43 protein-coding genes, 2 tRNA genes and 1 rRNA gene are annotated in these 45,016 nt (G+C 66.5%); 25 read left to right on the plus strand and 21 right to left on the minus strand.

All coding sequences use genetic code 11. The features are described from left to right. Positions 1 to 91: 91 nt before the first annotated feature. Positions 92 to 661, minus strand: a complete 570-nt coding sequence (locus ABID41_RS18145) for an OmpA family protein (RefSeq protein ID WP_331932402.1) — start codon at positions 659 to 661, stop codon at positions 92 to 94. A 267-nt stretch (positions 662 to 928) separates the two neighbouring features. Here ABID41_RS18145 and ABID41_RS18150 point away from each other — a divergent pair, with 267 nt between their 5' ends. From ABID41_RS18150 to ABID41_RS18200, 11 genes are all read left to right on the plus strand, one after another. After that, complete coding sequence (locus ABID41_RS18150) at positions 929 to 1,561, plus strand: TetR/AcrR family transcriptional regulator (protein ID WP_331932401.1); 633 nt, start codon at positions 929 to 931, stop codon at positions 1,559 to 1,561. Beyond that, positions 1,561 to 2,535, plus strand: a complete 975-nt coding sequence (locus tag ABID41_RS18155; RefSeq protein WP_354298374.1) for an HlyD family secretion protein — start codon at positions 1,561 to 1,563, stop codon at positions 2,533 to 2,535. The genes ABID41_RS18150 and ABID41_RS18155 overlap by 1 nt, the downstream gene beginning before the upstream one ends. Further along, positions 2,532 to 3,449 carry an ABC transporter ATP-binding protein gene (locus tag ABID41_RS18160; RefSeq protein ID WP_354298375.1) on the plus strand — a complete coding sequence of 306 codons (918 nt, stop codon included), beginning with the start codon at positions 2,532 to 2,534 and terminating at the stop codon, positions 3,447 to 3,449. Before ABID41_RS18155 ends, ABID41_RS18160 begins: the two co-directional genes overlap by 4 nt. Positions 3,450 to 3,531: 82 nt before the next feature. Next, positions 3,532 to 4,659: an ABC transporter permease gene (locus ABID41_RS18165; RefSeq protein ID WP_354298376.1), complete on the plus strand. Its 1,128-nt coding sequence runs from the start codon at positions 3,532 to 3,534 to the stop codon at positions 4,657 to 4,659. Between the two features lie 85 nt (positions 4,660 to 4,744). After that, positions 4,745 to 6,568, plus strand: coding sequence for a DUF885 domain-containing protein (locus ABID41_RS18170; RefSeq protein WP_354298377.1), 1,824 nt, complete (start codon positions 4,745 to 4,747; stop codon positions 6,566 to 6,568). Positions 6,569 to 6,766: 198 nt separating this feature from the next. Continuing rightward, positions 6,767 to 9,298, plus strand: coding sequence for a helicase-related protein (locus ABID41_RS18175; RefSeq protein WP_435530037.1), 2,532 nt, complete (start codon positions 6,767 to 6,769; stop codon positions 9,296 to 9,298). After that, positions 9,295 to 9,576: an RNA-binding S4 domain-containing protein gene (locus ABID41_RS18180; protein ID WP_331931049.1), complete on the plus strand. Its 282-nt coding sequence runs from the start codon at positions 9,295 to 9,297 to the stop codon at positions 9,574 to 9,576. The genes ABID41_RS18175 and ABID41_RS18180 overlap by 4 nt, the downstream gene beginning before the upstream one ends. A 41-nt stretch (positions 9,577 to 9,617) precedes the next feature. Continuing rightward, entirely contained in the window at positions 9,618 to 10,388 is a 771-nt protein-coding gene (locus ABID41_RS18185) for a pseudouridine synthase (protein WP_331931047.1), read from the plus strand. A 167-nt stretch (positions 10,389 to 10,555) separates the two neighbouring features. Next, positions 10,556 to 10,897 carry a ferredoxin FdxA gene (gene fdxA / locus ABID41_RS18190; protein WP_331931045.1) on the plus strand — a complete coding sequence of 114 codons (342 nt, stop codon included), beginning with the start codon at positions 10,556 to 10,558 and terminating at the stop codon, positions 10,895 to 10,897. 274 nt (positions 10,898 to 11,171) lie between these two features. Further along, on the plus strand, positions 11,172 to 11,681 hold the full coding sequence (locus tag ABID41_RS18195) for a CarD family transcriptional regulator (RefSeq protein WP_331931043.1): 510 nt from the start codon (positions 11,172 to 11,174) through the stop codon (positions 11,679 to 11,681). A 73-nt stretch (positions 11,682 to 11,754) separates the two neighbouring features. Beyond that, entirely contained in the window at positions 11,755 to 12,591 is an 837-nt protein-coding gene (locus tag ABID41_RS18200) for an alpha/beta hydrolase family protein (protein WP_354298379.1), read from the plus strand. Here ABID41_RS18200 and ABID41_RS18205 read toward each other — a convergent pair. The 4 genes from ABID41_RS18205 to dctA all read right to left on the minus strand — a co-directional run bounded on the left by ABID41_RS18205 (position 12,588) and on the right by dctA (position 16,329). Continuing rightward, positions 12,588 to 13,391: a CAP domain-containing protein gene (locus ABID41_RS18205; protein WP_354298380.1), complete on the minus strand. Its 804-nt coding sequence runs from the start codon at positions 13,389 to 13,391 to the stop codon at positions 12,588 to 12,590. The two genes, ABID41_RS18200 and ABID41_RS18205, sit on opposite strands and share 4 nt — an antisense overlap. A 29-nt stretch (positions 13,392 to 13,420) precedes the next feature. Beyond that, entirely contained in the window at positions 13,421 to 13,777 is a 357-nt protein-coding gene (locus tag ABID41_RS18210) for a response regulator (RefSeq protein ID WP_331929311.1), read from the minus strand. Next, positions 13,777 to 14,922, minus strand: a complete 1,146-nt coding sequence (locus ABID41_RS18215) for an HWE histidine kinase domain-containing protein (RefSeq protein ID WP_354298381.1) — start codon at positions 14,920 to 14,922, stop codon at positions 13,777 to 13,779. Before ABID41_RS18215 ends, ABID41_RS18210 begins: the two co-directional genes overlap by 1 nt. Positions 14,923 to 14,988: 66 nt before the next feature. Then, the gene (gene dctA, locus ABID41_RS18220) at positions 14,989 to 16,329 is read right to left on the minus strand and encodes a C4-dicarboxylate transporter DctA (RefSeq protein ID WP_331929307.1); all 1,341 of its coding nucleotides are present in this window, start codon (positions 16,327 to 16,329) and stop codon (positions 14,989 to 14,991) included. Positions 16,330 to 16,392: 63 nt separating this feature from the next. On the opposite strand from dctA, the gene ABID41_RS18225 reads away from it, so the two are divergent. Beyond that, positions 16,393 to 16,469 (plus strand) — tRNA-Arg (locus tag ABID41_RS18225). A 357-nt stretch (positions 16,470 to 16,826) separates the two neighbouring features. Here ABID41_RS18225 and ABID41_RS18230 read toward each other — a convergent pair. From ABID41_RS18230 to ABID41_RS18240, 3 genes are all read right to left on the minus strand, one after another. Further along, positions 16,827 to 17,750 (minus strand): ParB N-terminal domain-containing protein, encoded by a 924-nt coding sequence (locus ABID41_RS18230; protein ID WP_354298382.1) that lies wholly within the window; start codon positions 17,748 to 17,750, stop codon positions 16,827 to 16,829. A 422-nt stretch (positions 17,751 to 18,172) separates the two neighbouring features. Beyond that, entirely contained in the window at positions 18,173 to 19,090 is a 918-nt protein-coding gene (locus tag ABID41_RS18235) for an SDR family NAD(P)-dependent oxidoreductase (protein ID WP_354298383.1), read from the minus strand. Positions 19,091 to 19,308: 218 nt separating this feature from the next. Continuing rightward, entirely contained in the window at positions 19,309 to 19,611 is a 303-nt protein-coding gene (locus tag ABID41_RS18240) for a DsrE family protein (RefSeq protein WP_354298384.1), read from the minus strand. Positions 19,612 to 20,153: 542 nt separating this feature from the next. Between ABID41_RS18240 and ABID41_RS18245 the strand changes: the two genes are divergently transcribed. Further along, positions 20,154 to 21,125: an alpha/beta fold hydrolase gene (locus ABID41_RS18245; RefSeq protein ID WP_354298385.1), complete on the plus strand. Its 972-nt coding sequence runs from the start codon at positions 20,154 to 20,156 to the stop codon at positions 21,123 to 21,125. A gap of 71 nt (positions 21,126 to 21,196) precedes the next feature. Here ABID41_RS18245 and ABID41_RS18250 read toward each other — a convergent pair whose 3' ends face one another. Beyond that, positions 21,197 to 22,051 (minus strand): sensor histidine kinase, encoded by an 855-nt coding sequence (locus ABID41_RS18250; protein WP_354298386.1) that lies wholly within the window; start codon positions 22,049 to 22,051, stop codon positions 21,197 to 21,199. A gap of 209 nt (positions 22,052 to 22,260) precedes the next feature. Between ABID41_RS18250 and ABID41_RS18255 the strand changes: the two genes are divergently transcribed. The 4 genes from ABID41_RS18255 to ABID41_RS18270 all read left to right on the plus strand — a co-directional run bounded on the left by ABID41_RS18255 (position 22,261) and on the right by ABID41_RS18270 (position 26,080). Next, positions 22,261 to 23,196 carry an MBL fold metallo-hydrolase gene (locus ABID41_RS18255; RefSeq protein ID WP_354298387.1) on the plus strand — a complete coding sequence of 312 codons (936 nt, stop codon included), beginning with the start codon at positions 22,261 to 22,263 and terminating at the stop codon, positions 23,194 to 23,196. A 131-nt stretch (positions 23,197 to 23,327) separates the two neighbouring features. Beyond that, positions 23,328 to 24,428, plus strand: coding sequence for a Gfo/Idh/MocA family protein (locus ABID41_RS18260; RefSeq protein ID WP_354298388.1), 1,101 nt, complete (start codon positions 23,328 to 23,330; stop codon positions 24,426 to 24,428). Beyond that, a complete protein-coding gene (locus ABID41_RS18265) occupies positions 24,428 to 25,438 on the plus strand; it encodes a zinc-dependent alcohol dehydrogenase family protein (protein ID WP_354298389.1) in 1,011 nt (336 codons plus the stop codon). Before ABID41_RS18260 ends, ABID41_RS18265 begins: the two co-directional genes overlap by 1 nt. 321 nt (positions 25,439 to 25,759) lie before the next feature. Next, positions 25,760 to 26,080 (plus strand): helix-turn-helix transcriptional regulator, encoded by a 321-nt coding sequence (locus tag ABID41_RS18270; protein WP_354298390.1) that lies wholly within the window; start codon positions 25,760 to 25,762, stop codon positions 26,078 to 26,080. Between the two features lie 169 nt (positions 26,081 to 26,249). On the opposite strand, the gene ABID41_RS18275 is transcribed toward ABID41_RS18270, so the two are convergent. From ABID41_RS18275 to ABID41_RS18305, 7 genes are all read right to left on the minus strand, one after another. After that, positions 26,250 to 26,744, minus strand: a complete 495-nt coding sequence (locus ABID41_RS18275) for a nuclear transport factor 2 family protein (protein ID WP_354298391.1) — start codon at positions 26,742 to 26,744, stop codon at positions 26,250 to 26,252. Further along, entirely contained in the window at positions 26,741 to 27,349 is a 609-nt protein-coding gene (locus ABID41_RS18280) for an FMN-dependent NADH-azoreductase (protein WP_354298392.1), read from the minus strand. The genes ABID41_RS18275 and ABID41_RS18280 overlap by 4 nt, the downstream gene beginning before the upstream one ends. Before the next feature lie 67 nt (positions 27,350 to 27,416). After that, positions 27,417 to 27,719 carry a tautomerase family protein gene (locus ABID41_RS18285; RefSeq protein WP_354298393.1) on the minus strand — a complete coding sequence of 101 codons (303 nt, stop codon included), beginning with the start codon at positions 27,717 to 27,719 and terminating at the stop codon, positions 27,417 to 27,419. After that, a complete protein-coding gene (locus ABID41_RS18290; protein WP_354298394.1) occupies positions 27,716 to 28,756 on the minus strand; it encodes a zinc-dependent alcohol dehydrogenase family protein in 1,041 nt (346 codons plus the stop codon). The genes ABID41_RS18285 and ABID41_RS18290 overlap by 4 nt, the downstream gene beginning before the upstream one ends. Beyond that, a complete protein-coding gene (locus ABID41_RS18295) occupies positions 28,753 to 29,262 on the minus strand; it encodes a winged helix-turn-helix domain-containing protein (RefSeq protein ID WP_354298395.1) in 510 nt (169 codons plus the stop codon). Before ABID41_RS18295 ends, ABID41_RS18290 begins: the two co-directional genes overlap by 4 nt. A 266-nt stretch (positions 29,263 to 29,528) precedes the next feature. Next, positions 29,529 to 30,554 carry a FecR family protein gene (locus tag ABID41_RS18300; RefSeq protein WP_354298396.1) on the minus strand — a complete coding sequence of 342 codons (1,026 nt, stop codon included), beginning with the start codon at positions 30,552 to 30,554 and terminating at the stop codon, positions 29,529 to 29,531. Continuing rightward, a complete protein-coding gene (locus ABID41_RS18305; RefSeq protein WP_354298397.1) occupies positions 30,554 to 31,057 on the minus strand; it encodes an RNA polymerase sigma factor in 504 nt (167 codons plus the stop codon). The genes ABID41_RS18300 and ABID41_RS18305 overlap by 1 nt, the downstream gene beginning before the upstream one ends. A gap of 420 nt (positions 31,058 to 31,477) precedes the next feature. Here ABID41_RS18305 and ABID41_RS18310 point away from each other — a divergent pair, with 420 nt between their 5' ends. Further along, positions 31,478 to 33,691 carry a TonB-dependent receptor gene (locus tag ABID41_RS18310; RefSeq protein ID WP_354298398.1) on the plus strand — a complete coding sequence of 738 codons (2,214 nt, stop codon included), beginning with the start codon at positions 31,478 to 31,480 and terminating at the stop codon, positions 33,689 to 33,691. Beyond that, on the plus strand, positions 33,688 to 34,527 hold the full coding sequence (locus ABID41_RS18315; protein WP_354298399.1) for a porin family protein: 840 nt from the start codon (positions 33,688 to 33,690) through the stop codon (positions 34,525 to 34,527). The genes ABID41_RS18310 and ABID41_RS18315 overlap by 4 nt, the downstream gene beginning before the upstream one ends. Positions 34,528 to 34,980: 453 nt before the next feature. On the opposite strand, the gene ABID41_RS18320 is transcribed toward ABID41_RS18315, so the two are convergent. Then, positions 34,981 to 35,844 carry a LysR family transcriptional regulator gene (locus ABID41_RS18320; RefSeq protein ID WP_354298400.1) on the minus strand — a complete coding sequence of 288 codons (864 nt, stop codon included), beginning with the start codon at positions 35,842 to 35,844 and terminating at the stop codon, positions 34,981 to 34,983. 192 nt (positions 35,845 to 36,036) lie between these two features. Here ABID41_RS18320 and ABID41_RS18325 point away from each other — a divergent pair, with 192 nt between their 5' ends. Further along, positions 36,037 to 36,441 carry a hypothetical protein gene (locus tag ABID41_RS18325; protein ID WP_354298401.1) on the plus strand — a complete coding sequence of 135 codons (405 nt, stop codon included), beginning with the start codon at positions 36,037 to 36,039 and terminating at the stop codon, positions 36,439 to 36,441. A 123-nt stretch (positions 36,442 to 36,564) separates the two neighbouring features. On the opposite strand, the gene ABID41_RS18330 is transcribed toward ABID41_RS18325, so the two are convergent. Both ABID41_RS18330 and ABID41_RS18335 read right to left on the minus strand, forming a co-directional pair. Further along, entirely contained in the window at positions 36,565 to 37,428 is an 864-nt protein-coding gene (locus ABID41_RS18330; protein WP_354298402.1) for an SDR family oxidoreductase, read from the minus strand. 808 nt (positions 37,429 to 38,236) lie between these two features. Continuing rightward, positions 38,237 to 38,890 carry a dienelactone hydrolase family protein gene (locus ABID41_RS18335; protein ID WP_354298403.1) on the minus strand — a complete coding sequence of 218 codons (654 nt, stop codon included), beginning with the start codon at positions 38,888 to 38,890 and terminating at the stop codon, positions 38,237 to 38,239. 226 nt (positions 38,891 to 39,116) lie between these two features. On the opposite strand from ABID41_RS18335, the gene ABID41_RS18340 reads away from it, so the two are divergent. Genes ABID41_RS18340 through ABID41_RS18360 form a run of 5 tightly spaced genes read left to right on the plus strand, consistent with a single transcriptional unit; the run spans position 39,117 to position 44,705 of the window. Continuing rightward, on the plus strand, positions 39,117 to 39,836 hold the full coding sequence (locus tag ABID41_RS18340) for an IclR family transcriptional regulator (protein ID WP_354298404.1): 720 nt from the start codon (positions 39,117 to 39,119) through the stop codon (positions 39,834 to 39,836). Beyond that, complete coding sequence (locus tag ABID41_RS18345; RefSeq protein ID WP_354298405.1) at positions 39,833 to 41,215, plus strand: MmgE/PrpD family protein; 1,383 nt, start codon at positions 39,833 to 39,835, stop codon at positions 41,213 to 41,215. Before ABID41_RS18340 ends, ABID41_RS18345 begins: the two co-directional genes overlap by 4 nt. 14 nt (positions 41,216 to 41,229) lie before the next feature. Continuing rightward, complete coding sequence (locus ABID41_RS18350; protein WP_354298406.1) at positions 41,230 to 42,762, plus strand: carboxylesterase/lipase family protein; 1,533 nt, start codon at positions 41,230 to 41,232, stop codon at positions 42,760 to 42,762. A gap of 15 nt (positions 42,763 to 42,777) precedes the next feature. Continuing rightward, positions 42,778 to 44,337 (plus strand): carboxylesterase/lipase family protein, encoded by a 1,560-nt coding sequence (locus ABID41_RS18355; protein WP_354298407.1) that lies wholly within the window; start codon positions 42,778 to 42,780, stop codon positions 44,335 to 44,337. Further along, positions 44,334 to 44,705 (plus strand): hypothetical protein, encoded by a 372-nt coding sequence (locus tag ABID41_RS18360; RefSeq protein ID WP_354298408.1) that lies wholly within the window; start codon positions 44,334 to 44,336, stop codon positions 44,703 to 44,705. Before ABID41_RS18355 ends, ABID41_RS18360 begins: the two co-directional genes overlap by 4 nt. A gap of 106 nt (positions 44,706 to 44,811) precedes the next feature. Here ABID41_RS18360 and ABID41_RS18365 read toward each other — a convergent pair. Then, a tRNA-Met gene (locus tag ABID41_RS18365) sits at positions 44,812 to 44,888 on the minus strand. Positions 44,889 to 44,938: 50 nt separating this feature from the next. Continuing rightward, positions 44,939 to 45,016: ribosomal RNA gene (gene rrf / locus ABID41_RS19370) — 5S ribosomal RNA — on the minus strand; the annotation flags it as partial.

Consider the following 45,016-nt stretch of genomic DNA (forward strand, 5'->3'; position numbering starts at 1 on the left):
GGAAGCCCCTCTCGGAGCTTCCCGCGCCAAGCCCTTAGAGCGCGTTAGGCGAAAGTGTAGCGGTTTCGCCGCTCGAACGCGCTCCAACACCCTAGGACAGGACCACCAGCACGACGCGGCGGTTGGCCGTACGGCCTTCGCGCGTGTCGTTCGGAGCCACCGGCTCGTCTTCACCGTACGAGATGGTCGCCATGCGGTTCAGCGCGACGCCATGCTTGTTGAGGTAACGGCGGACGGCTTCGGCCCGCTCGGCGCCCAGGCGCATGTTGCCTTCCGGCGTGCCCGTGGCGTCGGTGTGGCCTTGCACCTCGACGTAGACGTTCTTGTTCTCGCCCTTGAGCTGTTCGGCGAAGGCGTTCAGGCGCTCTTCGGCCTCCGGCGAAAGGGTCGCCTTGTTCAGCGGGAACTTCAGCGCGTCGTCCGACATCACCACCGAGTAGAGGAACTTGCCCTCGGCCAGCTTGCCGGCGGCGGTGGCGCGCTCGAGCGCTTCGCGCGACGTGGTGTCCAGTTCGCCCAGGCGGGTCTCATGGTTCGCGACCTTGCTGTCGACGATGCCGACCTGCTCGTTCACGTACTTCTTGGTGGCGCAGCCCCCGAGGCCCAGAGCCCCCAAAGCCAGAGCGCTCAGCACCACCCCGCGAGTCTTCGTACCGATCATCTTCTTACGACCTCTCCCGTCGCCTCAATGTTGAAACCTGGACATTTCAAAACCCTGGGTTTCCAAGGGGTTTTCCCACGTGAAGCGGGCAGGCAACCGCTCCAACGAGGAGCTAAGGCGATGGTTGCGGCGGCTATGCGTCGCATCGGTGACGCTAAACGGCGCCGCAAAATTTCCTCAATTTTGAAGCTCGGCCGCAAAGCCCCGCTTGCAGAACATCGATATGCCTATTAATAACTGTCCAGTCAGTTATTTTCGAGGCTCGCCATGCCCTCCGCAGGCGCTCCGAAGTTCCGCCGTCGCAAGGCCGATCGGCCAGACGAGATCATCGCCGCCGCCCTCGAAGTCTTTGTCGAAAAAGGCTTCTCCGCCGCGCGGCTGGAGGACATCGCCGCCCGCGCCGGGGTCTCCAAGGGCGCGGTCTATCTCTACTTCGCGACCAAGGAGGAGATCTTCCGCGCCGTGGTCGAGCAGGGGTTCGCGCCCAACCTGCAAACCATCCGGAATCTCGCCGAAGGAGTCCCCCTGCCCCCGCTGTTGCGCGACCTGACTGTGACAATTTCGCAACCCCTGGCGACGACAAAAATCGGCGGGATCATCAAGGTGGTCATCGGGGAGTCGCGGAACTTCCCGGAACTGGCTCGCGCCTGGCACGACACGCTGGTCGCGCCAGCCCTCGCGGCCATGACCTCGGCCATCGCCGCCGCCCAGGCGAGGGGTGAAATCCGGCCCGGCGATCCCCGCCAATTCGCCATCTCGTTGATCTCGCCGTTGCTGGTCGGGGTCCTCTGGAAGGAGACCTTCGTCCCGGTCGGCGCCGCCGCCCTCGACATCCGCGCCCTCGCCAAACAGCACGTCGAGCTCTGGCTCGCCGGGGTCGCCCAGCCGGAGACCGCCTAGTGAAGCCTCAGCGCCTGCTGGTCGCCGGCCTGTTGCTGGCCGCGCTCGTCCTGGCCGCCGTGCTCTGGCTCGCCCCCAGGCTCGGCCGCTCGCCGGCGCTGTCGGGTTATGTTGAGGGCGAGCCGCTCTACCTTGCCTCGCCCGTCGCCGGCCGGGTGGACGAGGTGCTGGTCCAGCGCGGCGACCGGGTGACCGCCGGCCAGAGGTTGTTCGTCGTCGATCCCGCCCAGCTCCGCGGCCAGCGCGACCAGGCTCAAGCCGAAGTCGCCGCCGCCCAGGCCCAGGCCGCCGACGCCCGCAAGGGGCAAAGGCCGGTGGAACTGGCGGTCTTCGACGCCAATGTCGCCGCCGCCGAGGCCGCGGTGCGCGACGCCGCCGCCATCCTGCGGCGGGTGCGGCCGCTGGTTCAGCAGGGCTACTACGCCAAGGCCCGGCTGGACGACGCCCAGGCCAGCTATGACGGCGCCGTCGCCCAACTGGCCGCGGCCCGGAAGCAGCGGCAGGCCGCCGCCCTCGGCGCGCGCGAGGACCAGATCCGCGCCGCCGACAGCCGGGTCAGCCAGGCCGGCGCCGCCCTCGGCGCGGCCCAGGCGCGGCTGTCGGATATCGCGCCCCTGGCCCCCGGTGCGGCGCTGGTGGAGGACGTCTTCTTCCAGCAGGGGGAATGGGCCGGCGCCAACCAGCCGATCCTCGCCCTGCTGCCGGACGACCGGGTCCGCCTTCGCTTCTTCGTGCCCGAGACCGCGCTGGCGGCCTACAAGGTCGGCGATCAGGTGAAGTTCTCCTGCACCGGCTGCGCCGCTGGCCTGACCGCCAGGATCAACTTCATCAGCCCCCGGCCCGAATTCACCCCGCCGGTCATCTACAGCCGCGAGACCCGCGACCGACTGGTGTTCATGGTCGAGGCCATGCCCTCGGCCCGGCTCAATCCCGGCCAGCCCGTCGACGTCGAGCCACTGGAGCCGCGCAGATGAGCCTGGCCATCGACGTGCGCGGGCTGAACAAGAGCTTCGGCGACAAGCGCGTCGTGCAGGACGTCTCGCTGCAGGTCGAGGAAGGCAAGATCTGTGGCTTCCTCGGCCCCAACGGGTCGGGCAAGACCACGACCCTGCGCCTGCTCTGCGGCCTGCTGACCCCCGACAGCGGCGAGGGTACGGCGCTTGGCCTCGACATCATCACCCAGGCCAGCCAGATCAAGCGCCGGGCCGGCTACATGACCCAGAAGTTCTCGCTCTACGAGGACCTGACCATCGAGGAGAACTTGCAGTTCTCGGCCCGCGTCCACGGCCTCGACCGCCGCAAGCAGCGGGTGGACCAGGCGCTGGAGCGGCTGGGCCTGGCCCAGCGCCGCCGCCAGCTCGCCGGCGCGCTTTCCGGGGGCTGGAAGCAGCGCCTGGCGCTCGCCACCGCCACGCTGCACGAGCCGCGCCTGCTGCTGCTGGACGAGCCGACCGCCGGGGTCGACCCCAAGGCCCGCCGCACCTTCTGGGATGAGATCCACGCCCTCTCCGCCGAAGGCCTGACCGTGCTGGTCTCCACCCACTATATGGACGAGGCCGAGCGCTGCCATGAGATCGCCTATATCAGCTATGGCCGGCTGATCGCCCGCGGCACGGCCGAGGAGGTGATCGCCAGGACCCAGCTCATCACTTTCAACGGCGAAGGCCCGGGCCTTGACCGCCTGGCCGGCGAGATCGGCGCCCTGCCCGGCGTGCTGACGGCTGCGCCCTTCGGCCAGGCCCTGCACGTCTCGGGAACCGATCGAGCGGCCCTGGAGGCCGCCCTCGCCCCCTATCGCCGCGCGCCCTACCGCTGGGCCGAGGTCGCCCCCAGCCTCGAGGACGTCTTCATCCGCCTGATGGAGACCTCGGAGGACAATTACCGATGATCCTCGTTCGCTCCTGGCCCAGCTTCGGAGGACAAGCCCTCTCCGCGCCCGTCCTGCGGCGCCCCGCCGGGAGCAAGGCGCGATGAGCGGCGCGGCGACCCGGATCCTTGCGGTGATGCTCAAGGAGTTCAAGCAGCTCACCCGCGACCGCCTGACCTACGCGATGATGCTGGCCATCCCGGTCGTGCAACTGCTGCTCTTCGGCTACGCGATCAATTCCGAGCCGCGCCACCTGCCGACGGCGATCCTGGCCCAGGAGAACAGCGTCTTCGCGCGCTCGGTCACGGCGGCCCTGGCCAACAGCGCCTATTTCGACCTCGTGGCCCAGGCGCGCACCCCGGCCGAGCTGGACGACCTGGTCCGCCGCGGCGAGGTGCAGTTCGCCGTCACCATCCCGGGCGACTTCACCCGCCGGGTGGCGCGTGGCGACAATGCCCAAATGCTGGTCGAGGTGGACGCCGCCGACCCATCGGCCACCGGTCCGGCGGTCGCCGCCCTGGCCGCCCTGCCGACCCAGGCCCTGGCCGACGACCTGAAGGGCGCGCTCGCCACCCTGAGCCCCGCCCAGCCTTTCGAGGTGATCGTTCACCGCCGCTACAACCCCGAAGCTGTCACCGCCTACAACATCGTCCCGGGGCTGCTGGGCATCATATTGTCGATGACCCTGGTGATGATGACCGCGCTCTCGGTGACCCGCGAGGCCGAACGCGGCACCATGGAGAGCCTGCTGGCGACGCCGGTCGAGCCGATCGAGGTCATGGTCGGCAAACTCGCACCCTATGTGGCGGTGGGGCTCGTCCAGACGGTGATCATCCTGGTCATCGCCCGCCTCTTGTTCGACGTCCCGATGCTGGGCGGCTGGCTGGGGCTCTCGATCGGTGTGGCGCTGTTCATCGTCGGCTCGCTGGCCCTGGGCTTCCTGATGTCGACCGTGGCGCGGACGCAGCTCCAGGCCATGCAGATGAGCGTCTTCTACATCCTGCCCTCGATCCTCCTGTCGGGCTTCATGTTCCCGTTCAGGGGCATGCCCGCCTGGGCCCAGGCCATCGGAGAGGTGGTGCCGGTGACCCACTTCCTGCGCGTGGTCCGCGGCGCCCTGCTCAAGGGCCAGGACCTGGAGGACATGTGGCGCGAACTCGTCGCGCTGGCGGTCTTCGTCTGCGTGGTCACCGCCCTGGCCATGGCGCGCTACCGTCGCACCCTGGATTAGCGCGAATTAACGAGCGCTCCGTGTCAGCTTGGGTGTAACACCTGCCCCGTTGTTACGACCGTAAGAATGGGGGGAGCTCAGTCCTATGCAGAACCGCCGACAACTTCTGACCACCGCCGCCGCCTTCGCCGCGGCCGCCGCCGCGCCCAGGCTGGCCGGCGCCGCCACCCCGACCGGCGAGGCGGCGAAGATGTACGCTTTCTTCGACAAGTCCATCGCCCAGACCTTCCGGCGCACGCCGGAACTGCCCTCGTCCCTTGGCCTGGACAAGGGCGACCTCGCCTGGACGAAGTCGGAGCTGTCGGATTTCTCCCTCACCGCCCTGGCTGAAAACAAAGCCAACACCAGCCGCGACCTGGCCGAACTGCGCGCCATCGACCGCAAGCAGCTCAAGGGCATGGACGCGGTGAATTACGACACCGTCGACTTCGTGCTGTCGGTGCAGGACGAGGCCAACCGCAAGTTTCAGTACGGCGGCCAAGGGGCGAACTCGCCCTATGTGCTCTCGCAGCTCACCGGCGCCTATCAGCAGATGCCGGACTTCCTGGACACCCAGCACAGCATCGAGACCAAGGACGACGCCGACGCCTATCTCTCCCGCGTCGAGGCCTTCGGCCGGCTGATGGACCAGGAGGTCGAGGTCGCCCGCCACGACGTGGCCCTGGGCGTCGTCCCGCCCGACTTCGTGATCGACAAGGCCCTCACCCAGATGAAGGCCTTCATGGCCTACGAGCCGGCCAAGGCGCCAGTGGTGGCCAGCCTGGTGCGCCGCACCGCCGAGAAGAAGATCGCCGGCGACTGGGCCGGCCAGGCCGAGGGGCTCTATGCCGACAAGGTCCGCCCGGCGCTCGCCCGCCAGGTCGCGCTGCTGGAGAGCCTGCGCCCCAAGGCCGTGCATGACGCCGGCTGCTGGCGCCTGCCTGACGGCGAGGAATATTACCGCCTGGGCCTGCGCAACTACACGACCTCGAACATCACGCCCGAGGAGGTCCACAAGACCGGCCTCGACCTGGTCCGCAGCCTGGGCGCCGAGGCCGACGTGCTGATGAAGAAGGCCGGCTACACCAAGGGCACGGTGGGCCAGCGCTACCGCGCCATGGCCACCGATCCGAAGCAGGTCTATCCCAACACCGACAAGGGCAAGGAAGAGCTGCTGGCCCACCTGAACGAGCAGGTGAAGGTGGTCACCGCCAAGCTGCCCCAGTGGTTCGGCCAGCTTCCCAAGGCGCCGCTGGAGATCCGCCGCGTGCCCCCGGCCATCGAGGCCGGCGCGCCGGGCGGCTACTACTTCTCGCCCAGCCTGGACGGCTCGCGCCCCGGCATCTACTGGATCAACCTGCGCGACACCGCCGAGGTCCCCGCCTGGACCCTGCCGACCCTCACCTATCACGAGGGGATTCCGGGCCACCACCTGCAGCTCGCCCTCAACAACGAGGCCGGCGACCTGCCCCTGATCCGCAAGGTGATCGGCTTCTCCGGCTACAGCGAGGGCTGGGCGCTCTACGCCGAGCAGCTCGCCGTCGAGATGGGCATGTACGACAACGACCTGCTCGGCCACATCGGCATGCTGCACGACGCCATGTTCCGGGCCGTCCGCCTGGTGGTCGACTCCGGCATGCACGCCAAGCGCTGGAGCCGTGAGGACGCGGTGAAGTACTACGTCGACAACATCGGCGACGCCGAGACCGTGGCCATCACCGAGGTCGAGCGCTACTGCGTCTGGCCGGGCCAGGCCTGCAGCTACATGGTCGGCAAGATCACCTGGCTGGAGGGCCGCGAGCGCGCGAAGAAAGCGCTGGGCCGCAAGTTCGACATCCGCAAGTTCCACGACGCCGGCCTGCTGTCCGGCGGCACGCCGCTGACGGTGCTGGACGCGGTTGTCGACAACTACATCGCCTCGGCGAGGTAGCGCCCTTTCCTCTCCCTGGCGGGGACGCCCAAGATCGCCAAGAAGCGCTCACGCATATGAATCCCCGGCACGCTCACGCGGCCGGGGATGACGATCCAAGCAAGAGCGAAGGCCTATGCGACACCGCTGCGCCGCAGGGAGCATCTTGCCGCGGTCGCCGCGCTTGCCGCCGCGTGATTCCCGCCCCACCTTGAAGACATGAGCGCGCGCATGTCGGACGCTGGGCCACCACGTTTGGTGGCGGTGCTGGGGCCGACCAATACAGGCAAGACCCACCTGGCCGTCGAGCGGATGCTGGGCCACGCCAGCGGCATGATCGGCCTGCCGCTGCGCCTGCTCGCGCGCGAGATCTACGACCGGATCGTCAAGCTGCGCGGCGCCTCCTGCGTCGCCCTGATCACCGGCGAGGAGAAGATCGTCCCGGCGCGGGCTCAGTATTTCGTCTGCACGGTCGAGGCCATGCCCCTATCGCGCCAGGTCGAGTTCCTGGCCGTCGACGAAATCCAGCTCTGCGCCGACCCCGAGCGCGGCCACGTCTTCACCCACCGGCTGCTGCACGCCCGCGGCCGGTTCGAGACCATGTTCATGGGCGCCGGGACCATGGCGCCGCTGGTGCGCCGCCTCCTGCCCGACGCCGAGATCGTCACCCGCGAACGGTTCTCGCGCCTCACCTATTCCGGGCCCAAGAAGCTCACCCGCCTGCCGCGGCGTTCGGCCGTGGTCGCGTTCTCGGCCGATCAGGTCTACGCCATCGCCGAGCTGATCCGCCGCCAGCGCGGCGGGGCGGCCGTGGTGATGGGCTCGCTCAGCCCACGCACCCGCAACGCCCAGGTGGCGCTCTACCAGTCGGGCGAGGTCGACTTCCTGGTGGCCACCGACGCCATCGGCATGGGCCTCAACATGGACGTCGACCACGTGGCCTTCGCGGGCCTGCGCAAGTTCGACGGCAAGCGCACCCGCTTCCTCCACCCGGCCGAGGTGGGCCAGATCGCCGGACGCGCCGGACGCTTCACCCGCGACGGGACCTTCGGGGTCACCGGCGAGTGCGAGGACATGGACGCCGACCTGATCGAGGCTGTCGAGGAGCACCACTTCGAGCCCATCGCCGCGGCCGAGTGGCGCAACGCGGCCCTCGACTTCGGCTCGCTGGCCGCCCTGCAGCGCTCCCTGGCCGCGCCGCCCGCCCAGCCTGGGCTGAAGCTTTCAGCCGAGGCCCTGGACGAGAAGACCCTGCGCGCGGTGGCCGACGAGCCCGAGGTGATCGATCGCTGCGCCCGCGACCGCGCCGCCCTGACGCGGCTGTGGGACGTCTGCCAGACGCCGGACTTCCGCAAGACCTCCGGCGAGGAGCACATCCGGCTGATCCGCGAGTTCTTCGGCTGGCTGACCAGCCGCGACCGCAAGGTGCCCGAGGACTGGATCGCCGGTCAGTACCGCCACCTGGACCGTACGGACGGCGAGATCGACACCCTGGCCGCGCGCCTCGCCAGCGTGCGGACCCTGGCCTATGTCGCCAACCGGCCCGACTGGCTGGCCGATCCCGGCGGCTGGCAGGGCAAGACCCGACTGCTGGAGGACCGGCTCTCCGACACCCTTCACGAGAAGCTGATGGCCCGCTTCGTGGACCGCCGGACCAGCGTGCTGATGCGCGCGCTGCACATCCGCGCCGACATGCTGGCCGGCGTCGCCGCCGATGGCGCGGTGACCGTTGAGGGGCAGTATGTCGGCAAGCTGCAGGGCGTCGCGTTCCAGCCGGCGCAAGGGGCCAGCGTGCTGGAGGAAAAGGCCCTGCGCGCCGCCGCGGTCACCGCCGTCGGCCCCGAGATCACCAAGCGACTGGGCCAACTCGCCGCCGAGCCGGACGAGGCCTTCGCCTTCACCCCCGATGGGGTGGTGCTGTGGCGGGGAGAGGCCGCGGGCGCCGTCGCCGGCGGGACGCCCTTCGCTCCGCGGGTGCGGCTCTATGGGGAGCTTGGCCCAGGCGCGGCCCGCGAACGCGCCGCCCGGCGGCTGGAGGCCTTCCTGGCTTCGGAGGCCGCGCGCCGGCTCGCCCCCTTGCGCAAGCTCGAGAGCGCCATCTCGTCGGGCAGGATCAAGGGCCTGGCCCGCGGCATCGCCTATCGCCTGCTGGAGGCCGGCGGCGTCCTCGACCGCGGCCTCGTCCGCGCCGAGGCCAAGGCCCTGAGCCAGGTCGAGCGGCGGACCCTGAAATCGCTGGGGGTGCGCCTGGGCGCCTTCAGCCTCTACATGCCGGGCCTCCTGAAGCCCGCCTCGCTCGCGTTCGCCCAGGGCTTCGCCCCTGGCCAGGGACGCCCGAGCGCCGGCCGCCTGGCCGAACCGCCGCCGCCGCCGACGACGCTCGCCGCCTTCGGCCTGCGCGCGGTCGGCCGCCACGCCATTCCGGTTGAGACGCTCGAACGCCTGGACGCCCTGCTCCGCGCCGCGGCCAAGCCGGGCCTGCTGTCGGACCAGGCCCGCGAGGAGCTGGGCTGGAGCGAAGCCGAGGCCAGGGACATCATGCGCGCCCTGGGCTTCGCCCCCATCAGCAAGGCGGGGCCCGGCGAGCCGGTGGTCTGGCGCCGCCGCGGCGAAAAGCCCAAGGCTCAGCCCGCGGCCAGGCCTTCGCCGCACTCGCCGTTCGCAGCCCTCGCGACGCTGAAGGAAGCGCCGCCTCCGCAGCGCCGGCCGCGGCGTAAGCGCAAGCCCGTCCGCGCCAAGGCCCAGCCATGAGCGAGGACGCCTGCAGGGCCGACGTCTGGCTGTGGCGCGCCAGGTTCTTCAAGACCCGCTCCATGGCGGCGAAGTTCCTCGACGAGGGCAAGGTGCGCCTGACCCGTGGCGGCGCCGAGACCCGGATCGACAAGTGCGCCCGGCCGGTGAAGGTCGGCGACAGGCTGGTCTTCGCAGTCGGCGGCAAGCTGATCGCGGTGGCGGTGGAGTCGCTTGGCGAGCGGCGCGGGCCGGCGACCGAGGCGCGACTGCTCTACACCCCGCTGGACGCCGCCTGACGCAGCTTGGCCCAGCGGCCGCTCCGGCCTAGTAGAGGCGCATGGCCTGGACCCGCCGCTACGACGATCCCGAACCCCAGCGCGTCAACAAGTGGCTCGCCCAGAGCGGCGTCTGCTCGCGGCGCGAGGCCGAGGCCCTGATCGCCAAGGGCCTGGTGTTCATCGACGGCCAGCGGGTCGACGACGCCGGCCGCAAGATCGAGCCGGGCCAGACCCTGGTGCTCAACGACAGCGCCCAGACCCTGCTGGAGACCAGCCTCAGCGTGGTGATCCACAAGCCGGTAGGCGTGGTTTCGGGCCAGCCGGAGCCCAAGCAGGTCCCGGCGGTGCGGCTGCTGACCAAGGACGCGCTCTGGGGCGAGAGCCCCGCCATTCCCGGGTTCGAGAACAAGCTGGCGCCAGTGGGGCGGCTGGACATGGATTCCCGCGGGCTGTTGATCCTCTCGGAGGACGGCGTGCTGGCCAAGGCGATCATCGGGCCGGAATCCGAGCTCGACAAGGAGTACCTCGTCAAAGTCACCGGCAAGATCACGGACGCCAAGCTCGGCATGCTGCGCCATGGCATCAGCCTGGACGGCCGGAAGCTGAGGCCCGCTAAGGTGACCCTGGTCGGCGACCAGCAGCTCCGTTTCGTCTTGAAGGAAGGCCGCAACCGCCAGATTCGCCGGATGGCCGAGGCGGTCGGCCTGCACGTGGTCGACCTCTACCGCGTCCGCATCGGACCGCTGCAGCTCGGCGAACTGCCCGAAGGCCGCTGGCGCCCGCTGACGCCCGAGGAGCGCGAGTCGCTGATCAAGGCTTCCCGCCCCTAGACGCCGGCCGATCCCCTTCTCCCACCAGCGTGGAAGGGATTTTGGGGGGAGGCGGATGCGTACTATCGACGCTTCCAGATAACTTGTGCGGCCCAGGCATTGACTTTGGAGGTCCAGGGCCGGAAAAACCGCCGCCCGATCAGTGTGCCCGGAGCTTGCAAGTCGCGATGACCTACATCGTCATGGATCCATGCATCAAATGTAAGTTCATGGACTGCGTGGAGGTGTGTCCCGTCGACTGCTTCTACGAGGGCGAGAACACCCTGGTCATCAATCCGGACGAATGCATCGACTGCGGCGTCTGCGAGCCGGAATGCCCGGTCGACGCCATCAAGCCGGACACCGAGGACGAGGCCGATTCCAAGTGGCTGCGGATCAATACCGAGTACTCCAAGGTCTGGCCGAACATCACGGTGAAGGGCGAACCGCCCGCCGACCGTGAGGAGTTCGAACGCGAGACCGGAAAGTTCGAAAAGTACTTCAGCGAGAAGCCTGGTCGCGGCTCCTGAGCCGCGCCACATCGCCGCAAGCCTTTCTCTCGGCTGATTTTTATGCTATTGTGACTGCTGTTGTGGCGTTGGCGACAGCCGGCCGCTTCATTTTTCTTCAGAAGAGCCGTTCCGGCCCATGATCCGCCGTACCCGGCGAAGGGTGTCCCAAAGGTCTAATCCGTTCCGACAGGTTTATCACGCCGCGCAGTTTTGCGGAGGGTGAGTTTTTTGTCCTGTGTGGAACCGGTTAACGCCTCGAAAAGGGACGGTTGACTCGAAAGGACTTGAGCGAATGAGCAAGAGCGGACTGGAATTCTCTGTCGGCGATCACGTCGTCTATCCGGCTCATGGCGTGGGCCAGATTCAGGGGATCGAGACCCAGGAAGTCGCTGGCTATTCGCTCGAAGTCTACGTCATCACCTTCGACCACGAGAAGATGACCCTCCGCGTCCCGACCGCCAAGGCCCGCACCGCCGGCCTGCGCTCGCTGGCCGAGGGCAACGTGGTCAGCCAGGCCCTCACCACCCTGAAGGGCCGCGCCCGCGTGAAGCGCACCATGTGGTCGCGCCGCGCCCAGGAATACGAAGCCAAGATCAATTCCGGCGACCTGATCTCGATCGCCGAGGTCGTCCGCGACCTGCACCGCGCCGAGAACCAGCCAGAGCAGTCCTATTCGGAGCGCCAGCTCTATGAATCGGCCCTGGACCGCATGGCCCGGGAAGTCGCCGCGATCGAACGCATCGACCGCGAAGCAGCCATCACCATCCTCAACAAGAGCCTGGTGAAGGCGGCGGCCGCCTAAGGGCGCCTTCCGCAAACCGACAAGTCCTGGACGCCCGGCCTCACCGCCGGGCGTTTTGGCATCCGGAGCATCCATGAGCACCGCGCCCATAGGCTTCGCCGACCTGCTGGCCCGCCCGCGGGCGCAGGCGAGCGTCAGGATCGCCTACGGCCCCGACCCGCTGCAGTTCGGCGAGCTGTGGCTGCCTGAGGGGCCGGGTCCGCATCCGACGGTCGCGATGATCCACGGCGGATGCTGGCGCGCCGACCTGCCTGGCCTGGAACTCATGGACTACGCCGCCGAGGATCTGGCGCGGCGCGGCCTTGCGGTCTGGAACATCGAATATCGGCGTCTCGGCCATGAAGGCGGCGGCTACCCGGGAACCTTCCTCGATATCGCCGCCGGCCTCGACCATCTGCGGACGCTCGCCCAGCGCCATCCCGTGGACATCACCCGCGCCGTGCTTTGCGGCCACTCGGCTGGCGGCCATCTGGCGGTGTGGGCCCTAGCGCGAGCGCGGCTTGCGAAGACCAGCCCCTTGTGGTCGGCCGATCCCCTGCTCGCGCGCGGCGCCGTGGCCCTGGCCGGCATCATCGACCTGGCCGCCTATCATGCGAGCGGCCCAGACGAGTGCGGCGGCCCGGGCGTGATCGACGCCCTGGTCGGGGCCGGGCGGAGGGATGGCGAAGTCTATGCCGACACTTCGCCGCCCAGCCTGCTGCCAATCGGCGCGCGGCAGGTCGTGGTTTCAGGCGCGCTCGACTACATCGTCCCGAGCCGGTTCGGCGCGGACTATGGCGCGGCGGCCCGCAAGGCCGGGGACGAGGTCGAGGTTGTAGATTTCGCGGGCGCAGGCCATTTCGAGCTCATCGACCCCACATCTGCCGTCTGGCCCGACATCTACGCGCGCCTTGCGCGGCTGCTTGCCTAGACCTTGACGAAGATCGGCCCGGAAAGGACCTCGTAGCGGCGCGCGTCGAGCCTGAGCCTGGGACGCAGTTGGTAGACGCCCGGCACGAGAACCTGGCCCGGCGCGACCGGGAGGCGCCAGCCGGCGCCTCCGGCCGGATCGACCACCGAGAAGCCATCGAAGTGCGGCGAGGCTCGCATGACCGCGGCGGCCAGCTCGGCCTCGTGCGACAGTCGGAAGGGCAAGGGCGCCGCCAGCTCGCCGCCCGGCGTCGCATAGAGGCCTACGGCGAAGAGCCGGTCTCCCCGTACGACGACGCCGTAGCCGGCGCAGGCATGGCTGGGATCGACCAGGGTGCTCCAGTGCGACGGGCTCGCCCGCCAGATGTCCAGCACGTCCTGCGCGCCCGACCCGCGGTCGGTTTCCCGGAAGGCGATGTTCTCGCTGGCCGAGCCGATCATCCTCCGGGCCAGGATCGCCACCCGATGGCTGGGGCCGAATCCCTCGGGCGTGAGGTGGCCGATATAGGCGCGCTCGGCCAGGTCTGCGGCGTGGGCGCTGGCCACCCTGGCCAATTCCGGGCTCCAGGCGCAGGCGCGCGCGCCGGCCCGCGCCCGAGCGCCGTTGGTCAGGATCAGGATTTCCTGGGCGACATCCTGCGCGAAGGCGCCGCCCCCGCCGTCCGCCAGACGGTCGCGCAGGCGCGTCTCATAGCCCAGCCACTGGGCCTCCGGCACGGCCGAAGCCGCGGCGGGAAACGCCGCGAGGCTGGACACGCCCACCGCCAGAAAGGCCCGACGCGAAAGCTCCTCAGCGCCCATCCAGATCCCGAAAGCCCGCCAAACCGCGCTCAGGCCGCAGCGGCGAAAGCCTGAACCACCGGCAGGAGCTGTTCCAAGTCTACTGGCTTATGGATTAACGGAGTCTCTGGATAGCTGTCGCTGGGCAATGCGCCGTAGCCGGTGGCGAAGGCGAAGGGCACGCCGCGCCGATGCAGCGCCTCGGCCACCGGGAACGCGGTCTCGCCGCCGCCGAGGTTGACGTCCAGCAGGGCGCCGTCGATCCGCACCGGCGGCGCTTCCATCCAGGCCATGGCCGCCGCCAGGGAGCCGAACGAGCCGACGATCTCGCAGCCGAGGTCAGTCAGCAGGTCCTCCATCATCATCGCCACCAGCGGCTCGTCTTCCACCAGGATGACCCGAAGCATCAGCGTAACGTCATCCGCGAGGAGAGCGGGGCGCGCAGGCGAAACCGCAGCCCCTCCTGCTCGAAAGCCACCTCGGCCTCCCCGCCCAGTTCCTTGGCCAGGCCCTCGATCAGCCGCGAGCCGAAGCCGCGCTTCCCGGGCGCCCTGACCGGGGGACCGCCGCCCTCCTCCCAGCGGAACTCCAGGAAGCCAGGGCCGTCGCCCGCAGCGTCGATCTGCCATGCGACGTCGAGGCGGCCGCCCTCGACGCTCAGCGCCCCGTACTTGGTGGCGTTCACCGCCAGTTCGTGGATCGTCATGTGCATCGCCACCGCCGTTTCCGGCGCCAGGGCGACCGGCGGGCCGGACACCGTGATCTGCAGGCCGCCTACCCCGCAGAAGGGCGTCAGCGCCTGGCCGACCACCTCGCTCAGGGCGGCATGGCCCCAGGCGCCCTTGGTCAGCAGCTCATGGGCGCGGGAAAGCGCGCTGATCCTGCCGTTGAAGGCCTCGACGAACCGACGGGGCGACGGCGCGCGCCGCAAGGTCTGGTCGGCGATCGACTGCACGGCGGCCAGGGTGTTCTTGCAGCGATGGTCCAGCTCGCGCAGCAGGAACTGCCGACGCTCCAGGGCGTCGGACAGGGAGGCGTAGATCTCGGCGTTCACCAGCGCAGTGGCGGTGGCCCGAGCCATGATCTGCAATCGCGCCATCTCCTCCTGGCTCGGCGTGCGCACCTGGGCCCAATAGGCGCCGATCGCCGCGACCGGATCCTTCGGCCGCACCGGCGTCATCACCATGCTCTTCACGAAGGTCGGTCGGTAGGCGTCCTGCGGGGTGCGCGGGTCGGCATAGATGTCCGGGATCACCGCGGAGCGGCCGTTGCGCATCACCCAGCCGGAGATGCACTGGTCCATCGGGAAGCGGCGGCCCTTCCAGAGCGGCGCGATGGCGTCCTCCTCCAGATAATGGCACTCATCGCCGTCCCGCAGAACGAAGGTGACCCCGTCGGCGCCGGACACGCGGCGGGCGAAGGTGCGGACCACCGCAGCCACCTCGACCACCGTGCGCGCGTCGGACAGCGCCTCGATCATCTCCAGCAGCATGGAGACGCCGCCCCGCGGATCCAACTCCGCCAGCCCGTCCTGCGCGACCGCCCTCAACATGGCCTACCCTGGCGACCAAATTCCCGTTACAGGAGAATTTTGCCTAGGCTCGCCGCGTCACGCAAGTCAATCGGCGGCAGCTTCCGAAGATAATTCACCGGTAACCTTGGTATCGTGTGAGGAATGCTGTTGCTCGGACCGAACATCCGGACCTCTCGACAGTTCAAACGCCAGTTTCTCCCGATCAAGATCTCCCTCCCAGCGCGCGATGATTAATGTCGCCACGCCGTTGCCCACCAGATTGGTCAGGGCGCGGCACTCGCTCATGAACCGGTCCACCCCGACCAGCAGGGCCAAGGACGCGATCGGAATGTTCGGCGCCACGGCCAGGGTCGCCGCCAGGGTGATGAACCCGGCCCCGGTCACCCCGCTGGCGCCCTTCGAGGTCAGCATGGCCACCGCCAGAAGGGTCAGCTCCTGGGTCAGGCTCAGGTCCGTGTTTGTCGCCTGGGCGAGGAACAGGGTGGCCAGGGTCATGTAGATGTTGGTGCCGTCGAGATTGAACGAATAGCCGGTGGGAATGACCAGGCCGGTGGTGGTCTTGCCCGCGCCCAGCCGCTGCATCTTCTCCATCATCTGCGGCAGCACCGATTCCGACGAGGAGGTGCCCAGCACGATCAGCAGCTCCTCGCGGATGTAGGCGAGGAACTTGAAGATCGAGAACCCGCCCGCCAGGGCGATGAGCCCCAGGACCACCAGCACGAACAGCAGCGAGGTGCCGTAGAAGGTGGCGACCAGGGCACCGAGTTTCAACAGCGCCGCCAGCCCGTACTTGCCGATGGTGAAGCCCATGGCGCCGAACGCCCCGATCGGGGCCAGCTTCACGATCACCTGGATGATCGAGAAGAACACCTTGGAGATGTCCTCCAGCACCCCGGCGACCTTGTCGCCGAAGGCGCCCAGGCGCGAGCAGGCGAAGCCGGTGACGATGGCGATCACCAGGACCTGCAGCAGGTTGCCGTCGGCGAAGGCGCCGACGAAGGCGTCGGGGATCAGGCTCAGTAGGTAGTCGGCCAGGCCCTCATGGTGCGCGGCCTTCTCGACGTAGCCAGCGGTGATGCTGGGATCGAGGGTGGCGGGATCGACGTTGAAGCCGGCGCCCGGCTTGACCAGGTTGCCGACCACCAGGCCGATGACCAGGGCGACGGTGGAGACGACTTCGAAATAGATCAGGGTCTTGGCGCCCAGCCGTCCGAAGGCCTTGATGTCCCCCATCCGCGCGATGCCGGCCACCACGGTGCAGAAGATCACCGGCGCCACGGCCATCTTGATCAGCTTGATGAAGCCGTCGCCCAGCGGCTTGAGCGCCACCCCGACGTCCGGCCACAGCGCCCCGACCGCAATCCCCAGGGCGATGCCGACAAGCACCTGCACGTAGAGAACGCGGAAGACTCTCAAGAAACCCATATGCAAGATCCCACTCGCAGCCATTCCCACATGAATGGCATTGCGCTATCACCCCCGCCGGTCGGCCCGGTAGCTCAGCAGGATAGAGCAGCGCTTTCCTAAAGCGAAGGTCGGGGGTTCGAGTCCCTCCCGGGCCGCCAGATGGCTTGTCGTTGCAACTTAAGACGTACCCATTTCCAACTTAAGGCCGTCAGATATATCGAGGTGAGGGCCGCGCCGCCGCTCCAGGGCTAGCTCTCGGTGCTCCATCGCGCTTCTGCTATGGAACGTCGGCCGGGGTAGTCGACCTTGAGGGCGACGCAGTGATACTGTCGCTTGCAACTGCGCGGGGCCGGCTCTCGGGCCGTAGATCAATCGCTGCGAGGACACATAGTGGCATCGGACCAGGGCATCCCTACGATGCGCTCGATCTCTCCGTTTCGCTATCCGGGCGGCAAGGCGTTTCTCTACAAGTATCTGCAGGGTCGGCTGGCATCGTTGCCGGAGGGTCCCCGCTACTACGCCGAGCCCTTCTGCGGCGGTGCCGGCGCAGACGCCAGCACTTCTCTCAGCCGACCCAAGTCCGGGTTCTGACTCTTCACCGCTGGTTCGATGTCCCGATCCTTCGAGCCGTAGAGCCAGGTCAACAGATTCCGCAGTTCATCGAAGCGATCCGAGGGTACGGGATTGATGTCCGGATCCGCGCTGCGGTCTGGGCGAGACATGCCGAGGTAGTTAGTGAATTCCCCATAGGAAAGCCCGGTGTACAGATGAGAAAAGCTGAACGACTTCTTCTTGCGGTCTGCAATGTCATAAACGCCGTTCTCCTCCGCCTGAATGAGCACATGCAGAGCAGCAATCATTCGGTGCATAGTCATATGCTGATCGCCCATCCGGCTGGCGATCTGCTGTAAATTCATGCCGCTGCGGTCAGGTTTCTTCTGCTCGTCCTCAAGCCATCGGGCGGCAAATCGCGCCTTCGCAAAAGCGTCCCACGACTGCGGCCCATTGATGTGTTTGAAACCGATAAGATCTCGAGCGTCATCTTCGTGGGCCACTCGGTAGACCAGAAGCTCGTTCAGTGTTGCAGCCTTTTCAGGCGCGATCGGCGGTATTGTTACTCGCGCCGCCTTGGCGAACTCAGGATCTCTCAGGGCCTTCACGGCGGCAAGCCGCCTGTTTCCCTCTAGGACCGCCAATCGGTTACCACGCTCGATGACGATCAACGGCTCTATGTTGATATAGCCTGCAGTCGAGATTGACTGGACCAATTCGGCCAAGTCCGCTGAGGTTGCCAACATAGCCACGACGGCAATGTCGCTGCCGCTCGAAGGCTCCTTGTCCGGCGCGAAGCGCGGATTGTTCTGGTCAAAGTCGAGAAGTTCGACCGGGACCTTATGGGCCTCACCGATCGGGGGAAGGCGAGCGCTACCTTCGGCCATGCTTATCCTTGGATAAACCGCAGGGCCCTGCCACCCCGGCGACGTTGGCTCTATGACCCTTTCACAAATTCCAAGTCAACAGCAAGGCGGGCCGCCCACAGTGATTCAAGTTGTGTTCGCCGCATAGGTTTACGCTTCCGAACCATCGACGTCGGTGGATGGTAGCTGGGGGCAGCTACAAGCTTGATAGGCCGTTGCACACGCTTTGAGTGCTGTCGGCCTACCTCAGCGCCACAGCCGGGCGCCGGCCCCAAGCTACGCAAACCGCCCAATGACGCGGGATAGCGCCTCGGGGTTGATCTTGCGATGCGACGCGAACGCCCGTGGCCGGCCAGCGCCCCCCTGAACGAGCGGTCTGCCCCGGCGCCAAGTGACGAGTGCTCGTCTGCATACGGATGACTTGCACCAACTTGCGCACGCCATCAAAGCAGATCGGACGCCAAATCCCATAGGCGCGCGGCGTTTTCGGCGTCGAGTGCGTAGCGGGCGACGCCGCGGAAGTCGGCCGAGCGCGCGTCGAGCACGGATGCTTCACTACAGTCTTCAAAATAGCGTCCCGAAACGCCCGCAACGTGCGGCGAAGCCGCCAAAAGGACCGACGTGGCGGCGCCTTGTGGGGGCGACTTCCGCAATGCGACCGGCGCCCGCAAACCGCCAGTGTGGCGCTGTAGATTAGTGGCGATTGCGCCAGGGTTTAAAGCGTTCACACAAATCCCATCAGCCGCCCAACGCCTCCCTGCTTCCACAGCAAACAGGATCGCCGCCGTCTTTGACTGAGCGTACGCCAAGTATGGATCGTAAGTGAGGAACCGAAAGTGCGGATCGTCGAACTGCATCGGACCCATCAGGTTGGCGCTTGAGCTCACCGATACGACCCGCGCGTCACCGGCGCTCTTCAGCGCCTCGTGCAAGCCCAGCGCAAGGGCGAAATGGCCCACAAAGTTTGTGGCGAACTGCAGTTCGCAGCCCTGAGGCGATCGTTCGAGTTCAGGCAGCGCCATGATGCCGGCGTTGTTGATCAACATGTCCACCGGACCGCGCCACCTATCGACAAAGTCTGTTACTGTTTCGAGCCGGGCGAGATCCAAAAACGCTGCGTAAATCGCGGTACTACCCGTAGAGGCTTTCAGTTCAGCGATCGCTGACCCAGCCGCTTCCGGCCTCCGCACCGCAAGCGTCACCTCGGCGCCTGCTGCGGCCAAGGCTCGAGCCGTTTCGAGGCCAATGCCAGAGGCGCCGCCGGTGACTATGGCTCGCCGGCCGGTTAGGTCGACCCCGGCCAAGACGTCGGCGGCGGCTGAGGTGAAGCCGAAAGGCGTTGTGATCAGAGTATGGTTCATGGCGCGTCTCCTTGCACCTCGGGCCGCGGGCGCCGAAAGCGGCGCGGGTGGATCGTTTCGGGAGGGTCGGCCCTGTCACGCCGAGACGCTCGGACCCGACATGTCAGTTCTGGCGAACACCGTCAGATCGCTCCCGTGTACCCGCGGCGGACCGGTGACCGTAGCGTTTCTCCAACCGCGCGGCCCCAGGCTCGCAGGCCTCCACCGCACGTCCAATGCTATCCCTCGGTGATCTTCACGAAGCCCTGCTGCACGAGTTGGATGGTGCGGGACATGGCGTCAGTGTTGATCATTACGCCCGGGAGGAGATCGGAATTACCCCAGCCGTTCACTCGCGCCGTAGCGCCGCAAAGCTCAACCTGGACCCCGCGTGCGGCAAGCTCGGCGAGCAGTTGCCGGTAGTGAAAGATCGCTGCGGGAAGGTCGCCCTCGAACTGCAGCGCCCCGATGCTGTGCACGGACCTTACGCTGTCGAGGACCACAGGGCGATCAACGTTCAGGGCGGAAGCAGGGTTCTTCAAGGGTCTACTCCGTTCGGCGGGGCCAGATCAGACCCGCCTATAGGCCGGGTCAGTTGTGTTCGCTGTCATCACAGGGAACACTTCTCAGGGCTTGGACGAGACCTCGCCGCTTTGGACGCAAGCGGGTTTCAGCCGATCACCAAGCCGCTGCGGCGCGTCGGGCGACCGACAGGCCGAGGGTAAAAGCCGGGGCAGAAGGCTAATCCCGACACTGCTGAGGCGTCACGATCGCAGCGACGGCGTTTAGTTCGGAACACCGCATAGACTTCAGAGCCAACCGTTCCGGTCCAATAGCCTGCAGCCGGAAGTGGGACAGCGCACCGGCGACGTCGTGTAGTCGCGAGCGCCGCGCCCCCGCCCGGCGTGGCCCTGTCAGGCGCCGACTGCGGCGTGTGGAATTGCACGTCGACACGTCTTCACATCCGCTCACATCGCCTAACGGCGTGGGGCAGCGAGAAAGGCGCAACCTTGGTGGCGCAGGGACCTCCTGCTGACCAGATCCGCCGGCGCATCGCCGGCCGATCACACCCAAGGAGTGAGCAATGGATCCTCAACTCAGCCCTCAGGGCGCCTCGCGTCGTGGACTCATGACTTCCGGCGTTGGGGTCGCCGCTGTGGCCGCCGCCGCCCCCCTCGCCGACGCGGCGCGCGCCGGGCCGGCCGCGAAGGATCCAGCCTCACAGGGATCTGGTTTCGTCGCCGCTAAGGACGGAGCGCAGATCTTCTACAAGGACTGGGGCTCCGGCCAGCCCATCGTTTTCAGCCACGGTTGGCCGCTGACTTCTGACGATTGGGACGCCCAGATGATGTTCTTCGCCGATCAAGGCTTCCGGGTCGTCGCTCACGACCGCCGGGGCCACGGCCGATCGAGTCAGACGTGGGGCGGCAATGACATGGACACCTACGCCGACGACCTGCGCGCCGTGGTAGGGGCGCTCGACCTGCGAAACGCCATTCACATTGGTCATTCGACCGGCGGCGGCGAAGTCACTCGCTACTTGGCGCGACACGGAACCGACCGGGCGTCGAAGGGCGTTCTGATCGGCGCCATCCCGCCGGTGATGGTCAAGAAGGCCACTAATCCCGAGGGCACGCCCCTTGAAGTGTTCGACGGTTATCGCACGGCGTTGCTGGCCGATCGCGCGCAGCTCTACATCGACATCCCTACGGGTCCCTTCTATGGCTTCAATAGGCCTGGGGCGAAGGTCAGTCAGGGACTGATCAACAAATGGTGGCGTCAGGGCATGATGGGCAGCGTCAAGGCGGGCTACGACTGCATCAAGGTTTTTTCAGAAACTGACTTCACCGACGATCTCAAGAAGATCGACATCCCGGTTTTGGTGATGCACGGGGAGGACGATCAGGTCGTGCCCTATAAGGACGCGGCTCTTAAGTCGGCAAAGCTGCTGTCGAAGGGCTTGCTGAAGACCTACCCCGGGCTTCCGCACGGCATGGCCACGACCCACGCCGACCTGATCAACGCGGACATTCTGGCTTTCATTCGTCGTGCATGAGCGCGGCGCCGTCGCAGCTTAGCATTGCACCATCGAGCTCTGGCGCCGGCGGCAACGCCGGCGCCATTCCTTTAGGGACGGGGCGCGTGCCGGCCCTGACGTGAGGCGGCGAGGGTAAGTGAGAATCGTGCGCCGCGCCCCGGCGCGCTCGCGAGGCCAATTTGAACGCCCAGCCGTTCGGCGGAGTCGCGGACGATGGCGAGACCAAGCCCCAGGCCCTCCATATCTGAGGCGCCCCGGCGGTGCGGTTCGAACAACGCGGCTACGCCGTCAACGTCCAGGCCCGGCCCCGTATCGACGATGTCGATGCGGCAACCGCCGGCCTGTCGCCGAACGCCCACTACAACGCCGCCCGCCCGAGTGTGGCCCACGGCGTTGCCGATGAGGTTGCGCACAGCCGTCAGCAGGAGCTTCGGGTCGGCAATCACCGATAAGTTGCTGTCGACGACAGCCAGGCGCAGGCCTTTTACGGCCGCGTGGTGGCGCCATTCGTTGGTAGCAGCGCGCAAAAGCGCCCCCAGCCTGGTCCGCACCGGCTCAGGCTCCGAAAGTCGCGCCGAGCGGGCGAGATCGGCGAGGCTGGCGGCCAAGTTGCGCACCTCGGCGCGCGCAATCGCTAGCCAGTCGGGACTGCCGGTCCGCGCGTCCTGCGTCGCCACGCGGTCCAGCGCCAACAGGACGACCTGGAGGGGTTGGCGCAGATCATGGCCTGCAATCGCGAGGAGGTAGGCCAGTCTTCGAGCCTCGTCATGCGCGCGATTGAGTTCCGCCTCGAGACCTACGCCGTCCGGCTCGACCTGCGCCTCGAGACGGCCAAAGACGACGCCATCGGCTGAGGTCCCCATCACTGGCGAAATTTCTCGCCACGCGCCTCGGTCGGCGGATTGGCGGCGCCTGCGTGGCGCTCCTTGGGGTTCGAACATCATGGCGGGCTCCAAAAGAGGGTGGCCGCCAGGCTAGGGCGTGCAGACAGGCGGAGCTTGTCACCCCATGGCGTAGCCGCAGCCGCCACGTCCAAATCTTGGGACGATCTCACAACGTCTTTCGCCAGCTCACGCGCTCTTCCTCGCTAGCCAGCCCCCGGCGGCCTTAGCTGACGGCGTAGCGCTTCCAAGCCGTCATCAAGGATACGACCATGAACGTCTCACGCGCGGGCCACGTAGCGCCGGCCACCTTTCTCGCCATCGCACTGACAGCTTACGCATCGCCGAGCCCGGCCTCGGCAAGCCCTTACAGCGATATCAACCAAGCCGCCGCCACGTCCCCGATCACGGTCTACCCGCTACGCGGCGGCGTGAGCATGCTCGAGGGCTCAGGGGGCAATATCGGGGTGCTTGCGGACGTCGACGGGATGCTTCTCGTCGACACCGGGATCGCGGTCTCTCAGGCGAAGATCGAGGCCGCCCTTGCGGGACTATCGAAGGGCCCGATCCGCTATGCGGTGAACACCCATTGGCACTGGGACCACACGGATGGCAACGCATGGGTGCATCGGGCTGGAGCCGAGATAGTCGCCGCGCGCAACGCCGCCGAACATCTCCAGCAGACGCTCCGCGTTGTGGAGTGGGAGCACACATTCACCCCCGTGGAGGCCGCCGCGCGGCCTGCCCAGACGATTTCAGCTGAGAAGATTATCGCCATGGGCGATGAGCGCGTGCGTATTCGCCCTTATCACCCCGGCCACACCGACGGCGACCTCTCGGTCTACTTCCAGCGCGCCAACGTGCTGGTGACTGGCGACACGCTTTGGAACGGGGTCTATCCGTTCATCGACTATGTCGGCGGGGGCGGCATCGACGGTGCAATACGCGCCGCCGAGGCGAACCTCACCATGTCGGGACCGGCGACGATAATCATCCCCGGCCACGGCCCGGTGGCGAGCCGCGATGACCTCAAGGCGTTCCGCGACATGTTGGTGGAAATCCGTCGTCGTGTGGCCTCGCTGAAGGCGCAAGGCAAGACACTTGCCGAAGTCCAGGCCGCTAAGCCGACCGCTGACTACGACGGCAAGTGGGGAGGCTCGATCATCAACGGCGAGCTCTTCACGGCCCTGGTCTACCGCGGGGTCTGACCGCGCGATACGCCGCGCCAGTCCTGGCGCGGCCTCTCGAGGCGGTCTTCGTGGACCATGACGGCTGTCTGGCCGCGCCGCACGCCTGCCTGCCTGCAATCGGTCCTGCTTCCGGACCGCGGAGGTCTAACGTGACGAACGCTTTTGCACCTATTGGCGTCGGCTTGATCGGCGCAAGTCCCTTGAACCCTGGCTGGGCGATGGCGGCCCACGTGCCGGCGATCGCGACCCTTCCTGACACTACGCTCGCCGGCGTGGCGACTAGCAGCCCGGCTTCGGCCGCCGCGGCCGCCGCAGCCCTGGGCGTCCCGGCCTATTCGGACCCGGATCTGCTCATTCGAGACCCCGCTGTCGACCTCGTGGTCATCGCAGTAAAGGTTGAGCATCATCACAGATTGGCCGCTGCGGCGATCGACGCGGGAAAGCCGGTTTTTGTCGAATGGCCGTTGGGCCGGACGCTGGAAGAAGCCGAGGACCTCGCAGCGCGAGCCACGCGAGCAGGCGTACGCAGCTTCATTGGGCTACAAGGACGCTTTGCGCCGGCGGTTGAGCGAGTGCGCGAGCTAGTGAGCGGTGGCGCGCTCGGCCAAGTGCTTTCCACATGCCTTTCTGGTTCTGGAATGATCTGGGGCGACAAGATCCCGCAGACCTTCGCCTACACGACGGTGAAGGAAGCCGGTGCGGGTTTGCTGGCGGTCCCTCTGATACACGCCCTAGACGCCCTCGCCTTCGCGCTTGGTGAAGTGAAGCACCTGTCAGCCAGCACCGCAGTCCAGCGACCCAATGTGGCGGTGCTGGAGACTGGAGAGGTTCTCGCCGCCACCGCGCCCGACCACGTCGCGGTGAGCGGGACGCTTACGGGCGGCGCGCTGCTGACCGCGCTCTATCGCGGCGGCCCCGTCCACGACGCCAACCTGCGGTGGGAGGTCAACGGAACGCTCGGCGACCTGATCGTCACCGCGGAGAACGGCAACTTGCAGGTCGCAGACCTCGAGCTTCACGGCGCTTGGGGAGAGGCCGAAGAATACGCGCCCATACCGCTGACGACACCAGAGAGCCGCGCCGGCTCTGGCGTGGGCGCCAATGTTCTGCGGACCTATCGCGCCATCGTCCATGACCTACGCACCGGCGACAGCACCGCCCCTGACTTCACCCACGCCGTCCTTCGCCATCGGCTGCTGGCCGCCGTAGAGCGCGCCGCCGCCACCGGCCGCTCAGAGGATTTGTCCTGATGCCTTTGACAATGAAGCAATGGCAAATCCTGCCTGCCGGACTGGATCGGTTTCGCCAAACGCAGGTGGCGGTCCCGACGCCCGGACCGGGCGAGGCCCTGGTCCGCGTCCGCGCCGTCGCGCTCAACTACCGGGACGTCGCGATGGTGGACGGGACCATTCCTCCACCAGCGTCCGGGCCGATAGTCCCGGGCTCGGACGCGGCGGGCGAAGTCGTCGCACTTGGGTCGGGAGTCACGTGCCTTAGGATCGGCGAGGCGGTGATCGATGTAGACAACATCGGATGGTTTGACGGCCCGCCGCCCGCCCATGCAAACAGCGCGCCCGTGCTCGGCAGGCTTGCGGAATTCGTGGTCGTTCCGGCGGCGCAATTGGTCAGGGCGCCGACCACGGTGAGCGCCATTTCCGCCAGCACCCTGCCTGTCGCGGGTCTGACCGCCTGGTTCGCGCTCGTGGAGGAAGGCCGCCTACGCGCGGGTCAAACGGTCGTGGTGCAGGGAACTGGCGGCGTGTCCATGTTCGCCGTCCAACTGGCGGCCGCGCACGGGGCCCGGGTGATCGTAACCTCGACATCCGACACGAAGCTGGAGCGCGCCATCGCCCTCGGCGCCAGCGCAGGCGTCAACCGGGTCGCCAATCCGGAGTGGGAACAAGTGGTGCTCGAGCTCACCGAAGGTCTCGGCGCGGACCATGTTCTTGAGATGGCCGGGGGCGACAACCTCCGCCGCTCGCTGGCAGCCGTGAAGCTCGGCGGGAGAATTTCGTTGATCGGACTGCTTGACGATGCGGAGCTTCGGGCCCCGATGCTGGAGATCTTATTCAAGCGCGTCACCTTGGCGGCGATCGCCGTGGGCCATCGACGCGCTTTGCAGGATCTGGTCCAGGCCGTCGACCAACTCCGCCTCGAGCCGGTCGTCGATCGCGTCTATGCCTTCGACGACGCTCCGTTGGCCTTTGACCACCAGCGCCGCGGCCCGTTCGGGAAAGTCGTTATCGACTTGTCGGACTGAGCACCTGGGGTTTCACGCCGCCTCACTGGGTCTCACGTGCCCTGGCCGCTCCCCAGCGCGAAGCTACTCCCATCGAAGCACACGCCTAACGGAGCTCAGATGCAGCTTAGCCGCCCCCTCCCCCTGTCTGACGGCTCTGGCGCTCCGCCGGAGATGTTGCGGGCCCTGCTCTCCGAGGCTCTGACGCTCATCGACTCCAGTCGACCTGGCGCGAGAGCATGGCTTGATCAAGCGTTGCGCCTAGTCGAGCAACCGGGCGGACCGCTTAAACCTGGCCCGCACGGTCGCAATCCCAGGCTCGCGCCTTGGCAGGCGAGCCGGGTGGCGGCGTTTGTCACAAGCCATCTTGATGTCTGTATCCGGGTGGAGGATCTCGCGGCCTTGAGCCGCCTCACCCCCGGATATTTCTCGAAGGCGTTTCGCGGCACCTTTGGTCTGCCGCCTCACGCTTACCTCCTGGAACGCCGCATCGCCCGCGCCTGCGAGATGATGGTGGGGTCCGACGAGCCATTGGCGCAGATTGCATTGGCGTGTGGACTTTATGACCAAGCCCATTTCACGCGGGTGTTCCGAAAACGCTATGGCCAAGCGCCCGGCTCGTGGCGACGCCACCGGCGAAGGGCGCCTGGCGACCCCACCTAGCCTCGTTTTGACTGGGCTGGCCGCGCGCCCGAGAGCCATCGGCGCACGCACCGGCGAGGGGTGTCGCCTCGCGCGCCCGGCCCCTCCAGGTCGGCCGGCGCCCCGCTCGTCATCCCTCAGAAGACCATAGGCGGTTCGCAACGAAGCGACCGAATTCTCGGCGCTTGCCTCAGTCGAAGAGACTGACTGCGCCGCTCGTGGCCGTAGCGTCCGGCCCCAACTCCAAGAACGTCCGCTGCAATTCCAGCTCCGCGAGCCGCCAGCCGTCGCCGGCGCGGGTCCAGAGCTCATGATAGTGGCCAGCGCCCCTTAGGCTGACGTCCCCCTGGCCGTCTCGGGCCGGAAAGACGATGCGATCCGTCATGGCCCAGATTGCGGCGACCGTGTTGTCGTCCCGCCAGGTCAGCTCAGAATTGCTCACGCGATGCAGGGAGCGCGCGCCGGCCAACAGAGGCCTTGAGGCTGCGACCATCTCGCGCGGCGACGCGAATTGCTGGATGATTTCCCCCGCGACATCACGAAAGGTGAAGGGCGCGTCTGGAAGAGCCAAGCGTTCAAACGCTTCCCATTGCTTGGTGTCGACGAAACGGCAATAGCGGGACTTCGCCCGACGGATGGCTTCGCCGACCTCATAGGCGACGATGCCGTCTTTTATGCCGTTCACGCGGCAAGCTCCTTCAACGCATCGATCTCCTTCATCGCTGCGGCTATAGCGGCCGCTCGCCGCTCAGCCCCATACCCAACCCCCTCCGCCCGGATGATCTTGACGTCGGTCACGCCAATAAAGCTCAACAGCTGCTGGATGTAGGGCTCGTGGAAATCGGTCGCCCGCGCGGGCTCTTCCATGTAGCGACCGCCACGGCTTTCCAGAACGATCGCCCGCTTGCCCGCCACCAGTCCGCGCACGACGCCGTCGACATAGGCGAAGGTCTCGCCGGGGCGCACCACATGGTCGAACCATGCACGGAGGGCTGTCGACAGGCCAAAGTTATACATGGGCGAACCGATCAGGATGAGGTCGGCCGCCCTGAGCTCGGCGATGAACTGGTCTGAGAGAAGGCGTGTCGCCCGCTCGGCGGGGGTGGCTGGCGTTCCCCTCACACCGGCGAGGGTCTCCGGCGTCAGATGTGGGGGCGGACGGATCGCCAAGTCGCGTCTCACCAGCCGGACCTCATATTGGGTCGAGACCACCGCCACTGCGTGGCCGACCAATCGCCGCGACACCGAATCTGGGCTCACGCCGCTGTTAAGGACGAGAACATTTCGCATCGCGAACTCCAATTGCGCGGCTTCGGATCGTATCGCTGTGAATGGCTGCGCAGGTCCTGGCAAAAGCCTAGCAGGTCGGCGGCGCCGCCTCGGCCCACTCGCCCCGTGTCTTGGGATGACCCGTGATGGTGGCGTCCATGGCCGCCACGCGCCCCATAGCCTCCTTCAGGGACTTTGGTCCTTCGAAGGGGCGGCCGCCAATGTGCCATCCGTCGGGATGCAACTCTTCGATCAGCACCCAGACGACCTCACGGAACGCTTCAGAGCCTTCGAAGCGAACCATCACGTCGGTGAGGGCCTTGGCCATCTCATGCTTCTGGTCGGGCGTGAAAACGCCTTCGACAAGTTTCACGTTCAGGAATGGCATCATAGTTCTCCTTTTCTGAGGGGTGGGGCGGCGCGGTCGGTCGCGTCAGCACTGATCTCGACAACAACCTTCCCCGTCGATCGCCGGCCGGCGATCCAATCGTGCGCGGCCGCGGCCTCAGCGAAAACAAAGCGTGTCGGATCAAGGACCGGGCGAAGCTGCCCCCTGTCCGCCAAACGGGAGATCTCGCGCAGAATTTCGCCATGGTGGGCGCGGCCCTCCCCCGTAAGCAGCGGCAGAAGGGTGAAGACCCCTGAGTAGGTGGCGGCTTTGAATGACAAGGGCGCAAGCGCGTGCGTCCCCCATCCAAGGCAGCTCACTACGTGGCCGAAACGCCGGACGGCCTGGAAGGACAGGTCCAGACCATGCCCCCCGACCGTGTCATAAACCAGGTCGAAACCCAGCCCCCCGGTGTGCTCGGCCACGTAATCATGCACATCCCGTCGACGATCGATGGCGACGACGCCGAGCTCTGTCAGCAGCGCCTCCTTTTCTTGGCCGTCGACGGCGAAGACCTCGGCGCCCATCGCCTTAGCGATCTGAACGGCGACGCCGCCCACGCCGCCGCCACCCCCAAGGACGAGAACTTTCTGACCCGGCTCCACCCTGGCCCGGTCAACCAGGCCTTCCCAGGCGGTGATCGAAACGAGCGGCAGGGCGGCGGCCTCACGGAGCGTCAGCCGCTCGGGCGCCGGCGCCAGGAGCCGCGCGTCAACCGCGGCGTGGGTGGCCAGCGACCCCTGTATACCGCCGACGCCGCCGGTCATTCCGAACACGCGGTCTCCTGCCTGGAATGCGACCACGTCCTGGCCGACCGCCTCGACGAGGCCTGCGAGATCCAATCCCAGGACGCCCGGCGCTGGATGCCTGGCGTGCGCGGCTTCGCCGGCGCGGATCTTCAGGTCCAGGGGATTCACGCCGCTGGCTGCGACACGGACCAAAACCTGTCCCGGGCCCGGGACCGGTCGATCAAGCTCGGCTTCTCGAAACGCCCCCCCGGCTCGGTCGAGAACCAGGGCCTTCATGGTGGGACGGCTCATAATACTGACTCCGTGGCGTTTCGATCTGGATAGGACGCTTGGGGCGGCCGGGCCTTGTTGCGGGGCGCGCCCACTTGGACAGGAGCCTCTCCGGCGCGTTTATCGGACGCCTGCGGAGGCGCGCCGGCCTCACGCGCTTCGCGTGACATCGCCCAAAGTTCGTCGAGCACCGACCGAAGCAGGCCGCGCAAACGCTCGGGATCCCCAGCATCGTCGACTGGCCTTGCCAGCGCCGCGACAGCCTCCGCCGCGGCCGGATAAGCGACGCTGGGGCTTTGGACGGTAACTTCGGCCGCCAGCATGTAGCCGCGGCCAGGCACCGTCTTGAGCAGTTCGCGGTCCTTGCCGAGCGCCCTGCGCAGGCAGGAGATCTGGAAACGTAGATTGCTGTCATCGACGGTCGTCATTGGCCAGACATGACGGAACAGGTCTGCCCGCGCCACAACGCGCCCTCGCGCACGCAGAAGAATGTGCAGCAGGTCGAACGCCCGGCTGCCGATCTCCACGGGCTGGCCGTCACGGAGCAGAATCCGCGCAAATGGTAAGAACTGGAAGCTCCGGAAGCGGAGCTCTTCGGTGGAGGGCGGGGACCCGCCAGCGTCGGACGGTTCGGACGCGCAACGCCCGAGAGGCCAATGTGTAACTTCATCCAGCTCAGTCGCCAGCGGTCCGCTTGCGCTCATTGTCAGTGTCCTTCACCGGTGCTGAAGCTAAGGTCGCGGCCGAAGCCAAAACCCGCAGCAGAAACTTCCGAGAAGCGACTGGGCCGCCTTCAGCGACCCTCCACGAGCTCCCATTGGTTGGGACCGTGTTGCACGACGTGCACCGGGTGCAGCAGGGATAGCGACTGACCAAAGCCCTCCATGTCGCCTACACGGAAGCGGCCGGTGATCCGCAGCGCTCCCACCTCGGGATCACGAACCAACAGCTGTTTGGCCCCAAGTCGGTTCAGTTGAGCGGCGGCTTCGGAAAGAGTGACGTTCTCGAAGACCACATAGCGCGCCTGCCATCGGGCCACCTCGTCCAGATCGGCTGGCGACACCACGGGCTTCGCTCCCTCTCGGATGACAAGCTGCTGGCCAGGCTCCAGAAGGATCGCCGCGCCCGCCACCTGCGCCGCGCGGACCGACACGCGTCCCTCGACCAGCACGACCTGCAACTCACCCGGTCGCAGCTGGACGTCGAACCGCGTCCCGAGCGCCACGACTTTTTGGTCGGCCACGTGAACCGAAAAGGGGCGCCGCGTATCATGGGCGACGTCAAAGAACGCGCGCCCGCTCACCAGGCGTACGTCGCGTTGGCTGGCCGACAGCGCCACCTGGGCTTGGCTGCCGGCACGCAAGGTCATTCGTGTTCCGTCCGCCAACTGAAACGAGAGCGGACCAGCCTGGGAATTCGCGTAGGGCACCGGGGCCTGAGAGCCAGCCGCTATTGGTGGCGTCTTTGCTGGGCCTTGGGGCCCCTGCACCGCGACACCGATCATCGCCCCGACGGCCACCACCAGCACTGCAGCGGCCACAGCCGCGCTGAAGCGCCACTTCGGCTGTTCAGGCCCCGCCGCTCGAGCGTCAGCTCTCAAGGCCGCCAAGATCTCGTCGTCGGCGGCGCCTTCGAAGTCGGACCATGCTCCGTTGGCCTGCCGCCAAGCCTCAAGGTGCGCCGGATCAAGCTCCAGCCAATCGGCGAGCAAGGCGGTGTCCAATGGGCCGGCTCCCTCGGCCTGCCGATAGACCAGCCACGCGGCCGCGGCGTCCGGGGTCATTGCGCGCAGGTCGGTCAGCGTCAGGACTTCGTGCATCACGATCTCCCTCGCCGCACGGAGCTCAGGTGCTGCATCGCCTTCACCATGTGTTTTTCCACCGCGCTCACGGAAATACCGAGTTGATCGGCGACCTCCCGCGATTTTCGCCCCTCAAGGCGATGCAGGATAAAAATCCTACGTGTGCGAGGCGGGAGACCAAGCAAGGCTTCGGTGGCTGCGCGAAGCTCCTGCTTGCCCGCCAAGATGCGATAGGGGTCGAAATCCTCTTCGGCATGACGCTCGGCGTCGAATACTACGTGGGCGTTGGCCTTGCGCGCGAAGCGGCGACGTCCTCGATCGGCGAGCACGCGGGCGGCGATCTGGAAGACAAAGCCTCCGAGATGCTGAATGGGCTCATCGCTGTCGCGAGCGACGATCCGGGCGAAGACCTCTTGAACAAGATCGTCGACCTCGGAGGGATCTGGGATCCGCCGTCGGAAATACTGCGCCAGCCCTTGGCGTAGGGGTTCGGCTCGGTCGAGCACCGACAGCTCGCTCACTGGCCGCTCGCTCCCGGTGAAGTATGGCCTGGAAACCTCGGACCAAGCTTGGCCGCAGACCGCCGCCGGATCTGCCCCAGGCTGGTTACATCATGAAGGCCGATCCATATCGGAAGGTCTGCTTGCAGTGAGAATCCAGGCAAGAAGGGACCTGCGCGGTACAAAAATGGCTTGTTTCTAACTCGTTTAGACCGCAGCTCGGAGCGCCGGGCTGAGAAGCGGCAAAAACACAACTTTTACGTGCCTAATAGGAAGTGATGAAGCAATCCTGCGCCCCGCCGGAGAGCTGCAGCTTGACGCAAGACGGCCTCCTTCGTCGACCAAAAATTTGTAGCGCACCCGACATTGGCGATTAATCATCATATCGGGAACGTCGCTGTTGGCATTTGGTCCGGCGCGGCGCTGGGCGGGGGTCGAACAATGGCGCAAGCGGCGCTTCTTTGCGCAACGGCGGCCACCTTGGCTCTCGCCGCGCCAGCGGCTGCGCAAACCTACGCCGTTCCGGTGGATGTCCGCGGCGGCCCCTTGCCAGAAGCGCTCATTGACCTTGCAGAACAGACCGGCGCCGAAGTTCTTTTCGATCGGAATCGCATAGGCGGCTTCCGCTCGTCCCCGGTCCGCGGCCGCATGACCGCTGACGCGGCCTTTGCGAAGCTGCTGACCGGCACGAACCTCGTCGTGAGGCGCTCCCCGTCCGGAATGTGGGTTGTAGAGCCGCCGTCCGCGCCACCCATGGAGCGACTGGATGTGACCTTGCCCGAGCTGCTGGTGGTAGGTCGTCGTAGCCAGAACGCCGACATCCGCCGACTGGAGACTGATATCCAACCCTATCGGGTGGTCTCCGGCGACGAGATCACCAGCGCCAACCGGGACCATCTAGACCAGTTCCTGCGAGCCCGGGTGCCGTCAAACACCAGCGCGTCGCCTCCCAGTCTGGACACGAGAGGCGAGACCATTTCCGAAGTTGATCTTCGGGGCATCGGGCCGAGCGGCACTCTGGTTCTGATCGATGGCCGGCGCATGCCGAGCATCCCCGTCACCGTGTTCGGCTTTCGGCAAACCGACATCAACGCTGTGCCCCTGCACGCCATCGAGCGGATTGAAATTCTGACAGGTGCGGCGGGCGGCATCCATGGGTTCGGTGCCTTAGGCGGCGTAGTCAATGTTGTCCTTGCACGGGATCGGCCGGGGGTCGAGACCCACGCCACCGCAGGTCTCTCCTCGCGGGGCGATGCGGGCCAATTCAGTCTGGAGGGCCGAATTGGCTTCACTTCAAGCGACAGTCGAACCGATGTTGATCTCTACGTTGGCGGTTCGCGATCTGAGCCGTTGGCGAACGGCCGACGCCGCTACCTCGACGCGGACCGTCAGATCAGCGCGGCCAATGCTCCGAGGCAGATCGTGGCGCTGGGCCCCAACGCCAATTCGGTGTTCGTCGCCAGCTCAAGCGGCGGAAGCTCCCTGACCTTCAAGCCCCAGTATGGCGGCGCCACCATCCCTTCCAACATCACCTTCCTTCCGGTGGGCTTGTCAGGCGTCCCGGACGATCTGGTCGGCGCCCTCACGCGCAACGCGGGGCGCTTCGACGCGGGGCTCTCCGAGGGGATGGCGGAAGCGCCAATCGGGTCATCGCCCCAACTCGGCGCGCTGCTGGCCAATGTCCGACATCGATTTGACGGCGGGATCGAGACCTATCTGGACGTGGTGATGCTTTGGAACAGGGGAGACTACCGAGGTCAGGGCCGCGACCCCGTCGAATTCCTACCCGCAAGTTCACCGAACAACCCGTTCACCCGGGACATCCAGATTTCGTATCCGCTTAATGGACCCGCCTGGCGCCGGACATCGGAGGTCATGACCTCGCGGTATACCGCGGGGGTCCTCTTCCCGCTCGCGGTCGGCTGGAAGGGGGCGGCCGATCTCGCCATTGGGCGTGCGCAGTATGACTACGCGCAGCAGACGCGTGAGTATTCGAACTTCCTTCGGCCGCCCAACGTCCGCGCCCCCAACCCTTTCGGCGAGTGGACCGCATTCCAGACAGCAGCGTCCGCCTACATTTCCAACTCGATCAGCAGGCAAACGATCAAGAACGATTTCACGGACGTCGCCTTGCGATTGTCCGGGCCTGTGTTTCGCACCACTCAGGGTCCAGCGACCCTAAGCCTGCTCGCTGAAAGGCGGGTGGAGGAGGTCCCCGGTTACGCCATCCGCACTGATGGCGACGCGGGTCTGTCGATCGCCAACATCGCTTCGCGAAAGAGCGCCACCTCCTCGCTCTACGCCGAACTGAGAACCCGTGTGTTCGGCGACGACGCCCCGGTGGAGGTCCTTCGCGCCCTTGAGGTCCAGCTCGCAGTTCGTGAGGACACCGAGACTGATGAATTCGCGCGAAATCCGCGCGCGCCGACCACCACGGAGCGCTTGAAGGCGAGGTTCCACGCCACGACCTACACCCTCGGCGCCAAGGTCTCTCCGGCGCCTTGGCTGACCTTGCGCGGGAGCTACGCCACCGGAGCGACCCCGCCGGCGCTGCCTGCGCTGATCGAAGTCGTCGTGAGCCCTTCATTGTTGGGAGGCGAACGCGATCCCAAGCGACCGGGGGAGGTGATGGGAAACGAGGTCCGCTCACCTTGAAGACGCTGGGTTCGCCCGACCTCACCAATGTGCAGGTCAGCACGGCGTCTGTCGGGGCGATCTTCACGCCCTTCGGCCAAGACAGGCTCCGCTTCAGTCTCGACTACTCGCAAATCCGCAAGACCGACGCTGTTTTCACGCCAACCTACCAGACCATTATCGACAACGAGGATAACTGGAGGGGCCGGATCCTGCGGGCGCCTCTGACCGACGCCGACCGCGCGCTCGGGTATGCGGCGGGCCGAGTCGTGGAGTTCGACGCGCGTCCGCAGAACGGCAGTGAACTCGTGATCGACACGCTCGACGGGCAATTCACCTCGTCGCTGCCGTTCGGCGGCGGCCAACTTCAGCTCTATGGCGACGCAACCTATTTCTTACGTCAGTCGCAAAAGGAGCCGTTCCACGCCAGGATCGATCAAATCGCCTTCCTCGGCCGCCCTCTCGCCTGGAAAGGCAATATGGGCGCCGATTGGACTCGAGGCCCCGTGACACTCGGCGCCAATCTGCAATACTACGACAGCTATCGCATCTATCCGCCGACGGCTTCCGCCTCCGCTGCGACCCAGACAATCGCCTACCAGGGCTCAGAGCGAATTCCGTCGCAGACTTACCTGGACCTTCGCACGAGCTGGCGTCCGCCGGCCGGCTTCGCCGGCGCCCATCGCGCCCGCATTGATTTTGGTGTCGTCAATGTTCTCGATAAGGCGCCGCCCCGCGAAAGCAGCTTTGCGCTCACGCAGATTTACGGGACGTCGGGACCGCCCCTTCCGGGATACAGCCGCTATGGGGATCCACGTCGCCGGCGCTTTGTCGTGACGCTCAGTACAACATTCTAGAGGGATACGACCGCGACCTGGCGCAGTGACGGCATCCGCGGTCGCACTTAGTTTCGACATTCGCTCGTTGCTAGCCAGTGCGGAATTGCTGAGGCTAGAGTGGTGTGAACTCAGTGTGCCCCACAAGGATTGCATCCGGCTCCAGAGTCGACGCGACACGCGCAGCGCATGCTCGCCAAATTCGGCCTCTACTAGGAGACCGAGGAGCAAGTCGCTCAGGAGCGAGCCGTTTTGGAAACCCGGGTCGAAACGAGGGCCCGTGCGTCTGCCAGCGGCTGAGTGGCGAGAAGAGAGGTCCTCTCTTCTCGGGAGTTGGAAGCACCGAAACATCCAAGCCGTCACTATGCTCATACGGCTAGAAGGAAGTTGACGGACCTCCAGCCATTCGGCGGTCCCGCTCTGAACTAGTTGGGCAATCGGTTCTCTCCGATCTGGGGAGGCCGCCTGTGAGCCTCAACGAAGACGATCACGAAGAAATCTGACGAACGCATCGACCTTCATGGGAGCACGGCCTGCTGGAGGACGGACCGCAAAAAGTGCTGCCTGCGGCATGGGGTGAGCTCTCATGGCGACCTGCAAGCGTCCGGTGGCGATATGCTCGTCTGCAAGGAAGTCCGGAAGTAGAGCCAGGCCAAGGCCCGCGATTGCAGCGGCGACAAGGCCTGCTCCACTGTCGGCTGTGAACCTCGCCCGAGGCCGCACGCTGATCACTTGACCTCCATTTCGCAGCGGCCATGTCTCCGTTCCCAGAGCGACCATGTCATGGTTTATCAGGTCTTCGGGAGACACCGGCTCGCCATGCGCCGCCAGGTAGGCAGGGCTGGCCACCATCCGCCCATCAATGGCCTTGAGGCGTTGGGCCATTAGCCGCGAGTCTGGGAGGAAACCCACTCGTAGCGCCACGTCGAAGCCGCCGCCGACCAGATCCACGATACGGTCGGAGTATGCGGCTTGCACCTGCAGACCCGGATGCGCCGCTGCGAAGGCCGAGATCACATCCGCTAGCTCTAGCGTGCCATAGGAAATGGGCGCGGCGATGCGCAGGCGTCCACGCAGCTCCCCGGCCGGAGAGAGCGCGTCCACGGCGGCTTCACATTCGGCCGTAATACGGACCGCGTGCTCGTGAAGGGTTTCGCCCGCTTCCGTCAGCGTCGCGCCGCGGGTGGTCCGCGCGATAAGGCGCACGTTCAGCGACGCTTCCAGCCGCGCCAAACGCCGGCTGACGATCGATTTTGAAACACCGAGCCGGCGCGCGGCGCCGGTTACCCCCTGGGCCTGGGCGACTGCGGCGAAGGTTCGGAGGTCTTCAAGCCTCATGTGCGGTTCGAGTCACCAACGTGCTCCACGACAGGTGGGTGAACGTAGCGCCCTCGCCGCGCCCAGGTCGAATCCCTCCCCGTGAAAGCGCGTGAATTCTTGTGAGCCGGCCGCCGACTGAGCGCCGCGTTCCGCTGAAGGCGACAGAGGGTTGCCGGGTTCGGCCCTAGTGGGGTCGCCCACGAGCGCGCCATGACGGTTCAAACGGAGTTCCGCATGCGTGAAGCGAGCCAGGTGGGCGACGCGTTGACCCTCAATCGCCTGAAGATCATGGGCCCTAGTGCTGCGGCCGCGCTCCTGCGCGTGAGGCAAGCGGCGGGCATGACCGGTCTTGAAGCTCAATTGCTGGCGAACTGGCTAGCAAGCGACCCGGCGAATGCACTCGCGTGGCAGGCCGTCGACGCCGCTTGGTCCGACTTCGACACAGTCGACGACGATGAGCTTCTGTGCGCCTTGCGCGAGGACGCTCGGCGAACTTTCGAGCGGCCCCAGCGGTTATGGGGCGCAGCAGTCCTGGCGGCCACGGTCGTTGCTGCCGTCGTGGTGGGACTGGTCGTCCGGTGGTCCAGCCGCGAGGCTCGACAACCAAGGCGCTGATGCCCGCGAGACACAGGTCAGCGGGACAGCGCCCAACGGTGTCGGGCCACCACTGACCTCCCGTCTTTTTGCCTCCGCGGGGGAGATCGTTCAGATCGGACAGCCGCGCCGCCGAAGTCCGGCTCAGTCGCTTAGTCTTTCCGACGTGTCGGGGGCGAGTTCAGGAAGGCCATACTCGCGCGCGATCATGCCAAGCGCCTCCGCCTCCGGCTTTTCACGAACTGCTGCAACAAGCGCCACCGCGTCCTCTCCCACGAGGTAACGGAGCTTCGTATCGCCATCGGTCGCGGCCCGGATGAGGACGTCGGCGACCTGCTCGGCTTTGGCCAATGTTCCCGACGCGATGATCATATCGCGGTGCTGAACGACCTTGGCATAGATGGTTTCGTAGGCGGCGATACCGCCCCCGCCGGCGGTTTTTCGGTCCGCCGTCGAATGGAAGTCTGTCTCGACGCCGCCAGGCTCTATCAACTTTACGGCGACGCCTACTGCACGAAGCTCATACCAAATAGACTCAAAGAAACCTTCGAGCGCGAATTTGGTCGAGATGTAGAGTTCCGACGTCGGCAGTCCTACTCGCGCTCCAGCCGAACTTGTCACCAGCACTGTGCCTGCGCCGCGGGCCCGGAAGCCCGGAAGCACGGCTCGCAGGATGTTCATCGCTCCGAAGACATTCACGGCGAACTGGTCGTGAATTTGCTGCTGGGAGATCGCTTCGAAGGCCCCGTACTGCCCATAGCCAGCATTGGAGAGTAACGCGTCAATTTGGCCGAACTGACCAACGGCGGCGACGACAGCGTCGGCGCATTGCCGCTCGTCGCGTACGTCCATGGGATGGATCATCAACCGCTCGGACGGGACGAGTCCATGCGCCGCGGCGACGTCGGGCATAGTCGCTACGACATTCCAGCCCCCCGCTGCGAACCTTTGCGCCGCCGCCCGGCCGATCCCCGAAGAGGCGCCGGTGATCAAGATCGTCTTTGGCATCGTTGTTTCCCGAAATGCTGAATGCATGACGAGGTTCACCCTGCACCCGACGTAATCGGCCCGGGAGTGAATTGCTGTGAGAGGCTGAGAGCAGATGTGGCGGCGCGGGACGGGGCTTACTCCGTAGCCAAAGCGAGGGGCTTCCGCCGAAAGCGAACCACTACCAGGTACTTGAAGAGGCGCTTCAGCCAGCCTCGCCTAGGCGGTCGACCTTCTTGGATCGGTGATGTTGGCTCCCGCCGGATCGGTTCTGGCCCGAAATGCGTATTTCCGTAGTATTCACTACGTCGCTGCTCGGGAAACCTCTTGAAATCGATGTACTGAGTCCCGCAGTGGGGACAGCGGAACGAATATAGGTGCTTGTCCCATGGCGGCAACGCCTGTTCGAGGGCTCCGAGCGACCTAGGCTCAGGAGTCCCAGGCGGGCCAGGAGCGCCAGTCGTGCGCGCGCTGAAGATCAAGGTATAGCCCTTGCGATAGCCGCAGATCTCGCAGCCCAGCATGAGGACGCAGCCGGGGATTTCCGGGCGCCCTCCAAGCGGTGTTCCGCTATGGCGGGCGGTTTCGGCGCCCCCCGCCTAGCTTTTCTTCGGCTCCTCGACCTGTCGAACGGCCGAATCCGAATGCTGGCATCGAACGCGACCCAGTCTTGCGGTAAAGCCGACCCCGGTAGTGTGACGCTTCAGATATGATCGATGGTCTCACCTATGCCAAAGAGCATGGGAGTGCGGCGCAGGTTCTAACGGCCGAGTGGCCGCCTGGCGCCAGCAAGAGACATTGGCTCCAAGACCAACAGCGGACGCGTTCATCACAGCGTCTGCTTCGCCGGCGACAGGTGTCGCCGCCAAAAAGCCAGCCAGGCCTCGCGTTCGAATGACGGGACGCCGACGTGGCCGCCCGGGTTGACATGCATGGTCTTCTCGGTGGAGCCGAAAGCGTCGAATAGCGCCATGCCCTGCTCGCGGCTCATGAGCTCATCATCCCACTGGAAGGCAAACAGGAGCGGAATGCGGATGCGTTCTGCGGCGGCCTTGTGGTCTTCAAGACCCGGGAAGACGCCGAACAGCCCAAAGATCGCACAGGTAATCCGCGGCTCGTCGGCCACGAACGGCACGCCGAACCGCGTCCCCATCGAAACGCCCCAATAGCCGACAGGACCGCCGGCTCCGACGACATCCAGTTGCTGCACGGCGTCCAACGTCGACTTCCATTCGGCGACCGCTTTAGCGGCGTTGCCCGGAATTCTGGAGGGGCGAGCCGTCCCTCCCTTTCGCGCCGCCTGCCCCGCTGCGACCGCGGCCGCCCGCGCGCGATCAGCCTCCTCGCGGCTGATCCGATCCCCATGTCCCGGCGCATCGATGGCGACGGTCGCATAGCCCAGCTGGCGGGCGTGGGCTTCCGCCGAAGCGGTGATGTTCGCCACCTTCTTATGCTGCGAACCCCCATGGCCCATGAGGATCAAGGGACGCGGCCCCTTCGCCCCTTCGGGCGTCCAGAGGCAACCGGGGACGGTCTCGCCAGCGACTTCGATCGCGAACTCGCGCCTGACGACGCCGCCCGACGTTTTCTCGCTTCTAATCTCCACGACCCCCTCCCGTTCCGCCTCGCGGAACTATATTCTGATCATTGGAATTTTGAGAAACCCTATGCGAGGATGGAGGCAAGGCGCCAGGGGAAACATCGACTATATGGATCGCGCGGTCGCACGCAGTTTTCAGCTTCTCGAAACCCTCGTCAGGGCAGGCGATGGCGTGCGGCTGTCGGACCTGGCCGCGGAAACCGGCCTGCAGAAGAGCACCGCCCATCGCATTCTCGGAACCTTGAACGCTTTGGGTTACGTCGAGCAGGATGGGTCCTCCCGTTACCGCGCCACCTTAAAAGCCTGGGAGTTGGGCGCGGCGGTTGCAGCCAAGCATCCGATCCGGCGCGCCGCAGCCGGGTTCATGCAGGGCCTGCATCGGACGACCGGCGAGACGGTGAGCCTCACGGTCCTGTCGGGGGACGACGTCGTCTATCTGGAAAAACTCATCGCACCGCGGCCGGTACGCTTCCTCACGCGCGTCGGCAGCCGCGTTCCAGCCGTGCTCACCGCCAGCGGCAAGGCGATCCTCGCTGCGCGTCCAGACAGCGCTGAACGCGTCGCGCGGGCGGTGACCCCCCGCCCACTGAACGTTCCCGCCGTCCTTGCCGAACTCGATGAGGCTAGGCGGCGGGGATACGCGCTCTCCGGTTACAGCCCTGGCGTCACGAGCATCGGCGCTGCGGTCGTAACCGGAGGCGCACCCATTGAGGCGGCGCTTTCGGTGTCTGCGCCGGCCGAGCGCGTGACTGACAAGCGGCGCGACGCCATCGTCGAGGCGTTGCTCGAAACAACGGCCCGCATGGCCGAGTCGATGGATCGACCATGACCAACGCCGGCGGACTGTTTGTCGAGCCCCAGCTTGCGGCCTTCGTCGCCAGCGCGCTTGGGCGCGAAATTCCCCGGCCGCACCGCGATCTGGCGCGAGTGCATATCCTCGACACCTTGGCGTCCATTGTCGCCTGCCGCGACCTGGAACCGGCCGCCCTGGCCAGGACCTACGCCCTATCGCTTAGCGGCGGCCAAGGCATGGTGACCATCTTGGGAACGCGTGACCGGGCGGGGTTGGTGGACGCGGCGTTCGCCAGCGCGATGACGGCCCACGCGGCGGAGATCAACGACTTCATTCCCTCGGCCTTCGTCCAGCCAGGCCCCGCCATCGTCAGCGTAGCCTTGGCGCTGGCCGAAAGGCGCGGCGTCAGCGGCGCGGAGCTCCTGCGGGCGGTCACCGTCGGCTATGAACTGGCGGGCCGCATGCCCAAGGCGCTCGGGCTGAGCAACCTGCGCCGCGCAGGTCTGGCAAACCATGGAATCGGCCCGATCTTCGGCGCTGCGGCGACCGCAGCGGCGCTGATGCGCCTTCCTGAAGATCGGATCAGCGACGTCTGGACCTACTGCGCCCAGCAGGCGGCCGGCTCCTGGCAGTGGCTGCTCGATGTCGAGCACATCGAAAAGGCCTTCGTATTCGCCGGGCTGGGCGCTGAGGCCGGGCTGCGCGCCGCCCTGATGGTCGAAGCCGGTTTCCGAGGCGTGCGCGGCGCGCTCGACCATCCCGCAGGCTGGATGCGCGGCGCCCTGTTCTCCGCGGGCGACGGAGACCGCGGCTATCTCGTCTCGCAGCTCGACGAACGCTCAGAGTTGCCGCTCACCGCCTTCAAGCGATATCCAGTCGGCGGTCCCGCGCAGCCCGCGGTGGAGGCCCTGCTTGGCATGCTGCCCGCGATCGGCGCGGCGCCGGTGGAAGGGGTGCTCATCGAAATGCCAGGACGCTGGGAGGCCTTCCGAGACGCGGCCATGCCGGCGCTCAATCTGCGCTATCTGACGGCGATCATCCTGCTGGATGGTGAGTTGGAGTTCGTATCGGCGCAAAGCTTGCAGCGGATGGCCCACGACGAGGCCGTCAAGGCGCTGATGGCGCGAGTCGAGATCCGTCACGACCCTGCCCAGGAAATCCCGCCGCCCGCGCCGCGGCCGGAGTCTGCGCGGGTGACCGTCACATTGGCCGACGGGCGACAGGAATCAGCCTTCGTACCTCACGTGCTCGGCTATCCGACGCACCCGATGAGCAGCGCAGAGGTGGAGTCCAAGGCCCTGGCGCTGATGACCCCCGCTCTGGGGCCCGAGCGCGCAAGCGCAGTCGTCGCCGCCACCGCGCAATTGCACGCCCTGCCCGACGCCCGCGCCCTGATCGAACTCATTGCCCGCTAGAACGAGGTGACCCCATGAGCGCCGTAACATCCGACGCTGAGACCGTGATTGTCGAGACGGCCGCCGGCAAGGTGCGCGGCCAGCGGACGGGCGGTGTCAACGTCTTCAAGGGCATGCGGTACGGCGCCGACACGGGCGGGGCGAACCGCTTCCGCCCTCCACAGCCGGTGATCACTTGGACCGGCGTGCAGGACGCCTTCGAGTACGGCCACCAGTCGCCGCAGATGCGCGGGCCGCTCGCCGACAAGGGTCCGATGAGCGAGGACTGCCTGCGGGTGAACGTCTGGACGCCCGGGATCGACGACGCGCGACGGCCGGTAATGCTGTGGTTCCATGGCGGCGGCTTCGAGGCCGGATCGGCGTCGCAAAGGGTCTATGACGGGACGCGGCTGGCCCTGCGCGGTGACGTGGTGATCGTATCGATCAACCACCGCCTCAACGTCTTCGGGCACTGTTTCCTCGGCGAGCGGCTTGGCTCCGACTACACGACGTCCGGCAACGCGGGTTACCTGGACCTGATCGCGGCCATGCGCTGGGTGCGGGAGAACATCGGCGCCTTCGGCGGCGATGCGGATAACGTCACCATCTTCGGCCAGTCCGGTGGCGGCCGAAAGGTGAGCCTCTGCTACGCTGGCGAGGAGGCCCAGGGCCTGTTCCAGCGCGGTATCGTACAGAGCGGCTCGCACCTGCGCGTCCAGTCGCCGGAACATGCCGCCCGCCTGACCGACATGCTGCTGGCTGTGCTCGACATTGCTCCGGGTCAAGCGGCCAGGCTGCTGGAGTTTCCCACCGAGGCGCTGAGCGCCGCCCAGTTCAAGGTGATGCGCGAAAGCCGCTCGCGGTTCTCGCCGGTGCTGGACGGCCTGGCGTTCCAGACCCATCCGTTCGTCCCGGAGGCCCCGAAGGTTTCGCTCGATCTGCCGATGATGGTCGGGACCACGCGCACCGAACTCTCCAACCAGCTCGGGTACGAAGACGGTGTGTTCGACCTCGACACCGCCGAACTGAAGCGGCGTCTGGGGCGCTATGTGCCCGTCGAAGACGTCGACGAGGCGATCGCGGTCTTCAAGGCCGAAAGCCCCGAAGCCTCACCCACCGAGCTCTATTTCACCATCACCTCGGCCCGCGGCTACGTCCGCGACCAGACGATCATGACCGAGCAGCGGGTCATCGCCGGCGCGGCGCCGACCTATGCCTACCAGCTTACCTGGCGCTCACCTGCGGAGGGCGGCCGCCGGATCAGTCAGCACACCCTCGACCTGCCTTTCATGTTCGACAACGTCGCCAAAGCCCCCCACCTCACCGGTCCTGAGACCGATGAAACCCGGGCGCTCGCCCAGGCGATGTCGGAGACCTGGATCAGCTTCGCTAGAAGCGGCGACCCGAACAACGCCGCGATCCCGGCATGGGCGCCCTACGACCTCGCCGATCGTCCGGTGATGCTGTTCGACACGCCTACCCGCCTCGCCCACGATCCGCACAGCGCCGAGCGGCGCTTCATGAGCCGCTACGAGACCCAGCAGATGGGCCGCGCCCTGCATCGCTGACCCCAGGAGACCGCCATGTCCGAAGCCCGAAGCGCCGAAGCCAGACTTTTCCCTATCGTCGAGACGGCGGAGGGCAAGGTCCGCGGACTTCGGTCCGGGAAGATCAGCAGCTTCAAGGGCCTGCGCTACGGCGCCGACACCTCTGGCGCGAACCGCTTTCGGCCCCCGCAGCCCGTCGTCCCTTGGGCCGGGGTCCGCGACGCCCTGGACTACGGCAATATCGCCCCGCAGATCCCTGGAGACCGTCGGCACGCCTACGCTGATCTGATCTTGAACGACGTGCAGCCGGGCGGCATGGGCGAGGACTGCCTGGTCCTGAACCTCTGGACGCCCGATCCGAACCCGGCGGCGAAGAAGCCGGTCATCGTCCGCTTCCATGGCGGCGGCTTCTATGGCGGATCGAGCAACAATCCCGGTGGCGATGGAGAGATGCTCGCCCGGTTCGGCGACTGCGTAGTCGTCACTGTCAACCATCGACTGAGCGCTCTGGGCTACCTCTACCTCGCTGATGAAGGACCATACGCCGACTCTGGAGCCGCCGGCATGCAGGACCTCGTCGCGTCGCTTCAGTGGGTCGCGCGCAACATCGAGGCGTTCGGCGGAGACCCAAGGCGGGTACTGATCGTCGGCCAGTCGGGGGGCGGCGCAAAGGTCAGCCATCTGCTGGGCATGCCCAGCGCAAAAGGTCTGTTCTCCAGCGCCGGTGTCATGAGCGGCTCACGGCTGACGGCCATGAGGCGCGATCAGGCGGCCAAGGCCGCCGATCAGCTCCTGCGGCGCTTAGGCCTACGTCCCGACCAGATCCGCGACCTGCAGGCGGTCCCGTTCTCCGCCTTGCTTGCCGCTCAGGCAGACGTGGAGGCTGAGGATCGAGCCCGCGGCGAGGCTCCACGGTCGTTTGCGCCAGTCCTCGGCGATGCGATCCCGCACCACCCCTTCGCCCCTGGCGCGCCACCCGAGTCGATAGACGTGCCCTTGGTGGTCTCGACCGCGCTGGACGAGCGGACTTACCGGGAGACCCAATTCGACATGGGCTGGGACGAGGTGCGGCGAAGGCTGGAGCGTCGCGTAGGCGGCGACGCAGCCATGCTGCTGGCCGCCTATCGCGACGAGGACGGGCAGGCGACGCCCTTCATCATCAACGCCCGCATCAACTCGGACAGCTCGTTCCGGCTGGGCGCCACGACCATGCTGGAGAGGCGCATCGCCGGAGGCGGCGCGCCGACATGGTCATATCTCTGGGCGAGCCCCAGCCCCGCCTTTGGCGGGCGTTATGGCGCAGTGCACGGAATCGACGTCGCCTATTCAATGCATGACGTCCGTTTTCCGCTTGCCGGTCCGACCACAGACAACCTGCGCCTCGCGGACGAGATCGCCTCGGCCTGGGTCGCGCTCGCCGCCAACGGACGGCCGGACAATGCGGTAACCCCACACTGGGCGCCCTATGACTTGGCCGAACGCGACACTCTGGTCTTCGGCCATCCCACGCGATCTGTCGCCGATCCGCGGGGATTCTTTCGCGACTACTGGTCCAAGCAGGCGGCAAGGCGCCCGGAGCCCGCCGCCGGCGGGTGACCCGCGCGACAAGCGGACATAGGCTGCAGGGCTGGCAGCGGACCGGCGCCAACGTCCGCCTTACCGCCGTGCTGCTGTTCGTGGTCAACCTGCTGGGCTACGGCCTGGGGCCGCTGTTCATTGGCGCCGTCAGCGATGTGATCTTCTCGATGCAGGTGGCCGACCTCGGCCTTTCGCATCTCACGCGCGAAGCCTGCGAAGGCGCGGCCCGGACCGCCCTGGCCGCCGCAGAACAGGGCGCCTGCGCGGTGGCCCACCCCCAGAGCCTGCAGAGGGCGTTGCTGATCACCTCGGGTTTCTACGCCGTATCGGGCGCGTTCTTCCTGATCACCTGCCGCTGGCTGCGGCGGGACATGGTCGCGAAATAGGCCTGGGAGGCCGGCCCACGCGCCGGCGCCGCGATCGAGCGACGCGGAACGCGCAAAAGGCCCGTCGTGTTGTCGACGGGCCTTTTGTGAGATGACTGGGAGACCTTGGGTGCGGGGACAGGATTTGAACCTGTGACCTTCAGGTTATGAGCCTGACGAGCTACCGGGCTGCTCCACCCCGCGTCAGGGTGTGATTGTGGTTGAAGGGTTTTTGTATTGCATCCGTTTGGTAGACCTGGCGGCGACCTACTCTCCCGCGTCTTAAGACGAAGTACCATCGGCCCAGAGAGGCTTAACGACCGAGTTCGGAA

Source organism: Phenylobacterium koreense (assembly GCF_040545335.1).
GTDB classification, from domain to species: Bacteria; Pseudomonadota; Alphaproteobacteria; order Caulobacterales; family Caulobacteraceae; genus Phenylobacterium; species Phenylobacterium koreense.

Coding starts and splice junctions, on each gene's coding strand:
- ABID41_RS18235 (WP_354298383.1), bottom strand. CDS start 19,090: ATGAACCATACTCTGATCACAACGCCTTTCGGCTTCACCTCAGCCGCC.
- ABID41_RS18345 (WP_354298405.1), top strand. CDS start 39,833: ATGACCAACGCCGGCGGACTGTTTGTCGAGCCCCAGCTTGCGGCCTTC.
- ABID41_RS18145 (WP_331932402.1), bottom strand. CDS start 661: ATGATCGGTACGAAGACTCGCGGGGTGGTGCTGAGCGCTCTGGCTTTG.
- fdxA (WP_331931045.1), top strand. CDS start 10,556: ATGACCTACATCGTCATGGATCCATGCATCAAATGTAAGTTCATGGAC.
- ABID41_RS18350 (WP_354298406.1), top strand. CDS start 41,230: ATGAGCGCCGTAACATCCGACGCTGAGACCGTGATTGTCGAGACGGCC.
- ABID41_RS18340 (WP_354298404.1), top strand. CDS start 39,117: ATGGATCGCGCGGTCGCACGCAGTTTTCAGCTTCTCGAAACCCTCGTC.
- ABID41_RS18195 (WP_331931043.1), top strand. CDS start 11,172: ATGAGCAAGAGCGGACTGGAATTCTCTGTCGGCGATCACGTCGTCTAT.
- dctA (WP_331929307.1), bottom strand. CDS start 16,329: ATGGGTTTCTTGAGAGTCTTCCGCGTTCTCTACGTGCAGGTGCTTGTC.
- ABID41_RS18200 (WP_354298379.1), top strand. CDS start 11,755: ATGAGCACCGCGCCCATAGGCTTCGCCGACCTGCTGGCCCGCCCGCGG.
- ABID41_RS18185 (WP_331931047.1), top strand. CDS start 9,618: ATGGCCTGGACCCGCCGCTACGACGATCCCGAACCCCAGCGCGTCAAC.
- ABID41_RS18300 (WP_354298396.1), bottom strand. CDS start 30,554: ATGCACGAAGTCCTGACGCTGACCGACCTGCGCGCAATGACCCCGGAC.
- ABID41_RS18320 (WP_354298400.1), bottom strand. CDS start 35,844: ATGAGGCTTGAAGACCTCCGAACCTTCGCCGCAGTCGCCCAGGCCCAG.
- ABID41_RS18265 (WP_354298389.1), top strand. CDS start 24,428: ATGCCTTTGACAATGAAGCAATGGCAAATCCTGCCTGCCGGACTGGAT.
- ABID41_RS18160 (WP_354298375.1), top strand. CDS start 2,532: ATGAGCCTGGCCATCGACGTGCGCGGGCTGAACAAGAGCTTCGGCGAC.
- ABID41_RS18210 (WP_331929311.1), bottom strand. CDS start 13,777: ATGCTTCGGGTCATCCTGGTGGAAGACGAGCCGCTGGTGGCGATGATG.
- ABID41_RS18215 (WP_354298381.1), bottom strand. CDS start 14,922: ATGTTGAGGGCGGTCGCGCAGGACGGGCTGGCGGAGTTGGATCCGCGG.
- ABID41_RS18180 (WP_331931049.1), top strand. CDS start 9,295: ATGAGCGAGGACGCCTGCAGGGCCGACGTCTGGCTGTGGCGCGCCAGG.
- ABID41_RS18205 (WP_354298380.1), bottom strand. CDS start 13,391: ATGGGCGCTGAGGAGCTTTCGCGTCGGGCCTTTCTGGCGGTGGGCGTG.
- ABID41_RS18280 (WP_354298392.1), bottom strand. CDS start 27,349: ATGCGAAATGTTCTCGTCCTTAACAGCGGCGTGAGCCCAGATTCGGTG.
- ABID41_RS18330 (WP_354298402.1), bottom strand. CDS start 37,428: ATGCCAAAGACGATCTTGATCACCGGCGCCTCTTCGGGGATCGGCCGG.
- ABID41_RS18325 (WP_354298401.1), top strand. CDS start 36,037: ATGACGGTTCAAACGGAGTTCCGCATGCGTGAAGCGAGCCAGGTGGGC.
- ABID41_RS18170 (WP_354298377.1), top strand. CDS start 4,745: ATGCAGAACCGCCGACAACTTCTGACCACCGCCGCCGCCTTCGCCGCG.
- ABID41_RS18290 (WP_354298394.1), bottom strand. CDS start 28,756: ATGAGCCGTCCCACCATGAAGGCCCTGGTTCTCGACCGAGCCGGGGGG.
- ABID41_RS18165 (WP_354298376.1), top strand. CDS start 3,532: ATGAGCGGCGCGGCGACCCGGATCCTTGCGGTGATGCTCAAGGAGTTC.
- ABID41_RS18175 (WP_435530037.1), top strand. CDS start 6,767: ATGAGCGCGCGCATGTCGGACGCTGGGCCACCACGTTTGGTGGCGGTG.
- ABID41_RS18150 (WP_331932401.1), top strand. CDS start 929: ATGCCCTCCGCAGGCGCTCCGAAGTTCCGCCGTCGCAAGGCCGATCGG.
- ABID41_RS18285 (WP_354298393.1), bottom strand. CDS start 27,719: ATGATGCCATTCCTGAACGTGAAACTTGTCGAAGGCGTTTTCACGCCC.
- ABID41_RS18230 (WP_354298382.1), bottom strand. CDS start 17,750: ATGGCCGAAGGTAGCGCTCGCCTTCCCCCGATCGGTGAGGCCCATAAG.
- ABID41_RS18250 (WP_354298386.1), bottom strand. CDS start 22,051: ATGATGTTCGAACCCCAAGGAGCGCCACGCAGGCGCCGCCAATCCGCC.
- ABID41_RS18255 (WP_354298387.1), top strand. CDS start 22,261: ATGAACGTCTCACGCGCGGGCCACGTAGCGCCGGCCACCTTTCTCGCC.
- ABID41_RS18245 (WP_354298385.1), top strand. CDS start 20,154: ATGGATCCTCAACTCAGCCCTCAGGGCGCCTCGCGTCGTGGACTCATG.
- ABID41_RS18355 (WP_354298407.1), top strand. CDS start 42,778: ATGTCCGAAGCCCGAAGCGCCGAAGCCAGACTTTTCCCTATCGTCGAG.
- ABID41_RS18310 (WP_354298398.1), top strand. CDS start 31,478: ATGGCGCAAGCGGCGCTTCTTTGCGCAACGGCGGCCACCTTGGCTCTC.